At 62.5% G+C, this 53,095-nt stretch carries 52 protein-coding genes and 1 pseudogene (1 of these 53 cut by a window edge); 38 read left to right on the top strand and 15 right to left on the bottom strand.

Annotated elements, in window-relative coordinates; genetic code table 11:
* The 3 genes in view from QRN22_RS03130 to QRN22_RS03140 are tightly spaced (at most 44 nt apart) and all read left to right on the top strand, a layout consistent with a single transcriptional unit that may run on beyond the window.
* On the top strand, positions 1 to 125 hold the final stretch of the coding sequence (locus QRN22_RS03130) for a DUF924 family protein (protein ID WP_042554338.1). Its footprint begins 475 nt before the window's first position; the window shows 125 of its 600 coding nt (coding positions 476-600); its start codon lies off the left edge, out of view; its stop codon occupies positions 123 to 125.
* A 44-nt stretch (positions 126 to 169) separates the two neighbouring features.
* Complete coding sequence (locus tag QRN22_RS03135) at positions 170 to 424, top strand: lipoprotein (RefSeq protein WP_042554284.1); 255 nt, start codon at positions 170 to 172, stop codon at positions 422 to 424.
* Complete coding sequence (locus tag QRN22_RS03140) at positions 424 to 987, top strand: lipocalin family protein (protein ID WP_419761284.1); 564 nt, start codon at positions 424 to 426, stop codon at positions 985 to 987. The genes QRN22_RS03135 and QRN22_RS03140 overlap by 1 nt, the downstream gene beginning before the upstream one ends.
* Positions 988 to 1,215: 228 nt before the next feature.
* Here the strand turns inward: QRN22_RS03140 and QRN22_RS03145 are convergent, their stop codons facing one another.
* The gene (locus tag QRN22_RS03145) at positions 1,216 to 1,647 is read right to left on the bottom strand and encodes a hypothetical protein (RefSeq protein ID WP_042554285.1); all 432 of its coding nucleotides are present in this window, start codon (positions 1,645 to 1,647) and stop codon (positions 1,216 to 1,218) included.
* A gap of 102 nt (positions 1,648 to 1,749) precedes the next feature.
* Between QRN22_RS03145 and pip the strand changes: the two genes are divergently transcribed.
* The 13 genes and pseudogenes from pip (at position 1,750) to trhP (ending at position 15,827) form a co-directional block, all read left to right on the top strand.
* Positions 1,750 to 2,721, top strand: a complete 972-nt coding sequence (gene pip / locus QRN22_RS03150) for a prolyl aminopeptidase (RefSeq protein ID WP_042554286.1) — start codon at positions 1,750 to 1,752, stop codon at positions 2,719 to 2,721.
* Positions 2,718 to 3,155 carry a D-aminoacyl-tRNA deacylase gene (gene dtd / locus QRN22_RS03155; RefSeq protein ID WP_042554287.1) on the top strand — a complete coding sequence of 146 codons (438 nt, stop codon included), beginning with the start codon at positions 2,718 to 2,720 and terminating at the stop codon, positions 3,153 to 3,155. Before pip ends, dtd begins: the two co-directional genes overlap by 4 nt.
* 197 nt (positions 3,156 to 3,352) lie before the next feature.
* A complete protein-coding gene (locus tag QRN22_RS03160) occupies positions 3,353 to 4,144 on the top strand; it encodes a transporter substrate-binding domain-containing protein (RefSeq protein WP_042554288.1) in 792 nt (263 codons plus the stop codon).
* A gap of 84 nt (positions 4,145 to 4,228) precedes the next feature.
* Entirely contained in the window at positions 4,229 to 5,191 is a 963-nt protein-coding gene (locus QRN22_RS03165) for an amino acid ABC transporter permease (RefSeq protein WP_042554289.1), read from the top strand.
* Entirely contained in the window at positions 5,184 to 5,918 is a 735-nt protein-coding gene (locus tag QRN22_RS03170) for an amino acid ABC transporter ATP-binding protein (protein ID WP_042554290.1), read from the top strand. Before QRN22_RS03165 ends, QRN22_RS03170 begins: the two co-directional genes overlap by 8 nt.
* Positions 5,919 to 6,220: 302 nt before the next feature.
* A complete protein-coding gene (rloA2, locus tag QRN22_RS03175; RefSeq protein WP_042554291.1) occupies positions 6,221 to 6,721 on the top strand; it encodes a retropepsin-like aspartic peptidase RloA2 in 501 nt (166 codons plus the stop codon).
* A 106-nt stretch (positions 6,722 to 6,827) separates the two neighbouring features.
* On the top strand, positions 6,828 to 8,858 hold the full coding sequence (locus QRN22_RS03180) for a methyl-accepting chemotaxis protein (RefSeq protein WP_042554292.1): 2,031 nt from the start codon (positions 6,828 to 6,830) through the stop codon (positions 8,856 to 8,858).
* Between the two features lie 756 nt (positions 8,859 to 9,614).
* Entirely contained in the window at positions 9,615 to 10,292 is a 678-nt protein-coding gene (creB, locus tag QRN22_RS03185; RefSeq protein ID WP_042554340.1) for a two-component system response regulator CreB, read from the top strand.
* Positions 10,293 to 10,322: 30 nt separating this feature from the next.
* Positions 10,323 to 11,744 (top strand): two-component system sensor histidine kinase CreC, encoded by a 1,422-nt coding sequence (creC, locus tag QRN22_RS03190; protein ID WP_042554293.1) that lies wholly within the window; start codon positions 10,323 to 10,325, stop codon positions 11,742 to 11,744.
* A 121-nt stretch (positions 11,745 to 11,865) separates the two neighbouring features.
* Entirely contained in the window at positions 11,866 to 12,303 is a 438-nt protein-coding gene (locus QRN22_RS03195) for a CBS domain-containing protein (RefSeq protein ID WP_042554294.1), read from the top strand.
* 192 nt (positions 12,304 to 12,495) lie between these two features.
* Positions 12,496 to 13,848 (top strand): cell envelope integrity protein CreD, encoded by a 1,353-nt coding sequence (creD, locus tag QRN22_RS03200; protein WP_042554295.1) that lies wholly within the window; start codon positions 12,496 to 12,498, stop codon positions 13,846 to 13,848.
* 45 nt (positions 13,849 to 13,893) lie between these two features.
* Positions 13,894 to 14,196 (top strand): hypothetical protein, encoded by a 303-nt coding sequence (locus QRN22_RS03205; protein WP_042554296.1) that lies wholly within the window; start codon positions 13,894 to 13,896, stop codon positions 14,194 to 14,196.
* 213 nt (positions 14,197 to 14,409) lie between these two features.
* Positions 14,410 to 15,827, top strand: a pseudogene (trhP, locus tag QRN22_RS03210) (prephenate-dependent tRNA uridine(34) hydroxylase TrhP).
* A 64-nt stretch (positions 15,828 to 15,891) separates the two neighbouring features.
* Here the strand turns inward: trhP and QRN22_RS03215 are convergent.
* The gene (locus tag QRN22_RS03215; protein WP_042554298.1) at positions 15,892 to 16,191 is read right to left on the bottom strand and encodes a pyocin activator PrtN family protein; all 300 of its coding nucleotides are present in this window, start codon (positions 16,189 to 16,191) and stop codon (positions 15,892 to 15,894) included.
* Positions 16,192 to 16,240: 49 nt separating this feature from the next.
* Positions 16,241 to 16,903, bottom strand: coding sequence for an XRE family transcriptional regulator (locus QRN22_RS03220; RefSeq protein WP_042554299.1), 663 nt, complete (start codon positions 16,901 to 16,903; stop codon positions 16,241 to 16,243).
* Between the two features lie 188 nt (positions 16,904 to 17,091).
* Here QRN22_RS03220 and QRN22_RS03225 point away from each other — a divergent pair, with 188 nt between their 5' ends.
* The 6 genes from QRN22_RS03225 to QRN22_RS03250 all read left to right on the top strand — a co-directional run bounded on the left by QRN22_RS03225 (position 17,092) and on the right by QRN22_RS03250 (position 21,157).
* Positions 17,092 to 17,454 (top strand): PA0613 family protein, encoded by a 363-nt coding sequence (locus QRN22_RS03225; RefSeq protein ID WP_042554300.1) that lies wholly within the window; start codon positions 17,092 to 17,094, stop codon positions 17,452 to 17,454.
* Positions 17,455 to 17,958: 504 nt separating this feature from the next.
* On the top strand, positions 17,959 to 18,318 hold the full coding sequence (locus QRN22_RS03230) for a putative holin (protein ID WP_042554301.1): 360 nt from the start codon (positions 17,959 to 17,961) through the stop codon (positions 18,316 to 18,318).
* Positions 18,311 to 18,637 (top strand): phage holin family protein, encoded by a 327-nt coding sequence (locus QRN22_RS03235; protein WP_042554302.1) that lies wholly within the window; start codon positions 18,311 to 18,313, stop codon positions 18,635 to 18,637. The genes QRN22_RS03230 and QRN22_RS03235 overlap by 8 nt, the downstream gene beginning before the upstream one ends.
* Before the next feature lie 170 nt (positions 18,638 to 18,807).
* Complete coding sequence (locus QRN22_RS03240) at positions 18,808 to 19,944, top strand: glycoside hydrolase family 5 protein (RefSeq protein WP_042554303.1); 1,137 nt, start codon at positions 18,808 to 18,810, stop codon at positions 19,942 to 19,944.
* Positions 19,945 to 20,039: 95 nt separating this feature from the next.
* On the top strand, positions 20,040 to 20,579 hold the full coding sequence (locus QRN22_RS03245) for a glycoside hydrolase family 24 protein (RefSeq protein WP_042554304.1): 540 nt from the start codon (positions 20,040 to 20,042) through the stop codon (positions 20,577 to 20,579).
* Positions 20,576 to 21,157 carry a lysis protein gene (locus QRN22_RS03250; protein WP_156152713.1) on the top strand — a complete coding sequence of 194 codons (582 nt, stop codon included), beginning with the start codon at positions 20,576 to 20,578 and terminating at the stop codon, positions 21,155 to 21,157. Before QRN22_RS03245 ends, QRN22_RS03250 begins: the two co-directional genes overlap by 4 nt.
* A 16-nt stretch (positions 21,158 to 21,173) precedes the next feature.
* On the opposite strand, the gene QRN22_RS03255 is transcribed toward QRN22_RS03250, so the two are convergent.
* Positions 21,174 to 22,415 carry a GAF domain-containing sensor histidine kinase gene (locus QRN22_RS03255; protein WP_082045804.1) on the bottom strand — a complete coding sequence of 414 codons (1,242 nt, stop codon included), beginning with the start codon at positions 22,413 to 22,415 and terminating at the stop codon, positions 21,174 to 21,176.
* Between the two features lie 408 nt (positions 22,416 to 22,823).
* Between QRN22_RS03255 and QRN22_RS03260 the strand changes: the two genes are divergently transcribed.
* Genes QRN22_RS03260 through trpC form a run of 3 tightly spaced genes read left to right on the top strand, consistent with a single transcriptional unit; the run spans position 22,824 to position 25,296 of the window.
* Entirely contained in the window at positions 22,824 to 23,420 is a 597-nt protein-coding gene (locus QRN22_RS03260; protein WP_042554307.1) for an aminodeoxychorismate/anthranilate synthase component II, read from the top strand.
* Entirely contained in the window at positions 23,417 to 24,463 is a 1,047-nt protein-coding gene (gene trpD / locus QRN22_RS03265) for an anthranilate phosphoribosyltransferase (protein ID WP_042554308.1), read from the top strand. The genes QRN22_RS03260 and trpD overlap by 4 nt, the downstream gene beginning before the upstream one ends.
* A complete protein-coding gene (gene trpC / locus QRN22_RS03270) occupies positions 24,460 to 25,296 on the top strand; it encodes an indole-3-glycerol phosphate synthase TrpC (RefSeq protein ID WP_042554309.1) in 837 nt (278 codons plus the stop codon). Before trpD ends, trpC begins: the two co-directional genes overlap by 4 nt.
* Before the next feature lie 50 nt (positions 25,297 to 25,346).
* Here trpC and nadC read toward each other — a convergent pair whose 3' ends face one another.
* The gene (gene nadC, locus QRN22_RS03275; protein ID WP_042554310.1) at positions 25,347 to 26,195 is read right to left on the bottom strand and encodes a carboxylating nicotinate-nucleotide diphosphorylase; all 849 of its coding nucleotides are present in this window, start codon (positions 26,193 to 26,195) and stop codon (positions 25,347 to 25,349) included.
* Positions 26,196 to 26,489: 294 nt separating this feature from the next.
* On the opposite strand from nadC, the gene QRN22_RS03280 reads away from it, so the two are divergent.
* The 3 genes from QRN22_RS03280 to ampE all read left to right on the top strand — a co-directional run bounded on the left by QRN22_RS03280 (position 26,490) and on the right by ampE (position 30,331).
* Positions 26,490 to 28,787 (top strand): DUF1631 domain-containing protein, encoded by a 2,298-nt coding sequence (locus QRN22_RS03280; protein ID WP_042554311.1) that lies wholly within the window; start codon positions 26,490 to 26,492, stop codon positions 28,785 to 28,787.
* A gap of 147 nt (positions 28,788 to 28,934) precedes the next feature.
* Positions 28,935 to 29,498, top strand: a complete 564-nt coding sequence (gene ampD / locus QRN22_RS03285; protein ID WP_042554312.1) for a 1,6-anhydro-N-acetylmuramyl-L-alanine amidase AmpD — start codon at positions 28,935 to 28,937, stop codon at positions 29,496 to 29,498.
* The gene (gene ampE / locus QRN22_RS03290) at positions 29,495 to 30,331 is read left to right on the top strand and encodes a regulatory signaling modulator protein AmpE (RefSeq protein ID WP_042554313.1); all 837 of its coding nucleotides are present in this window, start codon (positions 29,495 to 29,497) and stop codon (positions 30,329 to 30,331) included. The genes ampD and ampE overlap by 4 nt, the downstream gene beginning before the upstream one ends.
* On the opposite strand, the gene QRN22_RS03295 is transcribed toward ampE, so the two are convergent.
* Positions 30,328 to 31,110, bottom strand: coding sequence for a TatD family hydrolase (locus QRN22_RS03295; RefSeq protein WP_042554314.1), 783 nt, complete (start codon positions 31,108 to 31,110; stop codon positions 30,328 to 30,330). The genes ampE and QRN22_RS03295 overlap by 4 nt on opposite strands.
* 147 nt (positions 31,111 to 31,257) lie before the next feature.
* Between QRN22_RS03295 and QRN22_RS03300 the strand changes: the two genes are divergently transcribed.
* Positions 31,258 to 33,315, top strand: a complete 2,058-nt coding sequence (locus tag QRN22_RS03300) for an AsmA family protein (protein ID WP_042554315.1) — start codon at positions 31,258 to 31,260, stop codon at positions 33,313 to 33,315.
* Here QRN22_RS03300 and cra read toward each other — a convergent pair.
* Complete coding sequence (cra, locus tag QRN22_RS03305) at positions 33,305 to 34,294, bottom strand: catabolite repressor/activator (RefSeq protein WP_042554316.1); 990 nt, start codon at positions 34,292 to 34,294, stop codon at positions 33,305 to 33,307. The genes QRN22_RS03300 and cra overlap by 11 nt on opposite strands.
* A gap of 151 nt (positions 34,295 to 34,445) precedes the next feature.
* On the opposite strand from cra, the gene ptsP reads away from it, so the two are divergent.
* Genes ptsP through QRN22_RS03320 form a run of 3 tightly spaced genes read left to right on the top strand, consistent with a single transcriptional unit; the run spans position 34,446 to position 40,012 of the window.
* Entirely contained in the window at positions 34,446 to 37,322 is a 2,877-nt protein-coding gene (gene ptsP / locus QRN22_RS03310; protein ID WP_042554317.1) for a phosphoenolpyruvate--protein phosphotransferase, read from the top strand.
* Positions 37,322 to 38,257: a 1-phosphofructokinase gene (pfkB, locus tag QRN22_RS03315; protein WP_042554318.1), complete on the top strand. Its 936-nt coding sequence runs from the start codon at positions 37,322 to 37,324 to the stop codon at positions 38,255 to 38,257. Before ptsP ends, pfkB begins: the two co-directional genes overlap by 1 nt.
* A gap of 15 nt (positions 38,258 to 38,272) precedes the next feature.
* Positions 38,273 to 40,012, top strand: a complete 1,740-nt coding sequence (locus QRN22_RS03320; RefSeq protein ID WP_042554319.1) for a PTS fructose-like transporter subunit IIB — start codon at positions 38,273 to 38,275, stop codon at positions 40,010 to 40,012.
* Between the two features lie 38 nt (positions 40,013 to 40,050).
* On the opposite strand, the gene crp is transcribed toward QRN22_RS03320, so the two are convergent.
* Positions 40,051 to 40,695, bottom strand: a complete 645-nt coding sequence (gene crp, locus QRN22_RS03325) for a cAMP-activated global transcriptional regulator CRP (RefSeq protein WP_042554320.1) — start codon at positions 40,693 to 40,695, stop codon at positions 40,051 to 40,053.
* Positions 40,696 to 41,119: 424 nt separating this feature from the next.
* Between crp and QRN22_RS03330 the strand changes: the two genes are divergently transcribed.
* Positions 41,120 to 41,545, top strand: coding sequence for an OsmC family protein (locus QRN22_RS03330; protein ID WP_042554321.1), 426 nt, complete (start codon positions 41,120 to 41,122; stop codon positions 41,543 to 41,545).
* 38 nt (positions 41,546 to 41,583) lie between these two features.
* Here QRN22_RS03330 and coq7 read toward each other — a convergent pair whose 3' ends face one another.
* Positions 41,584 to 42,231, bottom strand: coding sequence for a 2-polyprenyl-3-methyl-6-methoxy-1,4-benzoquinone monooxygenase (gene coq7, locus QRN22_RS03335; protein ID WP_042554322.1), 648 nt, complete (start codon positions 42,229 to 42,231; stop codon positions 41,584 to 41,586).
* A 179-nt stretch (positions 42,232 to 42,410) separates the two neighbouring features.
* Between coq7 and QRN22_RS03340 the strand changes: the two genes are divergently transcribed.
* Positions 42,411 to 43,892 (top strand): AAA family ATPase, encoded by a 1,482-nt coding sequence (locus QRN22_RS03340; RefSeq protein ID WP_042554323.1) that lies wholly within the window; start codon positions 42,411 to 42,413, stop codon positions 43,890 to 43,892.
* A 6-nt stretch (positions 43,893 to 43,898) separates the two neighbouring features.
* On the opposite strand, the gene QRN22_RS03345 is transcribed toward QRN22_RS03340, so the two are convergent.
* The 4 genes from QRN22_RS03345 to hemJ form a co-directional block, all read right to left on the bottom strand.
* A complete protein-coding gene (locus QRN22_RS03345) occupies positions 43,899 to 44,687 on the bottom strand; it encodes an SDR family NAD(P)-dependent oxidoreductase (RefSeq protein WP_042554324.1) in 789 nt (262 codons plus the stop codon).
* A gap of 106 nt (positions 44,688 to 44,793) precedes the next feature.
* On the bottom strand, positions 44,794 to 45,783 hold the full coding sequence (locus QRN22_RS03350) for a DUF805 domain-containing protein (protein WP_042554325.1): 990 nt from the start codon (positions 45,781 to 45,783) through the stop codon (positions 44,794 to 44,796).
* A gap of 106 nt (positions 45,784 to 45,889) precedes the next feature.
* The gene (locus QRN22_RS03355; protein ID WP_042554326.1) at positions 45,890 to 46,828 is read right to left on the bottom strand and encodes an NAD(P)H-dependent flavin oxidoreductase; all 939 of its coding nucleotides are present in this window, start codon (positions 46,826 to 46,828) and stop codon (positions 45,890 to 45,892) included.
* Positions 46,829 to 46,852: 24 nt separating this feature from the next.
* Positions 46,853 to 47,278 (bottom strand): protoporphyrinogen oxidase HemJ, encoded by a 426-nt coding sequence (gene hemJ, locus QRN22_RS03360; protein WP_042554327.1) that lies wholly within the window; start codon positions 47,276 to 47,278, stop codon positions 46,853 to 46,855.
* Positions 47,279 to 47,549: 271 nt separating this feature from the next.
* Between hemJ and QRN22_RS03365 the strand changes: the two genes are divergently transcribed.
* The 3 genes from QRN22_RS03365 to erpA all read left to right on the top strand — a co-directional run bounded on the left by QRN22_RS03365 (position 47,550) and on the right by erpA (position 49,061).
* On the top strand, positions 47,550 to 48,200 hold the full coding sequence (locus QRN22_RS03365; RefSeq protein ID WP_231570167.1) for a DUF6776 family protein: 651 nt from the start codon (positions 47,550 to 47,552) through the stop codon (positions 48,198 to 48,200).
* 16 nt (positions 48,201 to 48,216) lie between these two features.
* Positions 48,217 to 48,633 carry a bactofilin family protein gene (locus tag QRN22_RS03370; protein WP_042554329.1) on the top strand — a complete coding sequence of 139 codons (417 nt, stop codon included), beginning with the start codon at positions 48,217 to 48,219 and terminating at the stop codon, positions 48,631 to 48,633.
* Positions 48,634 to 48,707: 74 nt separating this feature from the next.
* Positions 48,708 to 49,061, top strand: a complete 354-nt coding sequence (gene erpA / locus QRN22_RS03375) for an iron-sulfur cluster insertion protein ErpA (RefSeq protein WP_042554330.1) — start codon at positions 48,708 to 48,710, stop codon at positions 49,059 to 49,061.
* Between the two features lie 64 nt (positions 49,062 to 49,125).
* Here erpA and QRN22_RS03380 read toward each other — a convergent pair whose 3' ends face one another.
* Both QRN22_RS03380 and QRN22_RS03385 read right to left on the bottom strand, forming a co-directional pair.
* Positions 49,126 to 50,214, bottom strand: coding sequence for an anhydro-N-acetylmuramic acid kinase (locus tag QRN22_RS03380; protein ID WP_042554331.1), 1,089 nt, complete (start codon positions 50,212 to 50,214; stop codon positions 49,126 to 49,128).
* Between the two features lie 4 nt (positions 50,215 to 50,218).
* Entirely contained in the window at positions 50,219 to 51,637 is a 1,419-nt protein-coding gene (locus QRN22_RS03385; protein WP_042554332.1) for a peptidoglycan DD-metalloendopeptidase family protein, read from the bottom strand.
* A 210-nt stretch (positions 51,638 to 51,847) separates the two neighbouring features.
* Here QRN22_RS03385 and tyrS point away from each other — a divergent pair, with 210 nt between their 5' ends.
* On the top strand, positions 51,848 to 53,047 hold the full coding sequence (tyrS, locus tag QRN22_RS03390) for a tyrosine--tRNA ligase (protein WP_042554333.1): 1,200 nt from the start codon (positions 51,848 to 51,850) through the stop codon (positions 53,045 to 53,047).
* Positions 53,048 to 53,095: the final 48 nt, after the last annotated feature.

Here is a 53,095-nt window from a genome sequence, read left to right on the forward strand (position 1 = left end):
ACGCTGAACGGCATCTGCGCATCATCGAGCGCTTCGGGCGCTTCCCCCATCGCAACGAAACCCTCGGGCGCAGCAGTACCGATGCCGAGTTGCGCTTTCTGCTGGAACCGGGCTCGAGCTTCTGACGTCGAACCGGCATGTGACAACTGGACTACTGGAGTTACCCCTCATGCGCTTGCGTTCTCTCGTGCTGCTGGCGACCTGCGTCGTTCTGGCGGCCTGCGGCAAGGTCAATCAGGACAATTACGCCAAACTCTACTCGGGCATGACCAAGGCAGAAGTCGAAGACCTGCTCGGTACCGCCACGGAGTGTTCCGGCGCGCTCGGCATGTCCAGCTGCACCTGGGGCGACCAGGTGAGCTTCATCAGCGTTCAGTACGCCGGTGACAAGGTGATGATGTTCTCTGCCAAAGGGTTGAAGTGATGAACAAGCTTGCGATGAGTTGCCTGGCGCTGGGCGCCGCATTGTTGGTCGGCTGTGCCAATTCCGGCACTGGCGTGGCGCCACCGAAAACCGTCGAGTCGGTCGATCTCGAGCGTTATCAGGGCACCTGGTACGAGGTGGCGCGCCTGCCGATGTTCTTCCAGCGCAATTGCGTGGAGTCCGAAGCGCGCTACGGCCTGCAGGATGATGGCAGCGTGTCGGTGACCAACCGTTGCCGCAATGCCGACGGTGAGTGGCAGCAGGTCGAAGGTCGCGCCGTACCTCAGGTCGAGGGCAAGACCGACAAGCTCTGGGTCACCTTCGACAACTGGTTCAGCCGTCTGCTGCCGGGCGTGAGCAAGGGCGAGTATTGGGTGCTGGATCTGGATGACGAGTACCAGACCGCGCTGGTCGGCCATCCGAACCGCAAGTACCTGTGGCTGCTCTCGCGCACCCCGAAAATCTCCGATGAAGTTCGCGATGAAATCCTTTCGGTGGCCCGCGCTCAGGGGTACGCCACCGACGAGCTGATCTGGCGCGAAGGTGCCAAACCGGCACGTTGAGAGAGCGTTCATCCGCAGAGGGTGGGCCGCAGCGATGTGTATCGAGCGATCCCACCAGATCGATCACGCCTTGACCCACCCAGCGGCCGGCGGCGCGACGCATCAATCGGTCGTGCGCCGTCACTGCAGGATGGTTGAAGAGGCGCCGTGCATTGGCCTGTCAGGCCGCGCAGTTGTAGAGCGTTGCGTCGCCCTCCAAACGATCTCGGCTTATATGCCGACGACGCCTCAATCCCATTCCAGCCGTGCCAGCTTCCATTCTCCATCGTCCTGCCACCATTCGAGCTTCACGCTGAAATGCCGTGCGCTGTCGGGAATCAGGCCCTCGGCGCCGGTCAGTGCCACCTGTGCGTCGGTGTAGCCCTTGTCGCGGTAGGTAGCGTCGACTCGGCTGTCCTTGCCCAGGGCGATTACCTTGACGTTGTTATGGCGCAGGAACAGCAGCGTCATGGTGCGTTTCGCCCAGTCGCGATCATTGGCCTGCTGGGCGAGAAACTCGCCGTGCAGTTGATCGAGTACGGCAGCGGTCTTCTTCGCCTGCAGATTGTCCTGCAACTGCTGCACGGCCGCCTCGAGCGCTGCCTGCGGGTCATCGTCCTCGCGGCACCCCGCCAACAGGATGGCGAACAGCAGGGGCAGGGCAAATTTCCGGATCGACATGCTGAATTCCTTTTTCATGGTTATGATGCCCGGACGAGCGCAACAGCCCATTCGACGTGCGGGCGGCCCGAGCCTATCTCAAATCTTCCTCAGGAGCGCACCATGCAGACGCTGTATCCGGAGATCAAACCGTACGCCCGTCACGAGTTGGCGGTAGACGCCCCGCACGTTCTCTATGTCGATGAGAGCGGCTCGGCGGATGGTCTGCCGGTGCTGTTCGTGCATGGCGGCCCTGGCGCCGGTTGCGATGCGGCGAGTCGCTGCTACTTCGATCCCAACCTGTATCGCATCGTCACCTTCGATCAGCGCGGCTGTGGCCGCTCGACGCCCCACGCCAGCCTGGAAAACAACACCACCTGGGATCTGGTTGCCGACATGGAGCGTATCCGTGAGCACCTGGGCATCGACAAATGGGTGCTGTTCGGCGGTTCCTGGGGCTCGACCCTGTCGCTGGCCTATGCCCAGACCCACCCGGACCGCGTACACGCGCTGATCCTGCGCGGCATCTTCCTGTGCCGGCCGCAAGAATTCAAATGGTTCTACCAGGAGGGCGCCAGCCGGCTGTTCCCCGATTACTGGCAGGATTACCTGGCGCCGATTCCAGCCGAAGAGCAGGGCGACCTCATGCAGGCGTTCTACAAACGCCTGACCGGCGCCGACCAGATCGCGCAGATGCACGCGGCCAAGGCCTGGTCGTGCTGGGAAGGGCGCACCGCCACCCTGCGGCCCAATCCGCAGGTGGTCGACCGTTTCGCCGAAAGCCTGCGTGCGCTGTCGATCGCACGGATCGAATGCCACTATTTCGTCAACGATGCCTTCCTCGAACCCAACCAGTTGCTGCGCGACATGCCGAAGATCGCCCACCTGCCGGGCATCATCGTGCATGGCCGTTATGACGTGATCTGCCCCCTGGACAACGCCTGGGCGCTGCACCAGGCGTGGCCCAACAGCGAGCTGCAGATCATCCGCGAGGCAGGCCATGCCGCTGCCGAGCCGGGCATCGCCGATGCACTGGTGCGCGCCGCCGACGAGATCGCTCATCGCCTGCTCGACCTGGCACCGGACGAAGCATGAAGGCGCTGCTGCAACGCGTCGTCAGCGCCAGGGTCGACGTCGCCGGAGACACCGTCGGTGCCATCGATCAGGGCCTTCTGGTGCTGGTTGGCGTCGAGCCGCAGGACAGCGAGGCCAGTTGCGCCAAGCTGCTGCACAAGTTGCTCAACTACCGGGTGTTCAGCGACGAGGCGGGCAAGATGAACCTGTCGCTCAAGGATGTCGGTGGCGGTCTGCTGCTGGTGTCACAGTTCACCCTGGCTGCCGATACCCGCAGCGGACTGCGCCCGGGCTTTTCCACCGCCGCGCCACCTGCCCAGGGTGAGGCGCTGTTCGCTCATCTGCTCGAGCAGGCCCGTGCGCAGCATCCTCAGGTCGCCAGCGGGCGTTTCGGCGCGGACATGCAGGTGCATCTGATCAACGATGGGCCAGTGACCTTTCTGCTGGAAACCTGACGCCTGGCCTGCTTCTTGCTCTCCCGTACGCCTCTGGCTGGTACTGTTTGTCGCTGATCAGGCGTTGATATCTCGCTATCTGCTTCGATCACGGTTAGCATGCCGCGCCGCCTTTCCGCCCATGGCCTATCACCTGCACCAGCACGGTGCGTGATGCTATTCGGGCGCTCATGACTGTCTGCCCCTCAGGAGCAAGAATGAAAAAGCTTGTCGCCTCACTGTTGTTATCCGTCTGCGCCTTCACCGGCCTCGCCCAGGCTGGCGTCATCGATGACGCGGTCAAGCGCGGTACCCTGCGCGTCGGTATGGACCCGACCTACATGCCCTTCGAAATGACCAACAAGCGTGGCGAGATCATCGGCTTCGAAGTCGACCTGCTCAAGGCCATGACCAAGGCCATGGGCGTCAAGCTTGAGCTGGTGTCGACCTCCTATGACGGCATCATCCCGGCACTGCTGACCGACAAGTTCGACATGATCGGCTCGGGCATGACCCTGACTCAGGAGCGCAACCTGCGTATCAACTTCTCCGAGCCCTTCATCGTGGTCGGCCAGACCCTGCTGATTCGCAAGGAGCTGGCAGACAAGGTCAAGAGCTACAAGGACCTGAACAGCGCCGATTACCGCATCACCTCGAAGATCGGTACCACCGGTGAGATGGTCGCCAAGAAGCTGATCGCCCAGGCCAAGTACAGCGGTTTCGACAACGAGCAGGAAGCGGTGATGGACGTGGTCAACGGCAAGGCCGATGCCTTCATCTACGACGCGCCGTACAACGTCGTCGCGGTGAACAAGGCCGGGGCTGGCAAGCTGGTGTTCCTCGACGAGCCCTTCACCTTCGAGCCCCTGGCTTTCGGCCTGAAGAAGGGTGACTACGACAGCATCAACTGGATCAACAACTGGCTGCACCAGATCCGCGAAGACGGCACCTACGATCGTATCCATGCCAAGTGGTTCAAGAGCACCAACTGGCTCAAGGATATGGAATAGGGCCTACCGCTCTGCTCCGCTGTACCCAGCGCGCGGCTCGTCCGCGCGCTGTCATGTTTGCAACTCAATGGGTAGACACTCGCCGTGGCTAAACAGAAGAAAGCCCAGTGGCCCTGGCACCTGCTGACCGGTCTGATCCTGGTCGTGGGCGCCGTGCTTATCTGGTATTCCACCTCGCTGATTTCCTATGAGTGGCGCTGGAATCGCGTTCCCCAGTACTTCGCCTATCACGCTGAAGAGGCGCAACGGGCGGCTGACTACAGCCGCGTCGAGAGCGTCAGCCGGCAGGGTGACGAGGCACTGGTCACGCTGCTTGGCGAAAGCGGTGAGCAGCAGCAACTGAGCGTGGCAAGCGACAGCCTGCAGTTCAGTGAAGGTGACGATGTCGCCGAGGGCGATGTCATCGGCGTCAATCGTCACTGGGCCGCCGGCCCCTTGCTCTGGGGCCTCTGGACGACGCTGTGGATATCCGTGGCGGCGGGCGTGTTTGGCCTGTTGATCGGGCTGGTCACCGGCCTGTGCCGGCTCTCGGCCAACCCGACGCTGCGTCACCTGTCGACGGTCTACGTCGAGCTGGTACGCGGAACGCCGCTGCTGGTGCAGATTTTCATCTTCTATTTCTTCATCGGCACGGTACTCAACCTGTCTCGCGAATTCGCCGGGGTGGCGGCGCTGGCGCTGTTCACCGGCGCCTACGTGGGCGAGATCGTGCGTGCCGGCGTGCAGTCCATCGTTCGCGGCCAGGACGAGGCGGCACGCTCTCTCGGGCTGAGCGCGGCGCAATCGATGCGTCACGTGATTCTGCCGCAGGCTTTCAAGCGGGTGCTGCCACCACTAGCCGGGCAGTTCATCAGCCTGGTCAAGGACACTTCGCTGGTCTCGGTGATCGCCATCACCGAATTGACCAAGAGCGGCCGTGAAGCCATTACCACCTCGTTCTCCACGTTCGAGATCTGGTTCTGCGTGGCCGCACTCTATCTGGTGATCAACCTGCCGTTGTCGCAGATCGCCAATCGCCTGGAACGGAGGCTCGCGCAAAGTGATTGAAGTCCGTGATCTGATCAAGGTATTCGACGCCCGCGGTCAACAGGTTCGCGCCGTCGACGGTGTGACCACCCAGGTGGCGCGCGGTGAAGTGCTGGTGGTGATCGGCCCGTCCGGCTCCGGCAAGTCGACTTTCCTGCGCTGCCTGAACGGCCTGGAGGAGCTCGACGACGGTTCGGTGAGTATCGACGGCCTCGACCTGGCCAACCCGAAAACCGATATCAACGCCTACCGCCGGGAAGTCGGCATGGTGTTCCAGCACTTCAACCTATTCCCGCACATGACCGTGCTGGAAAACCTCTGCCTGGCGCAGAAAGTGGTACGCAAGCGTGGCAAGGCTGAGCGCGAAGCCAAGGCCCGTGCGTTGCTGGACAAAGTGGGTATCGGCCAGAAGGCCGGCGAGTTTCCGTCGCGGCTGTCCGGCGGTCAGCAGCAACGTGTGGCCATCGCCCGGGCCCTGTGCATGGACCCCAAGGTGATGCTGTTCGACGAGCCAACCTCGGCCCTCGATCCGGAAATGGTCGGCGAGGTGCTCGACGTGATGAAGCAACTGGCCGTCGAAGGCATGACCATGGTCTGCGTCACCCACGAAATGGGCTTCGCCCGTGAAGTGGCGGACCGCGTACTGTTCTTCGATCACGGCAAATTGCTGGAAGACGCACCGCCCGCAGAGTTCTTCGCACAACCGAAGGACCCACGCGCGCAGGCTTTTTTGCGTCAGGTGCTGTAGCGCGACGGGCAGGGGCGTTTTAAGGCGAAAGCAGCCGTTCGTAGTCGGGGGCCAATTGGTGGGCTTTAGCCCACCAAATCGAAGGTCCGCTATCGCCTTGTTCCGGCCCCACGGCGCCGCTACCGTACAACGATTGTCTGGGGCTGTAGGGTGGGCTTCAGCCCACCAGATCGAGAGTCCGCTATCGCCTCGTCGCGGGCCTTGGGCACCGTTTTTGGGCAATGATTGTCTGTCAGGTTTTTAGAACCATCCGCTCCTGAACCAGTCCCAATGCTCTCCATTCAGCATAAGGACTCTCTGGCGTGAAAACCGTTCTAGCCCTGCTGGCTGCTGTCATTACTCTGCCGGCAATGGCCAATCAGCCGACCCTGTACGGTCGCTACGAATACATCCAGCTGCCGCAGATCGGCCAGACTCTCAAGGCCAAGATGGACACCGGGGCGATGACCGCCTCATTGTCGGCTCGCGATATCGAGCAGTTCCAGCGTGATGGCGAAGACTGGGTGCGTTTCCGCCTGGCCATCGACGATGCCAATGATCAGGTCTTCGAGAAGCCCCTGGCCCGCGTCACCGAAATCAAGAATCGCGCAGAAGAGGGCAGTTCCGATGAGCCTTCCTACTCCGCGCGGCCCGTGGTCGACATGGATATCTGCCTGGGCGAAGAGCGGCGCACCATCGAGGTCAACCTGACCGATCGCAGCCACTTCGACTATCCACTGCTGATCGGCGCGAGTGCCATTCGCAAGCTGGACGCTGCCATCGATCCTGCCAGCCGCTATACCGTCGAGCGGCCCAAGTGCTGAATCGCTAGTCTGCACTTCCAATATTGGCTATCCGGTGTGATTCTTGCCTCGAAATGGCACATTGCCACGGCGTTGTGTGTCTGTGGTACCTGTTTCGAGGTGGGTTATGTGGGGATTGCTCAAGCCGGGTGTGCGCGTGCTGGAACGCGTCAGTTTCGCCCGCAAGTTCCAGTTGCTGTTCGTGCTGTTCGTCATTCCCCTGGGCTATGCGCTCTGGGTAATGCTGAGCAGCAATCTGGAGCGTATCGAGATCCTGAACCGCGAGTTTGACGGTATGCAGGGCGTTCACGCTCTGGGTGCCGTGGAGCAGGAGCTGCTCGAACAGCGCTTTCTGCTGGCCCGCTGGAAGGGCAACGAAAAGGCTGCCGAAGGCCTGCTGCGTGAGCGCGGCAGCAAGCTCGGCGAGGCGCTGGCTGCAGCCACCGAGCAACTGAAACTGACTCCTCTGAGCGACGAAACCGAGCGCCAGCTCGATGCGTTGCGGGTATCGCTTGGTGAGTTGGATCTGGCCGTGCTGGGTAAAATGGCACTGCTCGACGCGCTGGAGCGTTACCAGAACACCCTCTCGCGCCTGGTGGTGCTACGTGAGCTGGTCGCTACCGATAGCGGCTTGATACTCGATCCGTACCTCGATACCTATCTGATGATGGAGCAACTGACGCTAACGCTTCCACGCCTGGCGGAGAACCTCGGCAGTTTCGCCAGTCAGGGCTATGGGTCGCTGGTCGCCCAGCATTTCACCTTGCAGAACCGGGTAGCCGTGCGTGACCTGCGCCGCTCGCTGGAACAATCTGGTGCGCAGATGGCCAAGGCGCGCACCGCGTTGGAGCGCACCTCGGCAGCCGCCATGGTCCGCCTGCAACAGCCTTTCGCGCAAGCCGAACAGGGCCTGCAGGGCTTCCTCGGCGAGGTCGACCGTGACATGTTCGAGGCCAGCCCCATGGTGATGCAGCCTGCTCAGTTCGTGCAGCACGTGCAGACGTTGCAGGAACAACTGCTGGGGCTGCGTCAGGCGGTGTTCGAACAGTTCAACGCCAGCCTTGGCGATTACCGAGACCAGGCCCGGCAGGACATGCTGCAAACCGTGCTGATCTTCGCCGCGCTGACCATTCTGGCGCTGTATCTGCTGCTGTGCCTGAACGCCTCGATCCGCCGCAGCACCACCGGCATCATCCAGGCTACCGAGGGTCTGCGCGACGGTGATCTGCGGGTTCGCATGCAGGTACACGGCGCCGACGATCTGGCGGCGATCTCCACGGCGCTCAATAGTGCGGTCGCCCAGTTGCGCGACTCCATGCAGGGCGTTGGCCGCGAAGGTCAGCAGCTTGACCAGACGGTTCAGGGCCTCGGCAACCAGGCCAGCAGCTCCCTGGCAGCGGTCGAACAGCAGCAGGCGCAGATGAGCCAGATCGCCACGGCGGCCACGCAGATGGCAGCTACCGCCCAGAGTGTGGCGCAGAGTTGCGAACAGGCCGCTCAGGAAGCCGGTCAGACCCGTGAGATCGCCAACCAGAGCAACCTGCGCAGTGCCCGCACCAGCGCCAGCATGCGTGAGCTCAGTGGCCGTCTGGCGGGCAGCGCCACGACCCTGCAGCAACTGCGCAAGCAGACCGAGCAGATCACTCGGGTGGTCGACGTGATCAAGGGCATCGCCGAGCAGACCAACCTGCTGGCGCTCAACGCCGCCATCGAGGCGGCGCGGGCGGGTGAGCAGGGGCGTGGCTTTGCCGTGGTCGCCGATGAGGTTCGTTCATTGTCGCAACGGACGCAGAATTCCACGGCGGAAATCGCTCAGACGGTGGGTGATCTGCACAAGGTGGTCGGCCAGTCGGTCACCGAAATGGAGCAGGCCATGCAACAGGCCGAAGGCGATGTGGGCAACGTACTGGCGATGAGCGCGGATCTCGATGGCATCGTCGAGTCGGTGCAGCGGGTCAGTGATCGTTTGGCGCAGATCGCTACGGCTGCCGAGCAGCAGGCCGCTACCGCGGATGAGGTCAGCCACAACATCCAACAGGTCGACCACGCGGCTACCGCTCTGCTCGACGGGGCGCGCATGGTCAGTAACGCCAGCGAGCAACTGCGCCGTGGCAGTGAAAGCCTGGCGCAGAACACCGGGCGTTTCCGGGTGGATTGATCGCATCGCGGCCGCGCCGCTCAAAAAGTGAGCGGTTCTCTGCAGGCCATGCCACGCATGGCCTGCAGCGACTATTCCCAGGGTTGTCCACAGGTTCTTCCACGGTAACTGTGTACAGAGAACAGCCTGGTCAGCCGCAGTTTCGACCCCTGTTCGAACACCTCATTTCAAGCGAATACACCGAATTCAAAGGCTTTTGGAAAGCCTGTTCGAAAATTGCACAGCTCTCTGCAGGCCCCACCCGGCTAGCCCTGCCACCTGTCATCCCGAGCTTATCCACAGATTACTCCACCACAACTGTGCATAGATGAATCATGCTTTGGCATCTGTTGACGCCACGCGAACCTGTCGTTCGGATTTTTCAACCATTTTCATGGGCTTACCGGGGCTGGTCATAAAATGTACGATGCCTGGCAGGCCACGTATCACTTGGTGTCGCGCTGTTCATACAAAGATTATCCACAGCTTCGTCCACGTAAATTGTGCACCGATCCATGATGCCGAAGATGCATTAATCTGTTGACTAAAATGCTTTGTTTACAAAGGTTTGGCAGAATCAGGTCTGTGGGTAAGTCATTGATCAAATAATGATCGCTTGGCCGTGGCGCCCGGTATCCGAGGGCTTCAGCGCTTCATGCCGAGCTTATCCACAGATTGATCCACGTCTTTTGTGCATAGCCGTTGGAGGTGCTGACTATTGACGAGGGCGGTGGCCTCGCGCAGGCTCCGCAGCCCGAGTGCTGCAAGGATGCCACCATGGCGACCATCCTGATCGTCGAAGATGAAGCCGCGATTGCCGATACCCTGGTGTACGCCCTGCAAGCCGAGGGTTTCGCTACACGCTGGTCGACCCTGGCCGATGAAGCGCTGACGCTGTTGGAGCGTGAAGCCTTCGATCTGGTGATTCTCGATGTTGGGCTACCGGATATCAGCGGTTTCGAAGCCTGCAAACGACTACGGCGCTTTTCCGAGGTGCCGGTGATGTTCCTCACCGCGCGCAACGATGAGATCGACCGCGTGGTGGGCCTGGAAATCGGCGCGGACGATTATGTGGTCAAGCCCTTCAGCCCCCGTGAAGTGGCGGCCCGTGTCAAAGCCATCCTCAAACGTGTCGGCCCTCGCGAGGTCGCCGGCAGAGCCGTCGATGGGCCGTTCCGACTCGACAGCGAGCGGGTGCGCATCGATTATCACGGCCATACCCTGAGTCTGACCCGTTTGGAGTTTCAGCTGCTGCAATGCCTGCTCGGTCAACCGGAACGCGTCTTTAGCCGCGAGCAGTTGCTCGATGCCCTGGGCGTCGCGGCGGATGTCGGTTACGAGCGCAATATCGACAGCCACATCAAGAGCCTGCGTGCCAAGCTGCGCCAGGTCGCGCCCCAGGCCGAGCCGATCCAGACCCACCGTGGCCTGGGCTACAGCCTGAAGCTGGAGTAGGCCGATGCTCATCTCTCAGGAGTTTCGCTGATGCCGCTCGGGGTACGTATCTTCCTGGTGTATTTCCTGTTCGTGGGTTTGTCCGGCTGGTTCGTGCTGAGCACGGTGATGGAGGAAATCCGTCCGGGTGTGCGTCAGTCCACCGAGGAAACCCTGGTCGATACCGCGCACCTGCTGGCCGAGATCCTCCGCGAGGATGTCAAATCAGGTCATCTGACCCAGGGGCGACTGCCCGAACTGCTCAAGGCCTATGGACTGCGTCAGCCCCAGGCGCAGATCTGGGGGGTGCCGAAGAACCAGGTCAACCATCGCATCTACGTCACCGACGATCGCGGTGTCGTGCTGCTCGACTCCAGCGCCTTGGCAGTGGGCCAGGACTACTCGCGCTGGAACGACGTCTACCTGACGCTGCAGGGGCGCTACGGCGTGCGCTCGACCCGTGAAGACCCCAGCGATCCGGATTCTTCGGTGATGTATGTGGCGGCGCCCATCATCGACGGCGGACGTATTCTCGGCGTGGTGTCGGTGGCCAAGCCGAATCGCACGCTGCAGCCCTATATCGAGCGCTCGCAGCGGCGCCTTGGCTGGCTGGGCGCGGGGCTGATCGGCCTGGGTTTGCTGATCGGCGGTCTGCTCAGCTGGTGGCTCAGCGGCTCGCTGCGGCGCCTGACCCGTTATGCACAGGCTGTCAGCGAGGGGCAGAGAGCGGAGCTGCCCCAGGTTAGTGGCGGTGAGCTCGGGCAGTTGGCCCAGGCGGTCGAGCGCATGCGCACCGAGCTGGAGGGCAAGGCCTACGTCGAGCGCTACGTGCACACCCTTACCCATGAGCTGAAAAGCCCCCTGGCGGCGATTCGCGGGGCCGCCGAGTTGCTGGAGGCCGATATGCCCGAAGCCCAGCGTCAGCGTTTCGTGGCCAATATCGCGGAGGAAAGCGAGCGGTTGCAGAACCTCATCGAGCGCCTGCTGCATCTGGCTCAGGTCGAACAGCGCCAGTGCCTGGAGGAGCGCGTGGCGGTACCGCTGCAGCCGATGATCGACAGTCTCGTGCAGGCGCAGATGGCGCGTGTGGAACGCAGCGCCCTGCGTGTGGATAACCTTGTGGCGACCAGCCACGCGGTGCTGGGCGAGCGTTTCCTGCTGCGTCAGGCGTTGGCCAATCTGCTCGACAATGCCCTGGACTTCACACCGGTGGGCGGGTTGATCCGCTTTTTCAGCGAAAGCGATGATAACCACCTGTTGCTGCGTCTGTTCAATCAGGGGCCGGCGATTCCCGACTACGCGCTGCCGCGCCTGACCGAGCGCTTCTATTCCCTGGCGCGGCCAGCTACCGGACGCAAGAGCACCGGCCTGGGGCTCAATTTCGTGCAGGAAGTGGTCGATCTGCATGACGCGACGCTGAGTATCGCCAACGTCGCCGATGGCGTGGAAGTGACTGTGCGCTTCGCGCGCTGAGCCCGTTGCAACGACGCCGACGATGCTGGCGGCGACGCACCCGATATGCCCCTCGCACAGAAGCCTGCGCTTTGGCTATCCTGAAACGGATCGCCAATCGACCGGGACAGGAAGAACGCGCATGAAAAAGACCGTGGCCGAAGTGCTGAAAAGCAAACCCATTTCCAACGTATACAGCGTCGCCCCAGACAGCAGTGTATTCGTAGCGGTGAAGCTGATGGCCGAGAAGGGGATCGGTGCCCTCGTGGTGCTCGAGGGCGAGCGCCTGGCCGGTATCGTCAGCGAGCGCGACTATGTGCGCAAGGTGGCCGTGCAGGAGCGTTCGCCGAACAATCTCAAGGTCAGTGACATCATGACCAGCAAGGTGATCACCGTGAGCAGCGGGGAAGACAGCCGACGCTGCATGGAGCTGATGACCAGTGGCCGCCTTCGTCACCTGCCTGTGGTGGATGATGGCCAACTGATCGGCCTGCTGTCGATTGGCGACCTGGTGAAGGACATCATCAGCGCCCAGGAAGACCTGATTCAGCATCTGGAACAGTACATCCGCGGTGAGTGAGCCTCGCCGTCGCCCGCAGACGGTGACGATCGGCGTTTCCTGACGCCGGATCATCCGTCTGCCGTTTCCGCTCAGGCGCCTCAAGCGTCTGGCTAACCGCACAATCGCCACACAATCTCCATCTCTACTCCACGCTGCCTCCATGGGGCGTGGCCAGACTGCGTGCATCCCAACTGCACGGAGCGCTGTGCCATGAACCGAAGCCTGATGTTGAAACTGGGCACCATCGCCCTGTTGATTCTGTTGTTGATGATTCCCCTGTTGCTGATCGATGGCCTGGTCAATGAACGCCAGAGTCTGCGTAACGACGTGCTGCGCGATATCGCCCGCAGCTCCAGTTACGCCCAGCAGATCACCGGGCCGATTCTGGTGGTGCCCTATCGCAAGAGAGTGCTTACCTGGAAAACCCGCAAGGACAGTGAAGAGCGTTATCAGGAGGAGTCGATCGAACAGGGCCGCCTGTACTTCCTGCCGGAGCGTTTCACCCTCGATGGCGATGTGCGCACCGAGCTGCGTTACCGCGGTATCTATCAGGCGCGCCTGTATCACAGCGATAGCAACGTCAGCGGCGAGTTCCGGGTGCCGGCCAACTACGGAGTCAGCGATGTCGAGGCCTTTCGTTTCGGCGATCCTTTCGTGGCCGTCGGCATCAGCGATGTGCGTGGCATCGGCAATGACCTCAAGCTGCAGCTCAACGGAGCCAGCCTGAGCTTCGAGCCGGGCAGCGGCGACGAAAGCTTCGGCAGCGGCGTGCACGTTCCACTACCCGCGCGTGACAGCCGTGACGAGCAGGCCTACACCTTCGCCTTCGACCTGAAACTGCAGGGCACCGAGCAATTGAGCATCACCCCGGTCGGCCGCGAAAGTCAGGTAACCCTGCGTTCGGACTGGCCGCACCCGAGCTTCGTCGGCGAGTTCCTGCCGAGCCAGCGCGATGTCACCGAGCAGGGCTTCACCGCCAAATGGCAGACCAGTTTCTTCGCCACCGACATGCAGGATGCCCTGAGCAGTTGCGTCAGCGGCTCCTGCTCGGCCATGCAGAGCAGGGCGTTCGGCGTGAGCTTCATCGAGCCGGTAGACCAGTACCTCAAGGCCGACCGAGCGATCAAGTACGCGCTGCTGTTCGTCACCCTGACCTTCGCCGTGTTCTTCCTCTTCGAGGTGCTCAAGCGCCTGGCCGTGCACCCGGTGCAGTACGCCCTGGTGGGCCTGTCGCTGGCGCTGTTCTACCTGCTGTTGTTGTCGCTGTCCGAGCATTTGGGGTTTGCCCTCGCCTATGGATTGTCCGCTCTGGGCTGCGTGGCGCTGAACACCTTCTACGTCAGCAGCGTGTTGCGTAGCTGGTCGCGAGGTGCTGCCTTCGGCGTGTTGCTGGCGGCCTTGTACGGGCTGCTCTACGGCCTGCTCGGTGCCGAAGACTACGCCCTGCTGATGGGCTCGCTGCTGGTGTTCGGCGTACTGGGCTGCGTGATGGTGCTGACCCGCAAGCTCGACTGGTACGGCGTGGGCCGCCCGGCCAGCGGTGAACCCCGGATAACCCCCTGATCACCTTGCCGGGGCGTGCGGGTCGCACGCCCCCTGGAGACTGCCATGCGCCTGTTACTGCAATTTTCCGCCTGCTTCGCCCTTGGCCTGTGCATCGCCGGCGTACTGCTGATCGCCATGATGTTCGCTGGCCGCTTCGACTGGATCGAGCTGCTGATGCTCAGCGGCTGGCCCTTCGCTCAGCTTGGCCTGCACCTGTTGCCCGAGACCTTCTGGGCGGCCTTGACCGGCGTGACCGATGCGCCGACGAACAGCGCCGTGCAGTCGTTTCTGCAGCTGTGCGTGGCGATGATGCAGATCGCTCTGCTGTTCGCGCTGGGCTTCTTCCGCCTGTGGTACCGGCGATGAGTGGCCGCGTCGGGTTGCGTGAAGAGCGCAGCGCAGGGCGGCAACTGGCACGCTGCATCGCCCGGTTGTTTCCCGTGCCTTGGCCGGCAGGTGCCGATGGCCGACGGTCGCCGAAGCCAGTCGAGCGTACGCCGCCATAGACGCAGATCAATGGTCGTGGTGGCCGAGGTCCCTAGAATCGCCGGCCCTGTTTTTCCGTGAGTCCTCGTGGTCATGCCCAGCTCCGTGTTTCGTCCCGAACTGCTGTCACCGGCCGGCAGCCTGAAGAACATGCGTTACGCGTTCGCTTATGGCGCCGATGCGGTGTATGCCGGGCAGCCGCGCTACAGCCTGCGAGTGCGCAACAACGAGTTCGATCACGCCAACCTCGCCCAGGGGATTGGCGAGGCTCATGCCTTGGGCAAGCGCTTCTACGTGGTGGTCAACATCGCGCCGCACAATGCCAAGTTGAAGACCTTTCTGGACGATTTGCAGCCGGTGATCGACATGGCGCCCGATGCACTGATCATGTCCGACCCTGGGCTGATCATGCTGGTGCGCGGGCGTTATCCACAGGTGCCCATCCATCTCTCGGTACAGGCCAACGCGGTGAACTGCGCCAGTGTGGCGTTCTGGCAGGGGCAGGGATTGACGCGGGTGATCCTCTCGCGGGAGTTGTCCCTGGTGGAGATCGAAGAAATCCGCGCTCAGGTACCGGACATGGAACTGGAGGTGTTCGTCCATGGCGCCTTGTGCATGGCCTACTCCGGGCGTTGCCTGCTGTCGGGCTACCTCAATCGCCGTGACCCCAACCAGGGGGCCTGCACCAATGCCTGCCGCTGGCAGTACGACGTGAAGGCTGCGGGTGAGAACGAATTGGGTGAGATCGTTCATCAGGTGCAGCCTACCCTGGGTATCGGCGCGCCGAGCGAGCAGGTATTCCTGCTCGATGATGGCGATGGGCAGATGCCCATGTTCGAAGACGAGCATGGCACCTACATCATGAACTCACGGGACCTGCGCGCCGTGCAGCACGTCGAGCAACTGGTGAAGATGGGCGTGCACTCGCTGAAGATCGAAGGACGCACCAAATCCCATTTCTACTGTGCCCGCACCGCCCAGGTGTATCGCCAGGCCATCGACGACGCGGTGGCGGGCCGGCCCTTCGACCGCGGCCTGATGGACAGCCTGGAATCCTTGGCCCACCGCGGCTACACCGAGGGCTTCCTGCGCCGCCATGTACACGACGAATATCAGAACTACCAGCACGGCAGCTCGCACGCCGAGCGCCAGCAGTTCGTCGGTGAGCTCACCGGCGAGCGCCGTGGCGAACTGGCCGAAGTGCGGGTCAAGAATCGCTTCGCAGTCGGGGACGGCATGGAGCTGATGACCCCGAACGGTAACCTGCGCTTCACCCTGGAGCGTTTGCAAAACAGAGCGTGGGAGACCATCGCCGTCGCGCCCGGTGATGGCCACGTCGTGTACCTGCCCGTGCCGGCAGGCGTGGAGTTGCAGTTCGCGTTGCTGATGCGGGATGTGTGATGCCGGGCTCGATCGACCCGCGTGTGGCAGGTAATGAAAGGGACCGAGGCATTCAGTGCGGCAAGGCTGCCGCTGCCAAATCGCATCGCCGGCGAGCGGGCGGATGTTAATCGCGCCGCAGGGTTCGCGGGGTGGCAACGTCAACCTCGCGCGCCAAGCGCTAGGGCTCGATGTTCAGGCGGCGGATGTGGCCGGCTGGCCGCTCGGTTGCCCATGGGCGACGTTGGCGCAGCTGTCGATGTAGGCGGCCAGGTGATGCAGTTCGATGAACTTGGGCGCCTTGGCGCTGCTGTCCAGGGTGGTGATCGGCAGGTTCAGTCGCCCGGACGCGATGGCGCGAATGAAGTTGTCCGGGCTCAGGTGCCGAAAGTACACCGTGCGCACTCGGTCGATGGGCACCAGCACGTCGCCGTGGGTGCGGAAAAGTAGCTCCAGCGTCTGGAGCGGCAGGGGCGGCTCAGGCTGAGTGTTCATGGCAATGGCTCGGTATCGGACGGCTCTCGGTTGGTGACAGGACGGGTGATCAATCTTCGGCGAAGCGCGAGGATTTGAGGATGCCGCCCACCAGGTGAATCTTGCTGACGTTGTGCTGCGGAATATGAATGGGCGGGTGATTCTGGTTGACGCTGTCGAAGCGGTACATGCCATCGCGCAGGTAGATGTATTCCTTGATCATCGCCTGGCCATCGAGGGTGCGCACCATCACCTCATCGCCGGCATGGAAGGCCTTGTTCGGTTCGATCAGCACGTACTCGCCGTTCTTGATCCGTGGATGCATGCTGTCACCACTGACCCGCAGGCCATAGGCGTTCGGGTCGTCACTGTGGATGCGCAGGTAGCCGTCTCCATGGCCGACGGGAAAGTCGATCTCTTCGAAATACCCGTGGGTGCCCAGCTGCGCATGCCCCACCACCGGCACCGCGCCGCCACGGGCGTGGCCCACGTCCAGCGTGTCACTTGCCGCACGCGCAGGCTCGGCTAGCGCCTCGCTGCCAGCGAGCTCGGCGATGCTCACGCCAAGTGCCGGTGCGAGCAGCAGCAGGTCCGCCAGGCTGGGCTCACGCAGGTCGCTTTCGTAGTTGCCGATGCGTGACTGCGATGACCAGCCACAGGCCTCGGCCAGCAGCTGCTGGCTGAGACCTGTGCTCTTGCGCAGGCGTTTGATGCGCTTGCCGAGGGTTTCCATGAAGGTGCTCCGTTAATCACGATGTGAAATATTTATAGCGCAGTTTTCGCCTTGAATAAAACACGATTCGTGATTATTTTTAGTTTGTCGATCACCGGTATGGCTCGACGAGTTCTCGAGCCCGATAAGCGCCAATGCGCCGAGGGCCCATCCGTTATCGCCACCAGCGGGGTGGCAGGAGGATCCTGATGATTGCCTACATTGATGAAGCGCTGCAGATATGGGCTGACAAGAAGCTGGGTAAGGAGAGTGAACTGGCGTCCGGGTTCGGTGGCACTGTCATCGCCGCGCTGATGGCTACACAAGGTGTGTTGATTCGTAGCGAGCGTGGTAGTCGCGTATTGCTGGACACAACCGCTGAGATCGACTGGATCGTCGGCAAGCACCTTTCGCTCGAACAGCGCCAGGTCGTCATCGAGCACTATTGTGGTGACGCCGCTTCGCTCAGCCAGAAATGGGCCGCGTGCGGTTGCAGCCGCTCGCAGTTCTATCGGCGCCTGGGGCAGGCGCACAAGGTCATTCAGTCACACCTCCTGAAGCGCGCCGCCTGAGCGCGCTTATCACATCCGCCCTACCGATTCCGCCCGCTGAAAGCACCTGCTGCGGCTCACTGCAATCTCGACGCTCCACCGACGCGCCCCCTGCAAGCGCGCCGGTGGAGGCGCGTGCGCTGATTTTTCGGGCGACCAGACGTACCAGACCTGATCGTGTCCGCTTTTTTCCAGCGCGTCTCCGCTGATGGCCGCAGGTGCCTTGTGACCCTGAGAATCGGGGGTTATAAATTGATCAACGTCAACGAGGTGGGCCAGCAGCCTGCCTCGTAAAGCCCGGCCCGCCAAAGCCGGGTTTTTTGTTTCTGTCACCAGGTGGCCTGATCGGGCAATCCGTGACCAAGGGCCCTGCAGACGTGCGGGGCTTTTTTATTTCCGCCGTTCGACGAGATCAGGGGCTTGCCAGCAGGCAGGCCTCCCCTCGTGGCTGCGGCTTCTAACAACAAAACCCTGTGCCTTTGGGGGACGTCGTCGTGGCCGCTGGCCACGGGGAGGATTTTGATAATGAGCGAGCCCGGTAGCGTGTTAATGGCTAGCACCTTGGGAGTGAACCTGCCCACGATCCTAGACAGCATCAACGGAGAGGCCGCGGTTGGGGCCTTGTTTGGAGCACTGGTCTACTTCACCACTACACAAGAGCTGCCGCTATGGAATCGCCTGACGTTCTTCATGACGTCGTTCGTGATGGGGTATCTGTTCACTCCGGCGATCGTCGATTTCGAATTCTACGGTATGCGTCCCTTTGCCTATTCCGGGCCGGCAGGGTTTGCCGGTGCGGGGCTGGTGGTAACGATCATGCTGGCTGCAATCAAGCGTCGCGGGGCCCCGCCTGGGGCCGAGGCGCGAGGAGGCAACGATGATTAGTCTCGTACTCACGCATGCGACGTTCTGCCTGTGTGGCGCTGTATTCGTACGCTTGTTCACCTACCGCCGGCAGGGCGCACGTTTCAGGCGCGGCATGAGTTGCATGGCCATGTTGCTGATGGGCAGCTCGGGGTCGGCGATGTTGCAGATCGCCCTCGGCGACCTGAGGTTGCCAGCGCAGGCATGGTCGCTGGTGCTGTTACTGGCCGTGTTCGCCGTCGCGGTGTTCCGTTCGGGGGGCAACCTGGCTGGCGTCATCCGTGAGTGCCCACCCCATTGCTCCGACGTGCATGCCGAGCGTGTCGAGGATCGGACTTAGAGCTACACCAGGCCGCCGCGCTGGCGTCGGCCTGTAACGAGCATGTGACGCAGCCTGCCTGCGATCAGGTGCCATGACCCTTGGGGCCGCTGGCTGGCCCTTTCACTCAAACGTTGCACTTCATCAAGGCCCGCGGCAATGCGGGCTTTTTTTCGTCTGGAGGAAATACCATGAGCATTAAAACCTTTGACCAGATGGCCGCAGCCGGTGAGTTTCCGCTTATCGGTTTCAACGCTGCGGGGTTGGGTAACAACCCCTATGTGGACGCCATCACCACTGCATCGCTCGATACGCACTACCGCACCATCGCGCCTCGAGGCCATCAACCCGACTACATCAAGTCCTATGCGGGCGGCCTGAACGGCAAGCCATTCGCCGCGCGCTTGCCGTTCGCCGGTGAGCGCATCGCCATTCTCGATGGCGCAGGCGGTTTCAGCTTGCGCCAGGGTTACGTCGAGGAGATCCGCAAGGCCATCCGCCATGTGCACAGTTGGGGCGGCTATTGCCTGCTCGACATGCACAACTACGCCCGCTGGTATGTCCGCGCCTCTGGCCCGGTGGCCGGCCGCACCGTGCAGTCCTTCGGCGGCGGATACGCCTTGTGGACGGCGATTGGCGCCCCCGATTGTCCCGTCGATTACCCACTGCTGGCGCGCATCTGGACGGCCATCGTGCAGAAGTTCAAGGACGAGCCCGGCGTGCTCGGCTATGGGCTGATGAACGAGCCCCACAATGCCGGTACCAAGGCCGATGGCGGTGTGAACGTCGAAGCCCTGTGGACTGCCAATGCGCAGCGTCTCATCAACGCTGTTCGTACCGAGGACTCGCAGCATTTCATCACCGTGGCGGGCAATGCCTTCAGTACGGCACTGCACTGGCCGGCTCGTTCCGACGCGCTCAAGAACCTCACTGATCCTGCTGATCGCCTGCTTTACGAGGCGCACCAGTATCCGGACAAGGAAGGTGGGGGCGGCGGCAAGTGGACGGTGGCCAGCGAGTCGGTCAGCTACCGCGATCGTGTGGCGGACTGGCGCCCCTACGTCGACTGGCTCAAGGCCAATGGCAAGCGGGGTATCGCTGGCGAGTTCGGGGGGCCGGATCACGTGCCCGGTATGCGTACCTACTTCACCGAGCTGCACAAGTACTTCGATGCCAACCATATCTTGCGCTTCCAGTGGTTGGCCGGCCCTGGTGACGACGACGATGCGCCCAATGGCATGGACCGCAACGACGGCACCCTGAAGCCGAACACGCGCTCGCTGATGGCGCGTATCGGCAACACCACCACGGCCTACGGGCCCCGTTAAACCCATCGACATCAGGCCGTGTGACCGAGCGCAGTAGTTTTCACACAGCCTGACATGGCCCGCTTCGGCGGGCCATTCCTGATAGGAGAATTCTCATGGCCCGTATCACCGCTGCCCAGGCGGGCGGCACCAATGTGCTCGCCTTTCTCGACATGCTCGCCTGGAGCGAAGGCACCTCGACCATCGATCACAGTGACGATGGCTACAACGTCCTTGTCGGCGGCACGCTGTTCAGCGACTACAGCGCGCATCCGCGAAAGCTGATCGACCTGCCGCGCTACGGCATCAAGTCCACGGCGGCCGGGCGCTACCAGTTCCTGGCCCGTACCTGGGACTCGCTCGTCAGCCTCTACCACTTCCGCGGCCGCTTCACGCCCGCGGCGCAGGATCTGGCCGCAGTGAAGCTGCTGGATGAGTGCGGTGCGCTCGGGCTCATTCGCGAGGGGGAGATCGAACAGGCCATCACGGCTGCCGCACCGATCTGGGCCAGTCTGCCTGGGGCTGGCTATGGCCAGCGCGAACATGAACTGAGCGCACTGTTGTGCAACTACGAAGAGGAACGCGCTGCTCAAGCCTGTGACAAGCCCGACTTGTTGGCCAGGTACAGCGCATGCGGCGGGCAGGTGGCGGCATGAGCTGGCTATCGCTCATCCCGCTCAAGTACCGCGTGCTAGCAGGCGCAAGCCTGGCTGTGACGCTGCTGGTCGGCGCCGCCGGCCTTGGCTGGCTCGCCCAGGGCTGGAGGCTGGGCGAGCGGATGGCCGAGCAGGGTCGCGAGCTCGAACAGCAGATTGCCGTGCGCGACAAGCTGCATGCCGACACGCTGGCCATGGCGCAGAGCGCCGCAGCCGGTGAGGCGCGGCGTGCGAATGAAAAACGTCTGACGCTGGAACAGCAGCTGCAGGCCGCATCCCAGAACCAACACAGGAGACTTACCGATGCTGAAAAAACTGCTGCCCGCCTGCGTGATCGTCTCGCTACTGCTGAGTTACGGTTGTCAGTCCTGGTCGCCAGCCCAGGTGCCAGCGATGCCGGTGGTGGCGCAGTGTCTTCCACCGCCAGTGCCGGACGCCTGGTGGATGGAGCCCGCCGAGCCGACATTGACGCAGGATCTGCTCAACGAATTGTCGGCATCGTCGAACGAGGAGATCGGGCGATCATCGCCTTAGGGATGTGCCAGGCCTATGCACGGACGATAAGCCTGTCGCCCTAGCTCGACCGGCCGCCTGCTAGGGATGGGTATCCGTTGCCGGCGGCTCGGCCCTGGCATGCGGCGTCCGCTGAGCGTCGGTGCTCAGGGTCGGCAGCCGGGCGGTGAAGGATGTACCGTCTGTTTCATTGGAAACGACGCAGATCGTGCCGTTGTGCCCTCTGACGATTTCCGACGCGATATAGAGCCCCAGGCCCAGCCCCTCACGCTGGCCCACTTCCGAGCGGGTATAAGGCTGAAACAGCTTTGGCATCAGCTGCGGCTCGATCGGCACGCCCTGATTCCACACACTGAGCACCAGATGCTCGTCTTCCACGCTGACACCCACCTTGATCGTGGTGCCGTGGCGGCCATGGGTGACAGCGTTGGCCAGCAGATTGGATAGCAGTTGGCAGAGCCGGACCGGGTCGCACAGGTTCGCCTGCGGCACACTCACCGACCGCTCGATGACCGCGGTTGGGTAGGCTTCTGCAATTTCGCTGATGACACGGTCGAAATCGGCCTGCAGGTTGCCGACCACTCGGTGTTCGACGGGAATGCCGCTGCCCAGCCGACCGCGCGCGAAGTCGAGGATGTTCTCGATCAGTGAGCCCATGCGTCTGGCACTGCTTTGAATCGCCGTGGCCAGTCGGCGCTCGGGGCGGTCCAGCAGTTTGGATTCGAGCAGGTCGGCCCCCATCCTGACCGCGCTCAATGGCGTACGCAGGTCGTGGCCGAGTACCGCGATCAACTGTTCACGCAGATGCCCGGTCTCCCTCTCGACCTCGAGTTCTCGCTGGCTTTGCTCCACGGAGGCCTGCATGTCCAGGTTGGCGGCGATCAGTTGGGCGAAGAGCGTGAGCGTTTCGGTAATCACCGGCGTATCGAGATCAGCCGGAGCCGGGTCGATCGCGCACAGCGTACCGAAGAACTCGCCGTTGCCCCGGACGATCGGGATCGACACGTAGCTTTGCAGGCCATAGAGCCTTGGCGTGTGGTGCCGGGAGAACACCGGGTGTTCACTGGCGTGACCGAACAGCACCGGCGTACGGTGTTGCCGGATCTCGTCGCAGATGGTCGTTTCCAGTGCGAGCTCGTCGCCGGGCTTGAGCCCGAACTCGATCGAGTCGTCGACCGCGCAGGTGATCCACTGTTTGTCGGTGACCCGCGCGACGGCAGCGAATCGTAGCCCGGTCACGTGCTTGACCATGCGCAGGATCATCGGAATCGCCTCGATCTTCGCGACGGCACGAAGGTCGGGGCCAAAATTGATCGTCGACATCTTGGCCGTTCCGATTGCAAAGAACACAGGGTACAGCAGTCGGTTTCACCGCTCACCGAACTTTACAGTGGCGCAAGGGCGCGCGCGAAGAGCCACTGGCGCTGATCGATCCGCGATCCGGCAGTGTGATATTGCGCGCGTTAGCGCTGTGGGCTACTGTGCGGGCAGATAAACGCGAGACCTTCCCCGTGAATGCCAGCAGCACCCTTCTGATGCGAGTCATCAAAGCCCACGCCCGTTGGCGTTGGCGCGCCTGATCTTTTTCTCCGGCCATGCCGGATGATTCTCTCTGCCTTGCTCCAGCCCCCTACGATCCGTGTTCCCAGCATCGATGATGCGGGTACCAATGAGGGCGTGGAAAACAGGGCGATTGGCTGAAGAGCAGTAAATCAAAGGGTTAAATCTAAAATGCTGCTGATGATCGACAACTACGATTCCTTTACCTACAACGTGGTGCAGTACCTGGGCGAGCTGGGTGCCGATGTCCACGTCATTCGCAACGACGAGCTGACCGTCGCCCAGATCGAGGCGCTGCAGCCCGAGCGTATCGTCGTCTCCCCAGGCCCGTGCACGCCCACCGAAGCCGGGGTGTCCATCGAGGCGATTTTGCATTTCGCCGGCAAGCTGCCGATCCTCGGTGTCTGCCTGGGTCATCAGAGCATCGGCCAGGCTTATGGCGGCGATGTGGTGCGCGCCCGTCAGGTGATGCATGGCAAGACCAGCCCGGTTTTTCATGAAGACAAAGGCGTGTTCGCCGGCCTCAACAATCCGCTCACCGTGACCCGCTATCACTCCTTGGTGGTCAAGCGTGACAGCCTGCCGGAGTGCCTGGAAATCACCGCCTGGACTGCCAATGAAGATGGCTCCGTCGACGAGATCATGGGCCTGCGCCACAAGACCCTGAACGTCGAGGGCGTGCAGTTTCACCCCGAGTCGATTCTTACCGAGCAGGGCCACGAACTGTTCGCCAACTTCCTCAAGCAGACCGGAGGCGTGCGCGCATGAACATCAAGGAAGCCCTCAACCGCATCGTCACCCAGTTGGACCTGTCCACCGAGGAAATGCGCGACGTGATGCGCGAGATCATGACGGGGCAGTGCACCGACGCGCAGATCGGCGCCTTTCTCATGGGCATGCGCATGAAGAGCGAGACCATCGATGAGATCGTCGGTGCCGCCAGCGTGATGCGAGAATTGGCCGCGCCGGTGGAGATCGCTGCCGAACGGCTGGTCGATACCTGCGGTACCGGTGGCGACGGCATGAATATCTTCAACGTCTCCACCGCTGCGGCCTTCGTCGTCGCCGCGGCCGGTGGCAAGGTGGCCAAGCACGGCAACCGGGCGGTGTCGGGCAAAAGCGGCAGTGCCGATCTGCTCGAGGCGGCTGGCATCTATTTGGGCCTCACGCCGGTACAGGTGGCGCGCTGCGTCGAGACCGTCGGTGTCGGCTTCATGTTCGCGCCGTCCCATCATGGCGCGATGAAGCACGCCATCGGCCCGCGTCGTGAGCTGGGTCTGCGTACGCTGTTCAACATGCTTGGCCCGATGACCAACCCGGCTGGCGCCAAACACCAGGTGGTGGGCGTATTCAGCCAGGCGCTGTGCCGGCCCATGGCGGAGGTGCTGCAGCGCCTCGGCAGCCAGCACGTGCTGGTGGTGCATGCCCAGGATGGTCTCGATGAGATCAGCCTGGCCGCGCCGACCTTCGTTGCCGAACTGAAGAACGGCGTGGTCAGCGAGTACCGCATCCAGCCCGAGGACTTTGGCATCAAGAGTCAGAGTCTGATCGGCCTGACCGTCGACGGCGCCGGGCAGTCGTTGGAGCTGATCCGTGATGCGCTGGGCCGCCGCAAGAGCGAGGTCGGCCAGAAGGCTGCCGACATCATCGTGCTCAATGCTGGCGCTGCGCTCTATGCCGCGGACCATGCCGACAACCTGAGCGATGGCATGAGCCTGGCTCATGACGCGCTGCACACCGGCCTCGCCCGGGAAAAGATGGAAGAGTTGGTATCCTTTACCGCGGTATTCAAACAGGAGAATGAAGGGTGAGCATTCCCACCGTTCTGGAAAAGATCCTCGCCCGCAAAGCCGAGGAGGTCGCGGCCCGACGTGCGATCGTCAGCCTGGCCGAAGTCGAGCGCGAAGCACGCGCGGCCGATGCGCCACGTGGCTTTGCCTCTGCGTTGATCGAAAAGGCCAGGAGCAAGCAGCCGGCGGTGATCGCCGAGATCAAGAAAGCATCGCCGAGCAAGGGTGTGCTGCGCGAGAACTTCGTTCCGGCGGAAATAGCCCTGAGCTATCAGGATGGCGGTGCGACCTGTCTGTCGATCCTGACCGATATCGACTTCTTTCAGGGCGCTGACCGCTACCTGCAGGAAGGGCGTAGTGCCTGCTCCCTGCCGGTGATCCGCAAGGATTTCATGATCGATCCATACCAGGTCGTCGAGGCGCGGGCCTTGGGTGCCGACTGCGTGCTGCTGATCGTCTCGGCACTGTCCGATGCGCAGATGGGCGAACTGGCGGCAACGGCCAAGGCCTTCGATCTCGACGTATTGGTGGAGGTGCATGACGGCGATGAGCTGGAGCGTGCGCTCAACGTGCTGGACACGCCGCTGGTCGGCGTCAACAACCGTAACCTGCACACCTTCGAGGTCAACCTGGAAACCACCCTGGATCTGCTGCCGCGCATTCCCCGCGACCGCCTGGTGGTGACCGAAAGTGGCATCCTCAATCGTGCCGACGTGGAGCTGATGGAAATCAGCGACGTGTATGCGTTCCTGGTCGGTGAAGCGTTCATGCGTGCGGACAATCCGGGCGCCGAACTGGAGCGCCTGTTCTTTCCCGAGCGCAAGCGACTGATCGTCAGCCCTGACGTGGACTGACGAATACGACAACGGCGCCCTCGGGCGCCGTTGTCGTATTCAGGATCGGCTCAAAGCGACAGGCGCATCGACAGGTCCACTGCCTTGACGTCCTTGGTCAGGGTACCGATCGATATGTAATCCACGCCGGTCTCGGCAATGCTGCGCAAGGTGGTCTCGTTCACGCCGCCAGAAGCCTCGAGCTTGGCGCGACCGGCATTGATGGTCACCGCGCGGCGCATGTCCTCGAGCGACAGCTCATCGAGCATGACGATGTCGGCGCCGGCAGCCAGGGCCTGTTCGAGCTCTTCCAGGCTTTCCACTTCCACTTCGACCGGTTTGCCGGGGGCGATCTTGCGTGCGGCAGCCACTGCGGCATCGATGCCTCCGCACGCGGCGATGTGGTTCTCCTTTATAAGGAAGGCGTCGAACAGGCCAATTCGGTGGTTGTGGCAACCGCCCTGGGTCACTGCATACTTCTGCGCCAGGCGCAGCCCGGGCAGGGTCTTGCGGGTATCGAGCAGCTTCACGTCGGTACCCTGCACCCGTTCGGCGTAGTGCTGGCAGCGGGTCGCCACGGCCGACAGGGTTTGCAGGAAGTTCAGCGCACTGCGTTCGCCGCTGAGCAGGGCGCGCGCCGGACCCTCGAGATGAAACAGCGCCTGGTTCGGCGTTGCCCGTTGGCCGTCCTGCACCTGCCAGTGCACCGCAACGCGCGGGTCGAGCTGACGAAATACCTCATCCACCCAGGCGGTGCCGCAAATCACCGCATCTTCCCGAGTGATCACCGTGGCATGGGCCAGGCGTGATTCGGGGATCAGTTGAGCGGTGATGTCGCCACTGCCGATGTCCTCGCGCAAACTGCGGCGGACATTGGCCTCGATTTCGGCGCGGAGCTCGGTGAGCAGTAGGTTCGGCATGGGGCCTCCGATTGGCTGAGGCGGGGATTATAGAGGCAGTCTCGGTGAGTGTTGCGTTCATCGGCTGAAAATGAACCCTGGCGGTCACACCCGGTCACATGCGCGAGCCTGGTGACGACTGCGTCCCGGGTACCTGTGACGCAGGTCATATCTGCAGGAATTTGCCTTGGTATCTCCTGCAGCATTCCTATAATGTTTTAATTCGGATGTATTGGCGTCATATCGTTGACGTTAATATGGCGCTCGCATTTCTGTTTGAGCTTGCTCCGCCAGCGCAGTGCGCAGGAGATCGTGATGAAAACCGATGCCAACGTAGTGCATCTGAACAAAATGGTTTCTGAAACGGCTCACCCCGCTGCCGGCAGGCTACCTGCGTCTCTTCTTCAGGTCCGTGATCGGGCTGCCACGCAGCTCAAGCAGGCCCTGCAGGCGTTGTTCGACAATGCCGATGACACCCTGTTCGACATGGCGGACCGCGCCACCAGCAACGCCGAACAGAATGCGTTCTTCGAAGCCATGCGTGACCTGCGCCTCAAGCGCAAAGGTATCGAGCGTGGCTTTCTGCAGAAGGTTTTCGAGTCCTTCGCCAGCTTGAATCAGTATGTGGTCGGCAAGCCGCCGTCACTCGACACGGTGTCTTTCGACAGCCTGTCACTCGTACAGAACGATGAGCTGGAAGAAACCGTCGCGCTGGATTCGATGATCGCCAAGGTATTGAGCCGCGACCACGTCGCCCTCACTCACCTCACCACGCGCCTCAATGCGGTCGTCAGCAAGAAGCTCGACGACAAGTCCAACCCCCTCGGACCGGTTTCGCTCAGCGAGCTGTTCCTCGATTCGTGCAGCGGGCTGGGTGTCGAGATCAAGGTCAAGCTGATCATCCTCAAACTGTTCGAGAAGTACGTGCTCAGTGGTCTGGAGCAGCTCTATGGCGATGCAAACGGCATTCTGGTCGAGGCAGGCGTATTGCCCGAGTTGAAGTCCGCGCCGCCTCGTCGTGCCGCCAGCCATAATCGACCGAGCCGCCACGACCAGGCGGAAAGCGTCGACCTGTCCTGCGCCGGTTATGGCGACGACGAAGTGCGTGAAGTTTTCAGTGCATTGCAGGAATTGCTGTCGCAGTCCCGGGAGAGCGTTTCGGTGCGTCGTCAGGCCCCGGCCAATGCCATGCCGATCTCCACCAACGACTTGATGCGCCTGCTGTCGCACATGCAACAGCGCGCGCCGATCCAGGCCCCGATGGATGTCGATCTGCGTGCTCAGCTCGAGCATCTGTTGACTCGCGCCAGTGCCAAGAGTGGCCGCGTGCGAGTAGTCGGCGAGGTCGATGAAGACGTCATCAACCTGGTGTCGATGCTCTTCGAATTCATCCTCGATGACCGCAGCCTGCCGGATTCGCTGAAAGCGCTGATCGCGCGCCTGCAGATCCCCATGCTCAAGGTCGCTGTCCTCGACAAGACGTTCTTCAGTCGCGGCAGCCATCCGGCGCGCCGCCTGCTCAACGAAATCGCCACTGCCGCCCTCGGCTGGGGTGAGCACGACCACAGCCAGCGTGACAGCCTTTATCAGAAGATCGAACAGGTCGTGCAGCGGCTGCTCAACGACTTTACCGATGATCCTGCGATCTTCTCCGAACTGCTGGCCGACTTCCTCGCCTTTACCGGTGACGAGCGTCGCCGTAGCGAGCTGCTCGAGCAGCGTACCCGTGATGCCGAAGAAGGCAGCGCCCGTGCCGAGCTGGCGCGTCGCGAGGTCGAGCACGCGCTGAACGAGCGGCTGTTGGGCAAGACGCTGCCAGAAGTGGTGGTGCGTCTGCTGCGTGAGGCCTGGAGCAAGGTGATGATGCTGACCTGCCTCAAGCACGGCACCGACTCCGAGCAATGGCATGCGTCCCTGGCCACCATGGACGACCTGATCTGGAGCGTGGAGCCCCACGAGAATCCGGAAGCGCGCCTGCGTTTGCTCGAGCTGGTGCCCGGCTTGCTCAAGGCGTTGCGTGAAGGGATGGCCAGTGCGGCGTTCGATCCTTTCTCTACCAGTGAGTTCTTCGGTCAGCTCGAAGCGCTGCACGTACAGGCTTTCCAGCGATTCAAGCGGGCCATGCCGGATGTCGAGCGCAGTGCGCCAACCGAATCCGATGACGTGCAGCGCACCGCACTCTCCGCCGTTGGCATCGAGTTGCCTCTGCTGGAACTGCCGCCCGAGAGCGAAGAGGGCGTGTCGGCCATGGTCGAGGTGGTCGAAGAGATCGTGTTGCTGGCGCCGGGGCAAACTCGTGTCGAGGAAGAAGAGCCGATGCTTGCCGACGATGACGAGGCGCTGCTGCATGTCGATGCGCTGCGTGTCGGCAGCTGGGTCGAGTTTCAGGAAGACGAAGAGCACAAGGTTCGCTGCAAGCTGGCGGCGATCATCAAGCCGACCGGCAAGTACATCTTCGTCAACCGGACCGGTATGAAGGTGCTCGAGAAATCCCGCATGGGCCTGGCTGTCGAGTTCCGCCGCAATGCCGTGCGCCTGCTGGATGATGCACTGTTGTTCGACCGGGCTCTTGAATCGGTGATCGGCAACTTGCGCCGACTCAAGAACGCCTGACCCTGGCGCATCGTTTTTCGCGTTCCCAGCGCGGATCTCCCTCTCGCGGCCTTGTCAGGCCGCGAGTCGTTTCTGGCGTCCGATCCTCCTTAACTTGCGCTGCAACGTTAACAGCCCCTAGAGTGTGCGCTCGTTCGGGGAGCACGTATGCACAAGCAACTCGAAGACGGCTGGTATCAAGGGATTCAGCACTGTCCTTCGCCCAATTTCAATGAGCGCCCGCAGGCTGAGATTTCCCTGTTGGTGATTCATAACATCAGCTTGCCGCCTGGCCAGTTCGGCACCGGGCAGGTGCAGGCGTTCTTCAGCAATTGCCTGCAAGCCGATGCCCATCCGTACTTCGCGGGCATCGCCAGCATGACGGTGTCAGCCCACTTTCTGATCGAGCGTGACGGTACCCTCGTCCAGTTCGTGTCGTGCCTGGATCGTGCCTGGCACGCCGGCGTCTCCTGTTTCGATGGCCGGGAAAACTGCAACGATTTCTCCGTGGGGATCGAGCTCGAAGGAACCGATCACCTGCCGTTCACGGATGCGCAGTACGCTGTGCTGACGGAACTGACCCGCGTGCTGCAGAGCGCGTACCCGGCGATCACCGTCGAGCGTATCTGCGGGCACAGCGATATCGCGCCTGGACGCAAGACCGATCCGGGCCCTGCATTCGATTGGGCACGGCTGCGCCGCGCATTGATGACTGATAAGGAGGCATCATGAGTTTCCTGGTGTTGCTGCTGGTGCTGTGGATCGAAAAGTTTTCGTCATGGCGCCAACGTGTTCAGCACGACGAGCCTTGGCTGCGCGCCCTCGGGCGCCTGGAGCGCAGCGGCACCAGCAGCGATTCGCCGTGGCTGGCGATCGTGCTGCTGGTCGGTGTCCCGCTGCTTGTCGTCGCGCTGGTCCTCACGCTGCTGGCGCCACTGGCCTACGGCTGGCTGCTGCTGCCCGTGCACCTGCTGGTGGTGCTCTACAGCCTTGGCCGTGGCGACCTGCTGGCCGCTCTAGGGCCTTTTCGTGACAGCTGGCGGCGCGGCGATGGCGAGGCGGCCTACCTGGTCGCGCAGCGTGATCTGGGGGTCGACGGCGAGGGCGAAGCCACGCTGCTGCCCAACGTGCAGACGTTCATGGTCTGGCAGGCGTACCAGAGCTTTTTTGCGGTGATCTTCTGGTATGTCCTGCTAGGGCCTTTGGCTGCGCTGGCTTATCGGTTGCTGGCGTTGCTCGTCGAGCATGCTCAGTCCGATGCCCTGCGTGAGCGTGCGGCACAGTTGCGGCATGCCTTCGACTGGCTGCCGGTGCGTGTGCTGGCTGCCAGCTTCGCGCTGGTCGGCAATTTCATCGCCGTGAGCCGTGCTCTGCTCCATGAAGCCCTGAGCTGGGATATCTCGGCTGCCCAGCTGGCTTCCGGGGCCGCTCGCGCTGCCGCCGAAACGCCAGAGCCGCTATTGGGCGAAGCCGGTGTGGCAACCCTGGATAGCCTGTGGCAATTACTGGTGCGCACGGCAATCCTCTGGTTCGCTGCAATCGCCCTGTGGACACTACTGTTCTAAGGCTGCCAGCCGAACAGTTGCATGGCGTTGCGGCTGCTGGCCGCCGCCAGCGCCTCCGGGCCAACCCCGAGCAGCGGCGCCAGTTCACGGCAGATGTCCGGCAGGTGAGCGGGACTGTTGCGTCGGTTCGGGTGCATGGCCGGCGCCATGTCCGGTGAGTCGGTCTCGAGCACGATGGCATCCAGCGGCAGCCGCGCGATCACCTGGCGCAGGCGGTTGGCCTGGGGCCAGGTCGGCGCTCCGCCCAGGCCGAGCTTGAAACCCAGCTTCAGGTACTCCCTGGCTTCCTCGTAGCTGCCGGCGAAGGCGTGGATGATCCCGGCACGGGGCAATCTGAAGCGCTTCAAGGCGGCGATCACCGGCGCATGGGCACGACGCACGTGCAGCAGTACAGGCAGCTCGAAGCGCGCGGCCAGAACCAGTTGCGCCTCGAAGAGTGACTGTTGGCGATCACGGTCCAGATCCTCCAGGTAGTAATCCAGGCCGAACTCGCCGATGGCGCAGAGCTTTTCATGGCCGTGCAAGCGCTGCAGCCAGTCCTGCAATGACTGAAGATCCTCGGCACGGTGCTGGTTCAGATAGACCGGATGCAGGCCGAAAGCCGCGTACAGCCCCTCATGTTGCTGCACCTGATCCCACAGGCGTTGCCAGTTGCCATGCTCTACGCCCAGTACCACCAGCCGCTCGACGCCGAGCGTGCGAGCCTGCGCCAGTACCTCGTTGCGGTCGTCGTCGAAGTCGGGAAAGTCGAGATGGGTGTGGGTGTCGATCAGTTGCATAGCGTTCTGCCGGGCAGGTGAACAGAGGATTGAACAGGGTTTGCATACACAGCGGCTGCAACATTCTGTGAGTCATTCACGCCGTTGGCCAGTCGAACCTCACAGGGACGGCGGTTGTGGGGATCGCCGAAAGCAAAGGGCGGCCGCATGATGCGTCTTCGCAAGATACTTGGCTGGTGCCTGGCCAGCCTGTTGTTGTTGATCGCAGCGCTGATGTTGTTTCTGGTGCTGTTTGACTGGAATCTGCTCAAGCCAACGATCAATTCGCGAGTGTCCGAAGCACTCAACCGCCCCTTCGCCATCGAAGGCAACCTGGCGGTGACCTGGCAGCGTGAGCGCGACGAGCCGGGGTTGCGTGCCTGGATTCCCTGGCCGCACGTGTCTGCCGAGCAGCTTAGCCTGGGTAATCCCGAGTGGGCCAAGGGTGATCACTTCGTCAGCCTGCAGCGTGTCGAGGCCAGTCTGTCGCCGTTGCCGCTGTTGTGGAAAACCGTATCCATCCCGCGCATTCACCTGACCGGCGCCGACGCGGCCTTGGAGCGGCTCGCCGACGGGCGTGACAACTGGACCTTCGATCTCGGCGAACAGGAGCAGCCGGACGAGGAGCCCGCTGCCCCCTGGATGATGGACATCGGCACCATAGGTTTCGACAAGGCACAGCTGCGTTACGACGATCAGACCTTGCAGGCCAGCGTGAGTTTGCTGGTGCAGCCGCTCGGCGAGCCCATCGCGTTCGACGAAATCGTCGGCAAGACCGCCAGTCAACGGGACGAAGCCGTCGTGACGCCCCAGGATTACGCCTTCGCCTGGCAGGCCAAGGGGCGTTACAAGGGGCAGGCGCTGACCGGCAACGGCAAGATCGGCGGCCTGCTGGCGCTGCAGGATGCCCGCCAGCCGTTCCCGGTTCAGGCGGATGTGCGTGCTGGCACCACCCGTGTGCAGGTCGCCGGTACGTTGACCGATCCGAAGAACCTCGGTGCGCTCGATCTGCGCCTGCGGCTCTCCGGCGCCAGCCTCGGCAATCTCTATCCCCTGACCGGCGTGACGCTGCCGGATACCCCGGCTTACTCCACTGATGGCCGTCTGGTCGCGCAGTTGCAGGACCCCGATGGTCCTCTGTTCCGCTACGAGAAATTCAATGGGCGTATCGGTGACAGTGACATTCACGGCGACCTCACATTCGTGGCTCGCGAGCCGCGGCCCAAGCTGTCCGGTACGCTGGTCTCCAATCAACTGCGTTTCGCCGATCTGGCGCCGCTGATTGGTGCCGACTCGAATGCCGAGAAGAAAGAGCGTGGTGCCGCCAGCGTCCAGCCGGGCAACAAGGTGTTGCCGGTCGAGGCGTTCCAGACCGAGCGCTGGCGCGACATGGATGCCGACGTCAGTTTCACCGGCAAGCGCATCGTGCACAGCGAGGAGCTGCCATTCACCGACCTGTTCACCCACGTGGTGCTCAATGCAGGCATGCTCAGCCTCGAGCCCCTGCGTTTCGGTGTGGCCGGCGGGCGACTGGATTCCACGCTGCGTCTGGATGGTCGTGGTACGCCGCTCAAGGCTGAGGCGCAGTTGCGCGCCCGTAATTTCCGTCTGCGCCAGCTGTTCCCCAGTGTGGAAGTGATGCAGAGCAGCCTGGGGGCGCTCAATGGCGATGCGACGATCAGTGGCACCGGTAACTCAGTGGCGACCCTGCTGGGCAGTTCGAACGGTCGGGTCAAGCTGCTGATCAACGATGGGCGGGTCAGTCGCAACCTGATGGAGATCGCAGGGTTGAACGTCGGCAACTATGTGGTCGGCCGCCTGTTCGGTGATGACGATGTGGAGATCAACTGCGCGGCCGCCAACCTGAACATCAGACAAGGCGTGTTGAAGCCGGAGTTGATGGTGATCGACACCGAGAATGCTTTGATCGGTATCGACGGTACGGTGAATTTCGGCAACGAACAGCTCGACCTGACCATCACCCCGGAGTCCAAGGGCTTCCGGGTTTTCTCGCTGCGCTCGCCGCTGTACGTGCGCGGCACCTTCAAGGAGCCTCGACCGGGCGTGAAGGCCGGCCCGCTGGTGTTGCGCGGCGCCGGTATGCTGGCGCTGGGCGCGTTGGTGGCACCCGCTGCGGGGCTGGTGGCGCTGGTTGCGCCGAGCGGCGACCAACCCAACGAATGCGCGCCGCTCCTGGAGCAGATGCGTCAGGGAGCTAACCGTTGAAGCGGGTTTTCAGGTGCCGCTCGATAGCGTCCAGGCCGGGTTGATAGGCTCCGTCCAGGGCGTCGAGCAGGCGTTGGAACACCCGGTCGGCTATCCGCTCATGCTGCTGCGAGATGGCGTTGACCCGCATGGGCAGAAAGTCCAGTAGCTGGGCATCGCCGAAGGTGCCGAGGCGTAGGCGGCTGGTATCCATTTCCGGGTGTTCGTAGAGTGCGTCCAGCACACCTTCGAGCAGCACGTAGGCGGTGGTCACCAGTACGTCAGGCAGGGTGCCCTGCGCCATCAGCTCGCGCATCTGCCGGTGGCCCCACTGACGGCTGAACTGCTCGCCATGACTGACGCTGACCAATCCATCGAAATCCGCCAGTGCGTCGCGAAAGCCCTGTTCGCGGGCCAGGCTGATCGGCAGTTCCGGGCGGGCGCCGATCAGGGCGGCCTGGCGTGGCATCGGCTGTAGCAGGCTTTTGGTCAGCAACTCGCCAGCCTGACGATCATCGCTGATGACCGAATACAGGTGCATGGGGTCCAGCGCGCGGTCCACGGCAATCACCGGGGTGCCGGCCGCGATCAGCTGACGGTATTCGGGGGCGTCTTGAGGCAGGCAACTGGCGACGATCAGCGCGTCGCAACGGCGCGAGCGGAACAGCTCGAGCAGTTGTCGCTCGCTGTCCGGCCGATCATCGGAGCTGGCGATCAGCAACTGATAACCGGCATCTCGGGCGCGTTGTTCGAGCAGTTTGGCCAGGCGCGCGTAACTGGGGTTTTCCAGATCCGGGAGGATGAACCCGAGGCAGCGACTTTCCCCGCGCCGCAGGCCGGCGGCCTGTGGGTTGGGACGATAGTCGTGCTTCTCCACCACTTCCAGCACCCGCTGAACGGTCGCCGCACTGATCCGGCGCTTGGCAGCCTGGCCATTGATCACGTAGCTGGCGGTGGTCAGCGATACGCCAGCCAGGCGGGCGATGTCGGTCAGTTTCAAGGTACGTCTCCTCTGGCGGACTTCAAGGATTACCGATTATCAGGTAACGTGCCAGCGCTAGATGAAACGATTCAGCAAACGAGTCGACTAAGCTAACAAGAATGTCCGCCAAGCCCGTGCACCGCGCCGGTCTTGCTCGAGGAGAAACGTCATGCTCGAACTACACCCTTCGCAGATCCAGATGGGCCGGCAGGCCGCGGACAAGCAACAGGCGCTGGCCGATCTGGCCGACAGCCTGGTCACCGACGGCCTGGTCGCGTCCGGCTATCTGGATGGCATGCAGGCCCGCGAACGGCAGGGCTCGACTTATCTGGGGCAGGGCATCGCCATTCCGCATGGCACGCCGGAAACCCGCGATCAGGTGTTCCAGACCGGCATGCGTCTGATCCAGTACCCCGAAGGCGTGGACTGGGGCAATGGCCAGCGTGTGTACCTGGCCATCGCGATTGCCGCACGCTCCGACGAGCACCTGCGTCTGCTGCAACTGCTCACCCGGGCGCTTGGCGAAGGTGACCTCAGCCAGGCGTTGCGCGAGGCTCAGGATGCAGATGCCATCCTTGCCCTGCTGCAGGGCGCCCCTCAGGAGTTGGCTCTCGATAGCCAGTTGGTTGGGCTCGGCGTCAACGCAGAAGATCTGGACGAGTTGGCCTGGCAAGGCGCCCGCCTGCTGAAGAAGGCCGGCTGCACGGCATCCGGCTTTTCCGGCAGCCTGGTTCAGGGCGAGCCGTTGCCCTTGGGTAACGGGCTGTGGTGGCTGAGCAGCGAGCAGGGCGTCGAGCGCCCGGGTCTGGCCTTCGTCACCCCGGCACGGCCGCTGCAGCAGGCTGGTCAGCCGGTAGCCGGACTGTTCTGTCTCGCCTGTCTGGGCGAGGGGCATCGCAAGGTGCTCGAGCGTCTCTGCGATCTGCTGATCGCCGGGCAGGGTGATGCCCTGGCGCACGCGACCACCAGCCGTGGCGTGCTTGAGGCGCTGGGCGCCGAGCTGCCTCCCGACTGGCCAGCGCTGCGCATCACCCTGGCCAACGCCCATGGTTTGCATGCCCGTCCGGCCAAGGCGCTGAGTGAGCTCGCGCAAGGTTTTAATGGTGACATCCGCGTACGTCTGGCCGAGGGGGCTGCGGTCGGCGTATCGGCCAAGAGTTTGAGCAAACTGCTGGCGCTCGGCGCCCGCCGCGGTCAGGTGCTGGAGTTCAGCGCCGAGCCCGCGATCGCTGACGACGCATTGCCGGCCATCGAGGCGGCTGTTCGTGCCGGTCTCGGTGAAGAGGTCGAGCCGCTACCCCCTGAGTCAGCCGAGCTGGTCGTCGATTCGCCGCCCTTGCCTGAAACTGATGCGGCGCCCAGCGCGCCGTCTGCCGGCACTCGCCTGCAAGCAGTCGCCGCGTCACCAGGTATCGCCAGCGGCCCGGCCTTCGTGCGCCGTGTGCCGCGCCTCGATTATCCCGCCGAAGGTGGGGGCGTCAGCGTGGAACGGGAGCGCCTGGATGCCGCTCTGCAGCATATCGACGGCGAGATTCAGCGGCTGGTCGAGCGTAGCCAGGAAGCCAGTGTGCGCGACATTTTCGTCACTCATCAGGCGATGCTGCGTGATCCGGCCCTGCGTGAGGACGTCGATGCCCGCCTGGCTGCGGGCGCCAGTGCGCAGGCTGCGTGGATCGGCGAGATCGAGGCGGCAGCGACCCAGCAGGAGTCGCTGCGTGACGCGCTGCTGGCCGAGCGCGCTGCCGATCTGCGTGATGTAGGCCGCCGCGTGCTGGCGCACCTCTGTGGTGTCGAGGCGCCTCAGGAACCCGCGGAGCCCTACATTCTCGTGATGGGCGAGGTCGGCCCTTCGGACGTCGCCAGCCTCGACCGTCAACGCGTCGCCGGTATCGTCACCGCTCGTGGTGGCGCTACCGCGCACAGTGCGATCATCGCCCGTGCCCTGGGGATTCCCAGCGTGGTCGGTGCCGGTGAAGGCCTGCTGGCCTTGCAGCAGGGCACTCGATTGCTGCTCGACGGTGACCGTGGTCAGGTCTGGGTCGCTCCGGACGATGCCACCCTGGCCCAGGCCGAGCGCGAGCAACAGGCCAGCGAGCAGCGCCGCGAACGTGCCCATGGCGAGCGTATGCACCCGGCGCGTACCCGTGATGGTCATGCAGTCGAGGTCGCCGTGAACATCGGCGCCAGTGGTGAAGCTGCCGCTGCGGTCGAGCTGGGCGCCGAGGCAGTGGGTTTGCTGCGCACCGAGCTGGTGTTCATGGATCACTCCCAGGCGCCGGACGTGGCGACCCAGGAGGCCGAGTACCGGCGTGTGCTCGATGCCCTGCAAGGCCGGCCGCTGGTCGTGCGTACGCTGGATGTCGGTGGTGACAAGCCCTTGCCTTACTGGCCGATGCCGGAGGAGGAAAACCCCTTCCTCGGTGTGCGCGGCATACGTCTGACCCTGCAACGCCCGGACATCATGGAAACCCAACTGCGCGCCTTGCTGCAGGCTGCCGATGGGCGCCCCTTGCGCATCATGTTCCCGATGGTCGGGCAAATCGAAGAATGGCGTGCGGCGCGCGCGATGGTCGAGACGCTGCGTCAGGAGATTCCGCTGGACGATCTGCAACTGGGCATCATGATCGAGGTGCCATCCGCTGCGCTGATGGCGCCGGTGCTGGCCCGTGAGGTGGACTTCTTCAGTATCGGCACCAATGACCTGACCCAGTACACCCTGGCCATCGACCGCGGCCATCCCACCCTGTCGGCCCAGGCCGATGGCCTGCATCCCTCGGTGCTGCGCCTGATTGGCATGACCGTCGAGGCTGCCCACGCCGAAGGCAAGTGGGTCGGTGTCTGTGGCGAGCTGGCCGCGGACATGCTCGCCATCCCGCTGTTGGTCGGTCTGGGCGTCGACGAGCTGAGCGTCGCCGCACGCAGCATCCCGCTGGTCAAGGCGCGGGTCCGCGAGCTGGACCTTCATCACAGCCAGGTGCAGGCACAGCAGGCCCTGACTCTGGGCAGCGCTGCCGCGGTGCGTGCGCTGGTCGAGGAGACACACTGATGGCGCGTATTCTCACCCTGACCCTGAACCCGGCGCTGGATCTCACCGTCAGCCTCGATACCCTGCAGCCCGGGGCGGTCAATCGTAGCCTGGGGATGACCAGTCATGCGGCGGGCAAGGGGCTCAATGTCTCCCAGGTCCTCGCCGATCTCGGCCACAAGGTCACCGTCAGCGGTTTTCTCGGCCAGGCCAATGCCGCGCCGTTCGAGCTGCTGTTCCAGCGTCGTGGTTTCATCGACGCATTCGTGCGAGTGCCCGGCGAGACCCGCAGCAACATCAAGCTCGCCGAGCGTGATGGCTGCGTCACCGATCTCAACGGCCCCGGGCCGGAAGTCGACGCGGCGCATCAGCAGCAACTGCTGGAGCAACTGGAGCAGATCGCCGTGGGGCACGACGCTGTGGTCGTTGCTGGTAGCCTGCCGCGCGGTGTGACGATCGAATGGTTCGCTGCGCTGTTGCGTCGCCTGGTGAGCCTCGGCTTGCCGCTGGCGCTGGATACCAGTGGTGCAGCCTTGCGTGCCGGCTTGACGGCGGGACCCTGGCTGATCAAACCCAATGAAGAAGAACTGGCCGAGGCTTGCGACCTGGCGTCGGCATCTCCCGAGCGCCTGGACGACGCCATCCGCCAGTTGCAGCAAGGCGGCATCGAGCATGTGCTGCTGTCGCGCGGCGCCCAGGGTGCTGACTGGTTCGGTCCCCATGGTGTGCTGCATGCGCAGCCGCCACAGGTCGAGGTGGTCAGCACCGTCGGTGCTGGCGACTCGCTGCTCGCCGCCACCTTGCACGGCCTGCTCAGTGAATGGCCTGCCGAGCGCACGCTGCGCCTGGCGACGGCGGTGGCCGCCCAGGCGGTCACGCAAATCGGATTCGGAATTCACGATCGGCAACAGCTCGCCCGCCTGGAAGCGGCGGTGGCTGTGACGTCGAAACAATAACAAGAGGTCGTTGCAATGAATGTGCTGATCATTACCGCCTGCCCCAACGGCCAGGTCACCAGCGTTCTGTGTTCGCGCCTGTTGCAGGCCGCTGCCGAGCGTCTGGGTTGGTCCACCCAGGTTGAGGTGCATGACCCCAAGGCGATCGGCTCGCCGCTGAGCGAAACCGATATCGCCGCAGCCGAACTGGTGCTGGTGGTGAAAACCGGCGAGCTGGATCTGCAGCGTTTCGTCGGCAAGCGCGTGGTGCAATCCACGCCGTCCGAAGCGCTGGCTGACCCGAAGCAGTTTCTGCTGATCGCTGCCGAACAGGCGCAGGTGCTCGAGAAGGCTGCGCCTGTGGCCACGGCCTCTTCCGGCGGCAAGCCGAAGCTGGTGGCGATTACCGCTTGCCCAACGGGTGTCGCCCACACCTTCATGGCTGCCGAAGCGCTGCAACAGGCTGCGGAGCAACTGGGTTATGACCTGAAGGTAGAAACCCGCGGTTCGGTGGGCGCGCGCAACCTGCTCGACGACGCCAGCATCGCCGCGGCCGATGTGGTGTTGCTGGCCACGGATATCGAGGTCGAGACCGAGCGTTTCGCTGGCAAGAAGGTCTATCGCTGCGGCACCGGCGTCGCCTTGAAGCAGCCCAAGCAGACCTTGCAGAAGGCGCTGGCCGAGGGCGTGCAGCAGCAGGGGGTAGGGCAACCGCAAACCGCCGATGCCGGCAAGCCGGGCAGCAAGAGCGGGCCATACAAGCATCTGCTCACCGGCGTGTCGTTCATGCTGCCGATGGTCGTGGCCGGTGGTCTGTTGATCGCCCTGTCCTTCGTGTTCGGTATCGAGGCGTTCAAGCAGGAAGGCACCCTGCCTGCTGCGTTGATGAAGATCGGTGGTGAAGCGGCCTTCGCGCTGATGATCCCGGTACTGGCCGGTTACATAGCGTACTCCATCGCGGACCGTCCCGGGCTGGCGCCAGGGATGATTGGCGGTATGTTGGCCAGCGCCTTGGGTACCGGTTTCCTGGGGGGCATCATCGCCGGCTTCCTTGCGGGTTATCTGGCCCTGGCGCTGAATCGCTGGTTACGCCTGCCGCAGAGCATCGAGGCACTGAAGCCGATTCTGCTGATACCACTGCTGGCCAGCCTGGCCACGGGCCTGGCGATGATCTATGTGATCGGTACGCCGGTCGCCGGAATCATGGCTGCCTTGGAGGTGTTCCTGCAGAACATGGGCACCACCAATGCAATCCTGCTCGGACTGCTGCTCGGCGGCATGATGTGCGTGGACCTCGGTGGACCGATCAACAAGGCGGCCTACGCGTTTTCCGTCGGCCTGCTGGCATCGCAGAGTTATGCGCCGATGGCCGCGACCATGGCTGCCGGTATGGTGCCGCCCATCGGCATGGCCATCGCCACGGTTCTGGCCCGCCGCAAGTTCAGCCAGACCGAGCGCGAAGCCGGCAAGGCAGCCGGTGTGCTGGGGTTGTGCTTCATTTCCGAAGGGGCGATTCCCTTCGCCGCGAAGGACCCATTGCGGGTCATCCCCGCCAGCATCGCCGGTGGCGCACTGACCGGTGCGCTGTCGATGTACTTCGGCTGCAAGCTGATGGCGCCACACGGTGGCTTGTTCGTGCTGCTGATCCCCAACGCGATCAACCATGCGTTGCTGTATCTGCTGGCGATCGTGGCGGGCAGCCTGGTGACCGGGGTGGTCTACGCGCTGATCAAGCGCCCTGAGGTCGAAGCCCTGACGGTGGCTGCCAAGGCTTGAAAATGGCGCAGGGCATCCGCGGATGCCCTGCCCGTGGTTCAGCGTGTGCCGAAGACCACCATGGTCTTGCCTTTGACGTGCACCAGGCCCTGTTCTTCCAGGGCCTTGAGCACCCGCCCGACCATCTCCCGCGAGCAACCGACGATACGGCCGATCTCCTGACGAGTGATCTTGATCTGCATGCCGTCCGGGTGAGTCATCGCATCCGGTTGTTTGCACAGGTCGAGCAGGGTGCGAGCAACGCGACCGGTAACGTCGAGAAACGCCAGGTCACCCACCTTGCGGGTGGTGTTGCGCAGCCGCTCGGCCATCTGCGTACCCAGCGCGAAGAGAATGTCTGGATCCTGCAGGGTCAACTCGCGGAACTTGGCGTAGCTCAGTTCGGCAACTTCGCATTCGGTCTTGGCGCGAACCCAGGCACTGCGCTCTTTCTCCGCACCGTCCTTGCCGAACAGTCCCATCTCGCCGAAGAAGTCTCCGGGGTTGAGGTAGGCGATGATCATTTCGCGGCCGTCGTCGTCTTCGATCAGGATGGTGACCGAACCCTTGACGATGAAATACAGCGTTTCGCTGCGGTCACCTGCATAAATGATCGTGCTCTTGGCCGTATAACGACGGCGGTGGCAATGGGCGAGCAGTTTGTCGAAGTTTTTTACTTTGGGTGTAAGAGTGATTGCGACCATGCCTGAGTCCCGAATATAGAAAGATAAGCCTGGCAGACGTGTTAGATGAAGCCGCTCAGACCCAAGTGCTTGACTATCTCGCAAGGCAGATGCCGGCTCTCCAGTGCGTGAAACGATGTCCGAATCGTTTCGCAAACAGTGGATGCCCACATTTTTGCAGCGGAATATGGCGTTGCATGCAATGCGTTGTGATCGATAGCGCCCTGGTCAATATCTTGTTCTTATCGACTGATAACGATGTGTCGCGCTTCGATAAAGGGATTGTGCCACTAAAACGGCATCATCATGAACAGTGATACTTCCAGAGGAACTGTTTTGTGAGGTATTGCACGTTCCGCTTGTGAACTCTAGCAGCATCTGTGGCACCCGTCGTAAAAGTCGCCCTGTGATAAGCTTCCGGCCTTTTGAAGGAGGGGCGGCAACGATGAAAGCTCGCGTTCAATGGGCAGGCGAAGCGCTGTTTCTAGGCGAGTCGGGTAGTGGCCATGCTGTAGTGATGGACGGTCCGCCGGAGAATGGTGGCCGTAATCTGGGCGTGCGCCCGATGGAGATGTTGCTGATCGGCCTGGGCGGCTGCAGCAATTTCGATGTGGTGAGCATTCTGAAGAAATCTCGCCAGCCGGTGGAAAGCTGCGAAGCCTTTCTCGAAGCCGAGCGCGCCAGCGAGGATCCCAAGGTGTTCACCAAGATCCATCTGCACTTCGTGGTGAAGGGCCGTGGTTTGAAAGAGGCTCAGGTCAAGCGTGCGGTCGAGCTGTCTGCCGAGAAGTATTGCTCGGCTTCGATCATGCTTGGCCGTGCCGGTGTGGAAATCACCCACGATTACGAAATCGTCGAACTGGGTGCTTGAAGCAGAAGGGTGATCATTTATCGCCCTTCTGCTACTGATCAGATCCGATAGGTAGTCTTGGTCATGACCTTCGAAAGTAGTGTCATGCCCAGTTTGACCGGCGCCGGGAACCGCGCACCGCCGGCATCCAGCGCACTGTTGGCATGCTCCTGCTCGTCGCGGCGCATCTGTTCGAGGATGGCTCTGGATTTGCCATCTTCTTCGGGGATCTGTTCGAGGTGTTCGTCGAGGTGTTTGACCACCTGGTCTTCGGTTGCCGCGACAAAACCCAGGCTGACCCGGTCGCTGACCAGGCCGGCTACGGCACCAACGCCGAACGACAATCCATAGAACAGCGGATTCAAGACGCTCGGGTGGCTGCCCAGCTGGCGAATGCGTTGCTCGCACCAGGCCAGGTGATCGATTTCTTCATCCGCCGCATGCTCCATGGCCGCACGCACGCGTGGCAGCTTGGCGGTCAGTGCCTGACCCTGATACAGCGCCTGCGCGCAGACTTCTCCAGTGTGGTTGATGCGCATCAGGCCGGCGATGTGGCGAGTCTGTTTCGCGTCGAGCTGCGCCTCGGGTTCGACGATGGCTGGCGATGGACGGCTCGGCTGGCCACTGAAAGGCAGCAGCGTGCGCAGCGCCATGTCGGCTTGCAGCAGCAGGCGGTCGGCGGGCGAATAATGGCGGTCGTTGGCCATGAGGGTTCTCCGGCGAGGACATGAGCAGCCAGTCTACCGTAAATGGTCCGTCGTGTTCGGCGGCCTGCATCGGCACTGAGCGCAAACGTGTCGTGCCTCTCCAGTTGTGCATCCGGCTCTTGCCCGACGCTGTCGGTTGGCGGGAGTATGGGCTTGCCTCTGGGGCATAAGGAGTTGCTGTGAAGAACGATATTCACGACCTGGGATTGGTACTCGATTCCAAGGTCACGCTGGTGCTCATCGAATCATGGGATGAACGGCGGGTACTGGAGACGCTGACCGGTCTGGCGGTACGCCGCGGCCTCGGCCTGCTCACCTGGTCGGTTACCGAAGGGCTGCAGCGCGCCGGCTTTGCCGGTGAGGCTTTCGCCGAAAGCGGCAGCAGCGAACCGGAAGCTGCGTTGCGGCTGATCAAGGCCGACCCTCAGGCAAACCTCTACGTGTTGTGCGACCTGCATCCCTTTCTGGTCGATAACCCCAAGCTGGTGCGCCTGCTCAAGGAAATCGCCATGGCCGATGGCAGCCAGGCGCCGACGGTGGTGCTGGTATCCCATGCCTGCAAGTTACCGCCAGAAGTGCAACGCTACGCGGCGCGTTTCAACCTGGCGTTGCCTGGGGAGGACGAACTGCTGGGGATCGTCCGTGATGAGGCCACGCGCTGGAGCGAGCGCAACCGCAATCGTCGTGTCCGCACCGATAACCGCACCCTGCAGCAGGTGGTGAAGAACTTGCGTGGCATGAGCCACGCGGAAGCACGGCTGCTGGCGCGCAACCTGATCTGCGATGACGGCGCCATCACCCAGGAAGACCTGCCGGAACTCAACAAGGCCAAGTTCGAGCTGCTCGACCTCGATGGCGTACTCAGTTACGAGTACGACACCGCGCGTTTCGCCGATGTGGGTGGCCTGAGCAACCTCAAGCGCTGGCTCGGCGAGCGGCAGCGAATCTTCTTCGACGGCACCGGTGTCGACCTGCCCAAGGGCGTGCTGCTGGTCGGCGTACAAGGCTCGGGCAAGAGCCTGGCGGCCAAGGCGGTAGCCGGGCTGTGGGGCTTGCCGCTGCTGCGCCTGGATTTCGCCTGCCTGTACAACAAGTTCTTCGGGGAAACCGAGCGCAATCTGCGCGAGGCACTGAAGCTGGCCGAGCAGATGTCGCCCTGCGTGCTGTGGGTCGACGAGATCGAGAAGGGCCTGGCAAGCGGCGATCAGGACGGCGGCGTCAGCCAGCGCGTGCTCGGTACGCTGCTGACCTGGATGGCCGAGCGCAAATCATCGGTGTTCATGGTCGCTACCGCCAACGTCATCGGTCGCCTGCCGCCCGAGCTGGTGCGCAAGGGGCGCTTCGACGAGTTGTTCTTCGTCGATCTGCCGGACCTGGAAACCCGCGCCGAGATCTTCCGTATCCATCTGCAACGCCGCGAGCTGGATGCCACGGCCTACGACCTGCCGCAGTTGGCGGCGGCAAGCAGCGGTTTTTCCGGTGCCGAGATCGAGCAGGTGGTGGTCAGCGCGCTGTACGCCTCTCAGGCGCAGCAGCAGTCCGTCGACCATGGCATGCTGTTGCGTGGCATCCAGGCCACGTCGCCATTGTCGGTGATCATGGCCGAGCCGCTGGCCGAGTTGCGGGAATGGGCGCGGGGGCGGACGGTCAGCGCAAATTGAGGTCGATCAGGCGCGGCCGAAACGTCGGTTGAGCCGCGCCGCGAATCGGCGCACCAGCAGTCGTGGGAAAAACCTTGGGGCCAGGGTCAGCAGGCGGTTGCGCCAGCCGGGGACGATGATCGCGTGGTTCTTGTCCAGGCCACGCACGGCTATCAGGGCAACTTCCTCGGCGCTGAGCATCAGCTTGCCGTTCTCCAGCGCGCTGGCATCGAGCTGAGCGTTGCGAAAGAACGCACTGCGCGTCGGCCCAGGGCAGAGTACCGACACCTTCACACCGTAAGGTCGCAGCTCTTCGCGCAAGCCTTCGGAAAAATGCAGCACGTACGCCTTGCTCGCGTAGTAATTGCTCATCCATGGCCCCGGCTGGAAAGCGGCTATCGACGCCACGTTGAGGATCTGCCCGCTGCCACGCCCTGCCATCACCGTGCCGATTGAGTGGCACAGGCGCGCGAGTGCCAGCACGTTCACTTCCAGCAGTTCCTGTTCGCGACTCCAGTCCTGGGCAACGAATGAGCCGGCGCTGCCGAGGCCCGCATTGTTCACCAGCAGCTCGATGACGAGACCGTTCTGCTCGAGTTCGTGCATCAGCCCGGATAACTGCAGGGGTTCACTGAGGTCGCAAACACGGAACAGGACTTCGACGGAGAAACGCTGTGTCAGCTCGTAGGCGATGCTTTCCAGGGCATCGCGCTGGCGAGCGATCAGAATCAGGTTACGCCCGCGGCGTGCCAATGCTTCGGCCAGGGCAAGGCCGATACCACTGGAGGCACCGGTGACCAGGGCATAGCGGGACATGGGGTTCTCCTGATGCTGTCCGTGACGGGCGTATAGCCTATCCGCAACAGGCCTGTCAGCGCTGCACTGGCAACGCCGGCAGGGAAAATAAATGCAGCGGTATCGATCAGGACCCGCTCACCACCTGGTCGAAGAACATACCGAACACCGCCAGGATGGCAAAACCGCTCAGGAACAGCGTCAGCAACCCGCCGACCATCAGAACGATGAACAGGCCGGCCAGCAGATTGACTGCCAGGCTGTTGGGTGGCGGTTCCGGGCCGAAGCGATTGCTGCCGACGGTGCCTGGTACCACCAGCATGATGATCCAGAATACGCTATTGACGATCGGCACCAAGTTGAGCAGCCACAGCCAGCCCGTCCAGCCCATGTCGTGCAGGCGCTGCACGCCGATCTGCACACTGATCACCAGCATGCCGATACTGACACCGATGACGAGAATGCCGCTCAGGGTTTCCGAGAGCAGCGCAACGGCCGACAGCGCGGCAACGACCGCCGCGAAGGCGAACATCAGCACCAGCGACCACGCCAGGTATCGCATGCGGCCGATACGGCCATTGAACGAAGCGACCTTCAGTTCGCCGACCTGGCCGGCCTGAGTGTCGATATTGGCACGAGGTGGGGTGTAGGGCGTGTGCTGTGCTGGCGATGCGCTCTGAGCCGGCTGCGCCGGGGTGCTTTCGGCCAGAGCCGCCTGCCGAGCCAGATACTTCTCGATGATCACGCCGCACGCGGAGCACTCGGGGGCGGTCATTTGTTGATGGCCGCATTTCGGGCAGTCCATCGGTTGCTGAGACTGTTCGGCAGGCGGTGCGCTGGCGGCCTTTTCCTCATCGGTTTCAACCAGGCTCAGTGCGGCGGCCAGGTCGGGCTCCTTGCGTGCTCGTGCGCCGGCACGCTGCAGCACGGTCAGATACTGGTCGGCTTCATCTTCAGCCAGGTCGCGCTTCAGGGCGATGGGCCCACGGCCGAACAGGGTGTCGATGCGCGCGCGGTCGCTCTTGAACAGGCTGGCCAGATTGGCCTTGACCGTGTCCATCGAGGTGTCGGGCATCAGGCTGCCATCGAAGACGATCTTGTAGCGGAGCTGGCTCATGCGAGCGTCCTTGTCTGCACGGGAGAGAATGGGCAGACCCTATCGCTCCCTCAGATCTTCGGCAAGTGGCCAAGGGCTACTTTCGCATGTGGCTGAGCGGTGGTTCTCAGCTTGCAGAAAGCTTCGACCGCATGGCCCGTCGGTATTCGTCATCCAGGCGAGCGATCAGCTCACCTGCTGACGGCAGGTCACTGATTCCGCCGACGCCCTGACCCGCCGACCAGACGGTCTTCCACGCCTTGGCTTCCTCGTCGAGCGGCTTGAGCTTGGCATCTGGGGGAGCGCCCCGCAGGGTGCGCAAATCGAAACCCGCTCGTTCCAGGCTCTGGCGCATGAAGCTGGCCGGTACGCCGGACACCGCAGGCGTGTGAATGATGTCGCTGGCCCGCGCCTCGATGATCATCTGCTTGTAGTCCTGCGCGGCGGCGCTCTCCTGGGTGGCGACGAAACGAGTGCCCATATACGCCAGGTCGGCCCCGAGTATCTGCGCAGCGAGCATTTCATGGCCGCTGTTGAGAGCACCTGCCAGCAGTACGGTCTTGTCGAAGAACTGGCGGATCTCCGCGATCAACGCAAAGGGACTCCAGGTCCCCGCATGGCCCCCGGCGCCCGCAGCGACCGCGATGAGCCCGTCGACACCCGCCTCGGCGGCCTTTTCCGCATGCCGGCGCGTGGTGACGTCATGAAAGACCAGGCCACCATAGGCATGTACGGCATCGACGACCTCTTTCACCGCACCGAGGCTGGTGATGATGATCGGCACCCGGTGGGCTGCGCAGATGGCCAGGTCCTGCTCCAGGCGCGGGTTGCTGGCATGGACGATCAGATTGACAGCGAAGGGGGCGCTATCCTGCTGCAGGCCCGCTTCGATTTCCTCGAGCCAGCTCTCGAAGCCTTTACTGTCACGCTGGTTCAGGGCGGGAAAACTGCCAACGATGCCGTTGTTGCAGCAGGCGGTTACCAGTGCAGGGTTGGAGACCAGGAACATCGGCGCGGCGACGAGCGGAAGGCGCAGGCGGTTTTCCAGCAGGGGAGGCAGGGACATTGAAGGCTCCTTGGCAGATCCTGTTCAGAACGGTTTTACCACCACCAGAATGACGATGGCGATCAGCAGCAATACCGGTACTTCGTTGAACCAGCGATAGAACACGTGACTACGCTTGTTCTCGCCACGGGCCAGGCGCTTGTACATGGCGCCGCAAACATGGTGGTAGCCCACCAGCAGCAGCACCAGTGTCAGTTTGGCGTGCATCCAGCCCTGGCTCATCCAGCCCGGCACCATCACCAGCAGGCCGATGCCGAGTGCGAGAGTGGCGATCATCGCCGGGGTCATGATCCCGCGATACAGTTTGCGCTGCATGGTGCTGAAGCGTTCACGGCTTGGCGCGTCCTCGCTCATGGCGTGGTACACGAACAGACGTGGCAGGTAGAACAGACCGGCAAACCAGCAGACCATGGCGACGATATGCAGAGCTTTGATCCACAGGTAGAGCATTGCCGTTCCTCTCGGTAATAAGTGCTCCGATACTAGTGCCCATGGTCTCAATAGTCATCAAGACGGTTGGCCGCAGGCAGATCGGCCTTTATGATCGTCATCTCTTAGCATTCTCGAGGCACCCGATGCCCGCATCCGCCTTCACTCCGACAATACTGCCTGCTCGCCGTCGCAGCCTGCGCGGGCGGCTTGCCTGATGTCGGGTTGGGAAGTCCGCCCCAGTAATCGCGCCCATGAACGGCGTCTTCGTGTTGCGTTGGTCCTCCTGCTGATGGCCGTGCCCAGCGCTTTCTATCTGGGAAGCTGGTGGCAGGCCAGGGCGACGCAGGAGCAGGGCGTCGAAGCGCAGGCGATGCAGGTTCGCCTGGACGAACAGGCGCGGGAGCTCGACGAGCTGCGTCAGCGCATGGCGGTGCTCAGCAGCGGCGAGCAACTGGCTCAGCAGTCCAATGAGCAGAGTCGTCTGAATATCAAGTTGCTCGAAGAACAGAACTTCAAGCAGCAACAGGAGCTAGCCTTCTATAAGGGTGTATTGGCTCCGGACAGCCGCGTCGATGGGCTGCTCATCCGCAGTGTCGACATCCATCCCACTGAGCAGGCGGGGTTGTTCCGCTTCAAGATCATGCTCAGTCGGGTCGGCAAGGATGACAAACCCTTGCAAGGGCGTTTGCATGTGCAGGTGGATGGCCGCCAGGCAGGCAAGGCGAAAAGCCTGCAGTTAGGGCAATTGAGCGGCGATTTGCCAGAGGGGTCGACCGACCAGTCGATTCCGTTCGCCTTCAAGCACCTGCAGGCGATTCCGGAAGGCGGACGTCTCGGCGAGCTGCAGCTCCCCGAGGGGTTCGAGCCGAAGCAGATACGTATCAAGGCCGATGTCGAGGGTGGCAAGCCCGTCGAGCGTCAAATCGAATGGACTGACTGATAAGTGATGGTTCGCGATGTGGAATAAAGGCAAAGGCAAAGGCAAGGCAGACATGCAGCGTTTCACTGGCAAGACCAGCCTGATCGCCGCAGGCGCGGCATTTCGCGGTGATCTGGAGTTTCAGGGGGCCGTGCAGATCGATGGCAGGGTGCTTGGCGATATTCGCACCGAGGAAGGCCTGGTGCGGGTCAGTGTCGATGGCCAGGTTGAAGGTGAAGTGCGAGCCCCCCATATAGTGATCGATGGCGAGATCATCGGTGATGTCTACGCCACTCAGCACGTCGAGTTGGGGCCTAAGGCTCGGGTGCGCGGCAACCTCTACTACGGCCTGATGGAAATGGCCATGGGGGCGCAGGTCGAGGGTGGTTTGCGGCCGATCAAGGAACAGGGTAGACCGTTGGAGCTACCGGAGAGCGTGGACGACGTAGAATAGTTGACCGCTTTTCTAGGGTAAGCGGATAATGTAGCGCTACAACGCAGTATGGCGCCTGGCGCCGGGAGAGAAACATGAGCGTCGAAACCTTCACCCCCACCGCAGCGATGCAGTTCACGCAAGGGGCGGCAAGCAAGGTTAAGAACCTGGTTGATGAAGAGGGCAACCCGCGTCTGAAGCTGCGCGTATTCGTCACTGGTGGCGGCTGCTCCGGTTTCCAGTACGGTTTTACCTTCGATGAAGACGTTGCCGATGATGACACCATCATCGAGCGCGAAGGTGTCGCTCTGGTCGTCGATCCGATGAGTTTTCAGTATCTGGTAGGCGCCGAAGTTGATTATCAGGAAGGCCTGGAAGGATCGCGTTTCGTGATCAAGAACCCCAATGCGACCACCACCTGTGGCTGCGGGTCTTCGTTCTCGATCTGACCCGCCTTGCCATACACGAAAACGCCGCGCATTTGCGCGGCGTTTTTCGTTCTGGGCGTTGGTTCTAGGCCGGGTAGATGGCGCCAAGGATTCTTGGCCCACGGGCGCCAGTAACCTCTGGACGATTGGCCGGGATCCCATTGAGGCAGCAGTGGGCCAGCCAGGCGAATGCCATGGCCTCTACCCAGTCAGCCGGCACGCCGTGATCGTCCGTGCTGCTGACCCGAGCGCCCGGCAGCAGCGCCTGCAAGCGCTCGATCAATGTCCTGTTGTGAGCGCCGCCGCCGCACACCAGCAGTTCGCTGCAATGTGGCTGAGCCTGTTGCAGTGAAGAGGCGATGCTCGTTGCGGTCAGCTCGAGCAGCGTGGCCTGCACGTCTTCTGCCTTGTATATGGGCTGTCTTGCCAGCTGTTCCATCAACCATGGCAGGTTGAACAGCTCGCGGCCGGTGCTTTTCGGGCCTGTGGTCTGGAAGAAGGGATCGCCGAGCAGCGCGCTGAGCAAGCCATCCTGCACCTGGCCGCTGGCCGCCCATGCGCCGTCGCGGTCATAGGCATGCCCTTGATGATGCTGAATCCAGGCGTCCATCAATACGTTGCCAGGGCCGCAATCGAAACCCAGCGCTGGCTTTCCTTCTTCCAGCAGGCTCAGGTTACTGAAACCGCCCACGTTGAGGATCGCCCTTGCCGCGTCACGGCTGGCGAACAGCGCCTCGTGGAATGCCGGCACCAGCGGTGCACCCTGGCCGCCCGCCGCGACATCGCGGCGACGGAAGTCCGCCACCACGCTGATTCCGGTCAGTTCGGCGAGCAGTGCGGCATTGCTGATCTGGATGGTGAAACCCCGTGCCGGCTCATGGCGCACGGTCTGGCCATGGCTGCCAATCGCGCGGATGGCTTGCGGTTGCAGATTCTGTTCGGCCAACAGGCTATGCACGCCTTCGGCGACCAGATGCGCCCATTGCTGCTCGGCGACGGCTGCACGCGCGAGCTCGTCCGGGCCAGAGCTGCAGAGTGCCAGCAACTGTTCGCGGAGCGCGTCGGGGAGGGGCTGGTAATGATGAGCGAGCAGCCTGGTGTGCTCGCTTTGTTCGATAAGGGCGATGTCCAGCCCGTCAAGACTGGTGCCGGACATCACGCCAAGGTAGAGCATCGGCTTAACGCTTGTTCAGCGCGAGCATGGTGGCTTTTTCCTGATCCATGCGCGCCATCAGTGGCTTGCTCATCTGCAGGAAACGTTGTTTTTCCTGGCGAGCGATCGGGTCGGACATGGGCAGCTTCTGGCTCAGCGGGTCCACGTGAGTGCCGTTGACCTGAAACTCATAGTGCAGGTGCGGCCCGGTGGACAGGCCGGTCGTACCGATGTAGCCGATGATCTGGCCCTGCTTGACGCTGCCGCCGGTACGTACGCCTTTGGCGAAACCCTGCATGTGGGCATAGAGGGTACGGTAACGGCTACCGTGCTGCAGTACGACGGTGTTGCCGTAACCGCCCTTGCGGCCTGCGAGGATCACCTTGCCGTCACCGGCCGCTTTGATCGGAGTGCCGCGCGGGGCTGCGTAATCCACGCCTTTGTGGGCGCGAATCTTGTTGAGGATCGGGTGCTTGCGGCCGTTGGAGAAGCGCGAGCTGATGCGGGCGAAGTCCACCGGGGTACGGATGAATGCCTTGCGCATGCTGTTGCCGTCGGCATCGTAGTAGCTGACGTTGCCCTGCTTGTCGGTGTAACGCACGGCAGTGTAAGTCTTGCCGCGGTTGGTGAAGCGCGCGGAAAGAATGTTGCCGGTACCAACGGACTTGTCGGCAACGACCTTCTCCTGGTAGATGACTTCGAATTCGTCGCCCTGGCGAATATCCATGGCGAAGTCGATGTCGTAGCCAAAAATGTTGGCCAGATCCATGGTCAGATTGTGCGACAGACCGGCGCGCTTCGCGGACACGAACAGCGAGCTGTTGATTACCCCGTGAGCGTAGGAATCACGTACGTCCGGCTTGACCAGCTCGCGCTTGAAGTCGTAGCCCTTTTCCGTCTTGTTCAGGCTGACGCTTTCCAGGTCGCTGAGCTTGCTGTGCAGGCTTTCCAGCTGACCGTCTTCGCTGAGCTTGAACTGCAGCTCCTGGCCGACCTTGAGGCGGCTCAACTGCTTGGCGTCCTTGCTGCTGTTTATCACGTCATGCAGGGTGTTGGCCGACAGGCCGACCTTGCTGAATACCGTGGAAAGCGTATCGCCATTGGCCACAGCAACGGTTTTGCTGAGAGGATCTTCCGGCGGCTGTTCGGCTACCTGGGGCTCGGCTTCCAGCTCGGCGTTCTGGGTGTCTTCGTTGCCTTCAATTTGCGCGAAGGGCGATTCATCGGCAGGTTGATCCTGTGCCACGTCTGCCGGAGGCGTCGGCAGGTTCTGCTGTACCTGCTCCGAGCCGTTGTCCATGTCGAGATTGAGAAAGGTCTTTTTCGCTTCTACTTCCCGGGAAGGGAACACCAGGAGGGCCAGGCTGAGCAGTGCGGCTACGCCGCTCGCTGCAATGATGTGGGTTTTGGGATAGAGCGGCGGCGCTTTAGTTGTCGAGGTCATAGGGCTGCTTTTTTTGAAGTGAAAAGATGAAGAGGAAAAGAAGATACTGATGAATATGCAGTAACTGTATAAAATATAACCAAATCCACCTTGAGGCAACCCTGAAGGTGATGGCTGGTAAGCCTGTGGCTTTACGCTGGGCAAAACTTGTCATTTGTCCGTGATCTTGTATGGTTGGTTCCCTTTTGAATTTGGTGATTGTGAGTCCTTATGAAGTCGGTTGAAGAGCAGCTCGCGCTGATCAAGCGCGGTGCGGAAGAAGTCCTGGTTGAGGCGGAGCTGATCGACAAGCTCAAGCGTGGCGAGCCGCTGCGTATCAAGGCTGGCTTCGACCCGACCGCGCCGGATCTGCATCTGGGCCACACCGTGCTTATTAATAAGCTGCGCCAGTTTCAGGATTTGGGTCACCAGGTGATCTTCCTGATTGGCGACTTCACCGGAATGATCGGCGACCCTAGCGGCAAGAGCGCCACTCGCCCGCCGCTTACCCGCGAGCAGGTTCTCGAGAACGCCGAGACCTATAAGCAGCAAGTGTTCAAGATCCTCGATCCGGCGAAGACCGAGGTTGCCTTCAACTCCACGTGGATCAACGAGCTGACGCCTGCCGATTTCATTCGTCTGGCTTCGCAGTACACCGTGGCGCGGATGCTCGAGCGCGACGACTTCGACAAGCGCTACTCCGGCAATCAGCCGATCGCCATTCATGAGTTCCTTTACCCGCTGGTGCAGGGGTACGACTCCGTTGCCTTGCGTGCCGATGTCGAGCTGGGTGGCACCGATCAGAAATTCAACCTGCTGATGGGGCGTGAGCTGCAGCGCGCCTATGGCCAGGCCTCTCAGTGCGTGGTCACCATGCCGCTGCTCGAAGGTCTGGATGGCGTCAAGAAGATGTCCAAGTCGTTGGGCAACTATATAGGTATCCAGGAAGCGCCCGGCGTCATGTACAACAAGCTGGTGTCCATGCCGGATGCGCTGATGTGGCGCTACTTCGAACTGCTGAGCTTCCGCTCCATGGACGAGATCGGGCAGTTCAAGACGGATGTCGAGAATGGCGCCAACCCTCGTGATATCAAAATCAAGCTGGCCGAAGAGATCGTCGCGCGCTTTCACGGCGAAGAAGCCGCTGCAACCGCGCACCGCTCTGCCGGTAACCGTATGAAGGACGGCGAGCTGCCGGAGGACCTGCCAGAGGTTGAGCTGGCTTCTGCCGAAGACATGCCGATCGCCGCTCTCCTTAATAAGGCAGGTTTGGTGAAGAATGCGGCAGTCGCTCGCGACCTGCTGGGTTCAGGTGGTGTGCGAGTGGATGGTCAGGTTGTCGATCGAGCCTTCGTGTTCAAGCTGGGTGCGACGCATGTCTGTCAGGCCGGCAAGAAGGCTTTCGCGCGTATTACGCTGAAATCCGAATAAACCTGAAATAAGCCCTTGACCTGATTTCGTGGGGGCCTATAATGCGCA

Source organism: Pseudomonas sp. MEJ086, assembly GCF_030209025.1.
In the GTDB taxonomy this organism is placed as follows: domain Bacteria; phylum Pseudomonadota; class Gammaproteobacteria; order Pseudomonadales; family Pseudomonadaceae; genus Aquipseudomonas; species Aquipseudomonas fulva_A.

Excerpts from the sequence above, each read along its gene's own strand:
- QRN22_RS03145 (WP_042554285.1), bottom strand. The coding sequence starts at position 1,647 with ATGTCGATCCGGAAATTTGCCCTGCCCCTGCTGTTCGCCATCCTGTTG.
- QRN22_RS03370 (WP_042554329.1), top strand. The coding sequence starts at position 48,217 with ATGTGGAATAAAGGCAAAGGCAAAGGCAAGGCAGACATGCAGCGTTTC.
- hemJ (WP_042554327.1), bottom strand. The coding sequence starts at position 47,278 with ATGCTCTACCTGTGGATCAAAGCTCTGCATATCGTCGCCATGGTCTGC.
- QRN22_RS03240 (WP_042554303.1), top strand. The coding sequence starts at position 18,808 with ATGAGCATTAAAACCTTTGACCAGATGGCCGCAGCCGGTGAGTTTCCG.
- QRN22_RS03250 (WP_156152713.1), top strand. The coding sequence starts at position 20,576 with ATGAGCTGGCTATCGCTCATCCCGCTCAAGTACCGCGTGCTAGCAGGC.
- creB (WP_042554340.1), top strand. The coding sequence starts at position 9,615 with ATGGCGACCATCCTGATCGTCGAAGATGAAGCCGCGATTGCCGATACC.
- creC (WP_042554293.1), top strand. The coding sequence starts at position 10,323 with ATGCCGCTCGGGGTACGTATCTTCCTGGTGTATTTCCTGTTCGTGGGT.
- QRN22_RS03180 (WP_042554292.1), top strand. The coding sequence starts at position 6,828 with ATGTGGGGATTGCTCAAGCCGGGTGTGCGCGTGCTGGAACGCGTCAGT.
- QRN22_RS03345 (WP_042554324.1), bottom strand. The coding sequence starts at position 44,687 with ATGTCCCGCTATGCCCTGGTCACCGGTGCCTCCAGTGGTATCGGCCTT.
- QRN22_RS03330 (WP_042554321.1), top strand. The coding sequence starts at position 41,120 with ATGAAAGCTCGCGTTCAATGGGCAGGCGAAGCGCTGTTTCTAGGCGAG.
- ampD (WP_042554312.1), top strand. The coding sequence starts at position 28,935 with ATGCACAAGCAACTCGAAGACGGCTGGTATCAAGGGATTCAGCACTGT.
- QRN22_RS03135 (WP_042554284.1), top strand. The coding sequence starts at position 170 with ATGCGCTTGCGTTCTCTCGTGCTGCTGGCGACCTGCGTCGTTCTGGCG.
- QRN22_RS03140 (WP_419761284.1), top strand. The coding sequence starts at position 424 with ATGAACAAGCTTGCGATGAGTTGCCTGGCGCTGGGCGCCGCATTGTTG.
- nadC (WP_042554310.1), bottom strand. The coding sequence starts at position 26,195 with ATGCCGAACCTACTGCTCACCGAGCTCCGCGCCGAAATCGAGGCCAAT.
- coq7 (WP_042554322.1), bottom strand. The coding sequence starts at position 42,231 with ATGGCCAACGACCGCCATTATTCGCCCGCCGACCGCCTGCTGCTGCAA.
- QRN22_RS03385 (WP_042554332.1), bottom strand. The coding sequence starts at position 51,637 with ATGACCTCGACAACTAAAGCGCCGCCGCTCTATCCCAAAACCCACATC.
- erpA (WP_042554330.1), top strand. The coding sequence starts at position 48,708 with ATGAGCGTCGAAACCTTCACCCCCACCGCAGCGATGCAGTTCACGCAA.
- QRN22_RS03350 (WP_042554325.1), bottom strand. The coding sequence starts at position 45,783 with ATGAGCCAGCTCCGCTACAAGATCGTCTTCGATGGCAGCCTGATGCCC.
- QRN22_RS03260 (WP_042554307.1), top strand. The coding sequence starts at position 22,824 with ATGCTGCTGATGATCGACAACTACGATTCCTTTACCTACAACGTGGTG.
- QRN22_RS03225 (WP_042554300.1), top strand. The coding sequence starts at position 17,092 with ATGATTGCCTACATTGATGAAGCGCTGCAGATATGGGCTGACAAGAAG.
- QRN22_RS03205 (WP_042554296.1), top strand. The coding sequence starts at position 13,894 with ATGCGCCTGTTACTGCAATTTTCCGCCTGCTTCGCCCTTGGCCTGTGC.
- trpD (WP_042554308.1), top strand. The coding sequence starts at position 23,417 with ATGAACATCAAGGAAGCCCTCAACCGCATCGTCACCCAGTTGGACCTG.
- QRN22_RS03195 (WP_042554294.1), top strand. The coding sequence starts at position 11,866 with ATGAAAAAGACCGTGGCCGAAGTGCTGAAAAGCAAACCCATTTCCAAC.
- QRN22_RS03280 (WP_042554311.1), top strand. The coding sequence starts at position 26,490 with ATGAAAACCGATGCCAACGTAGTGCATCTGAACAAAATGGTTTCTGAA.
- dtd (WP_042554287.1), top strand. The coding sequence starts at position 2,718 with ATGAAGGCGCTGCTGCAACGCGTCGTCAGCGCCAGGGTCGACGTCGCC.
- QRN22_RS03220 (WP_042554299.1), bottom strand. The coding sequence starts at position 16,903 with ATGGAAACCCTCGGCAAGCGCATCAAACGCCTGCGCAAGAGCACAGGT.
- QRN22_RS03365 (WP_231570167.1), top strand. The coding sequence starts at position 47,550 with ATGGCCGTGCCCAGCGCTTTCTATCTGGGAAGCTGGTGGCAGGCCAGG.
- QRN22_RS03295 (WP_042554314.1), bottom strand. The coding sequence starts at position 31,110 with ATGCAACTGATCGACACCCACACCCATCTCGACTTTCCCGACTTCGAC.
- QRN22_RS03245 (WP_042554304.1), top strand. The coding sequence starts at position 20,040 with ATGGCCCGTATCACCGCTGCCCAGGCGGGCGGCACCAATGTGCTCGCC.
- QRN22_RS03230 (WP_042554301.1), top strand. The coding sequence starts at position 17,959 with ATGAGCGAGCCCGGTAGCGTGTTAATGGCTAGCACCTTGGGAGTGAAC.
- QRN22_RS03380 (WP_042554331.1), bottom strand. The coding sequence starts at position 50,214 with ATGCTCTACCTTGGCGTGATGTCCGGCACCAGTCTTGACGGGCTGGAC.
- tyrS (WP_042554333.1), top strand. The coding sequence starts at position 51,848 with ATGAAGTCGGTTGAAGAGCAGCTCGCGCTGATCAAGCGCGGTGCGGAA.
- QRN22_RS03255 (WP_082045804.1), bottom strand. The coding sequence starts at position 22,415 with ATGTCGACGATCAATTTTGGCCCCGACCTTCGTGCCGTCGCGAAGATC.
- pfkB (WP_042554318.1), top strand. The coding sequence starts at position 37,322 with ATGGCGCGTATTCTCACCCTGACCCTGAACCCGGCGCTGGATCTCACC.
- QRN22_RS03300 (WP_042554315.1), top strand. The coding sequence starts at position 31,258 with ATGATGCGTCTTCGCAAGATACTTGGCTGGTGCCTGGCCAGCCTGTTG.
- pip (WP_042554286.1), top strand. The coding sequence starts at position 1,750 with ATGCAGACGCTGTATCCGGAGATCAAACCGTACGCCCGTCACGAGTTG.
- QRN22_RS03235 (WP_042554302.1), top strand. The coding sequence starts at position 18,311 with ATGATTAGTCTCGTACTCACGCATGCGACGTTCTGCCTGTGTGGCGCT.
- QRN22_RS03160 (WP_042554288.1), top strand. The coding sequence starts at position 3,353 with ATGAAAAAGCTTGTCGCCTCACTGTTGTTATCCGTCTGCGCCTTCACC.
- QRN22_RS03320 (WP_042554319.1), top strand. The coding sequence starts at position 38,273 with ATGAATGTGCTGATCATTACCGCCTGCCCCAACGGCCAGGTCACCAGC.
- creD (WP_042554295.1), top strand. The coding sequence starts at position 12,496 with ATGAACCGAAGCCTGATGTTGAAACTGGGCACCATCGCCCTGTTGATT.
- QRN22_RS03215 (WP_042554298.1), bottom strand. The coding sequence starts at position 16,191 with ATGAACACTCAGCCTGAGCCGCCCCTGCCGCTCCAGACGCTGGAGCTA.
- QRN22_RS03355 (WP_042554326.1), bottom strand. The coding sequence starts at position 46,828 with ATGTCCCTGCCTCCCCTGCTGGAAAACCGCCTGCGCCTTCCGCTCGTC.
- crp (WP_042554320.1), bottom strand. The coding sequence starts at position 40,695 with ATGGTCGCAATCACTCTTACACCCAAAGTAAAAAACTTCGACAAACTG.
- ptsP (WP_042554317.1), top strand. The coding sequence starts at position 34,446 with ATGCTCGAACTACACCCTTCGCAGATCCAGATGGGCCGGCAGGCCGCG.
- ampE (WP_042554313.1), top strand. The coding sequence starts at position 29,495 with ATGAGTTTCCTGGTGTTGCTGCTGGTGCTGTGGATCGAAAAGTTTTCG.